This window comes from Flavobacterium sp. (assembly GCF_041392085.1).
GTDB lineage: Bacteria > Bacteroidota > Bacteroidia > Flavobacteriales > Flavobacteriaceae > Flavobacterium.
In genome coordinates this window covers 403700-461370 of sequence record NZ_JAWKMW010000004.1, presented here as the reverse complement: position 1 = coordinate 461370, position 57671 = coordinate 403700, and the positions used below count along the sequence as shown (strand labels likewise).

Here is a 57671-nt window from a genome sequence, read left to right as displayed (position 1 = left end):
CGAAAATTGAACGATTTCATCAAAATGTACTCTCTAAATACCAAATTTACAATAGTGTTTTTATCACGCTTCCTTTTGATGCAATTGATAACACCGGCGTACTTTTGCCACTTTTTACAGAAATTTGTGAAAATGGTTTTAAAAACAAACAAAACCCGGAAGAAATTGTTAATTCCTTTGCTTCCAAATATTTAGAGAATCCAACCGAGGAGCAAAAAATTGATTTGATGTTTCGTTTTATTCAATATGTGGAACGTCAAATTGTACTGTTTGATGCTATCGAAGATGCTGCTTTTCCGGTGGTAAACAATATGGAAGGTCGTGGTTCACTCAGGGGAATGAAAGAAAAAGCAGATCAGCGTTCTAAACGAAAAGAATTAAAATATTTTCTTGAAAACTTTCAAGTTCGAACCGTTTTAACAGCTCATCCAACGCAATTTTATCCCGGTGCTGTATTGGGTATTATTACCGATTTAACAGAAGCTGTGCGAGTGAATAATTTGGTACAGATAAAAGAATTATTGGCTCAATTAGGAAAAACACCTTTTATAAAAAAAGAAAAACCAACTCCCTTTGATGAAGCAGTGAGTTTGATTTGGTATCTGGAAAATGTTTTTTATCAAACGGTAGGAGAAATGATTCAATACCTTCAAAAGAATATTTTTGATGGTGAAGAAATTCAAAACTCTATTTTTAATTTGGGATTTTGGCCAGGTGGTGATAGAGATGGAAATCCGTTTGTAACTACCGAAATTACGTTGAAAGTAGCCGAAAGACTCAGAACATCAATCTTAAAATCATACTACACTGACATTCGTAAACTTAAGCGAAAGCTTACATTTAAAGGAGTAGATACATTAATTGCTGATGTTGAGAGCAAATTATATCGTTCTGTTTTTTACTCAAGAGGCGAAATTTATATCACTCTTAACGAATTTAAAGCGGTGTTGGAAGATATTAAAGGTATTATTAAAAAGGAGCATCAATCACTTTATTTAGATGAAATTGATTTATTGTTGAACAAAGTCAATTTATTTGGTTTCCATTTTGCGACATTAGATATTCGTCAAAATAGCCGTATTCATAAAGCAGTTTTTCAAGAAATTGTTGATAAATTAAGTGACTTATTTCCGCCAAATTATTCCAATTTAAGCGAAAAAGAAAAAATTGATTTACTATCTAAGGTTAATAGCACATTAACGGAAGATGATTTTGAAAGCGAAATCACCAAATCAACCGTAAGCTCCATTCATGCCATGAAAACCATTCAGGAAAAAAATGGTGAATTGGGCTGTAATCGTTACATTATCAGTAATAATGAAAGTGCACTGAATGTGATGGAAACCTTTGCCATGTTTAGCCTTTGCGGTTGGAAAAATCCTTCTGTAGATATTATTCCGCTTTTTGAATCGGTGGATGATTTACAAGCAGCTGATAAAATAATGGAGCAGTTGTATACCAATCCGGCTTACAAAGAGCATCTTGAAAACAGAAACAATGTTCAAACAGTGATGCTTGGGTTTTCTGACGGTACAAAAGACGGCGGTTATTTAATGGCGAATTGGAGCATTTATAGAGCAAAGCAAACATTAACATCGATTTCACGAAAATATGGCGTGAAAGTACTCTTTTTTGATGGTAGAGGAGGTCCGCCGGCACGAGGAGGTGGTAAAACGCATCAATTTTACGCTTCGATGGGACCCACAATTGAAAATCAGCAGATTCAAGTGACGGTGCAAGGGCAAACAATCAGTTCAAATTTTGGAACCTTAGATTCTTGTCGTTATAATTTAGAGAATTTGTTGAGTGCAGGAGCAACTAATCAGCTTTTTAATAAAGATGAAAATGTGCTTTCCGAAGAAGATAATCAAATTTTTGATGAACTGTCGAAATTGAGCTATGAAGAATACCTTAAGTTCAAACAGCATCCTAAGTTTATTCCTTATTTGGAGAAAATGAGTACCTTAAAATATTACGCCAAAACGAATATTGGCAGTCGTCCGTCCAAAAGAAATAAAAGTGATCAATTGGATTTTAATGATTTGCGAGCCATTCCGTTTGTGGGGTCTTGGAGTCAATTAAAGCAAAATGTACCCGGTTTTTTCGGTGTGGGAACCGCTTTGAAACAATTTGAAGAATCTAACCAATGGGAAAAAGTGACGCAGTTGTATCAAAATTCGTTGTTCTTTAAAACGTTGATAGAAAACAGCATGATGTCGTTATCCAAATCATTTTTTCCGCTTACGGCTTACATGCAAAAGGATGAAGAGTTTGGTGAGTTTTGGCAGATTATTTATGATGAATATTTGGAAACCAAACGATTATTGCTCAAATTATCCGGTTTTACAGAATTGATGGAAAATTATCCTGACGGAAAAGCCTCCATTGAAATTCGTGAACAAATTGTATTGCCCTTGTTGACGATTCAGCAATATGCTTTGTTGAAAATAAGTGAATTAAAGAAACAGAAAAATCCGGACGAAAAGCAAATTGCGGTGTATGAAAAAATTGTAACCCGTTCGTTGTTTGGAAATATTAATGCAAGTAGAAATTCGGCTTAAAAAGTAAACAAAATGAACTCATCCACTTTACAACTAACCGAATACGCACCGTATTATTCGCCTTACATCAAGGCATTAGGCGATGTAAACCTGATAGAAGAATTAGAAAATTCAATGCAAAATTTTGAAGAATTTCTAACTCAATTTCCATCAGAAAAACATGAATTTCGTTATGCGGAAGGAAAATGGACCATCAAAGACATCGTGCAACATTTAATTGATGCCGAACGTGTTTTTGCCTATCGTTCGTTGCGGTTCGCCAGAAAAGATGAAACACCTCTTCCCGGTTTTGATGAAAATGAGTATGTTGATGCAACAGTTGCTAATAAAAGAACACTAACTGATTTACTTCAAGAATATAAAGCTGTGCGATTGTCAACATTATATTTGTTTAAATCGTTTAGTGATGAAGAATTAATGTATTCAGGAATCGCTTCAAACTATTCATTTACTGTACGTGCCATTGGTTTTATTGCGATTGGGCATCAAAAGCATCACCAACGGATAATTGTAGAAAGGTATTTGTAGTCATAACAATTACCCAAAGGATTCAAATAAATCTACTTTATAAAATCCAAAATTTAATTGATAATTAATTTAGAAATGAATTCAATTTCATTGCTTTCAGCTTTGATGATGTACATTCCTTTGTTTAGATTTGATACATCAAGTTCATTGCTGTTTATTTCTTTTTTTACAATAATTCTTCCCGAGTAATCAATAATTTCAATTGATTCTACGGTAGTAGTGAACTGAATAAAATCTTTTGCCGGATTAGGATAAAAACTAAAGTTGTTCAATTCATTCTCCGGAATTGAAAGTACATCAGGAGCTAGTTTTACAATCCAAACATCAGTTCCACCATTATTTCCTGAAACATTTCCGTTGTTGGATTGTGTATAACCCGCAAAAATATATCCGTTGTCATTGGTTATTTTAACTTCATAAAAACCATCTGTTTGAGTTCCACCATGGCATCTGTTCCATTGAATAGCACCGGTTGCACTGATTTTTAAAACCCATGCATCCTGACCGCCATTATTATATCCGATATTTCCACTATAATTCGAATTGGTCACACCTGTAACGATGTAACCGCCATCCGGTGTCTGCTTGATATCTCTGGCAGTATCAAAAAATCCTTCTCCACCATAATCTTGTCGCCATTCCATTTCGCCAAGATAATTCACTTTTATCACACAAAAATTATTTCCAGTTGTACCAAACATTTGGGTCAATGCATCGCCTACTAAAACATATCCTCCGTCTGAGGTGAGTTCAACGTTAAATGCTGTACCGGTTTCTTCATAAGTTGTTTGCCACTCAATATTGCCAGTACTGTTGAATTTAACAAGCCAAAATCCGTCATAAAATAAATCACCAGAGGCAATGTAACCACCGTCTAAGGTTTGCTTTACGGAGAAAAAATTGTCTAATTCAGTTGTTCCAAGACATCTTTCCCATTCAATATCACCAATTGCACTTAACTTTACAATCCAACCGTCTGTTCCTCCATTAAAATTTGTAATGTCGCCATTCACCGGCATGATCGTATTGTCATACGAATAAGTTCTACCGGCTACAATATAGCCTCCTTCGTTTGTTTGTGTGATAGAGTAGGCCGTTTCTTTATCGTCGCCTCCATATTTTCTTTGCCATTCAATCGTTCCTTCCGTATCAAGTTTAACAATCCAATAGTCTGAATCGCCTCTAAAATTAGTAATGTCACCGTTGACAGAACCTGAAACTCCCGCCACAATATACCCACCATCAATAGTTTGGATGATTGATTTGGCCTGATCATCAGAAGTACCGCCATAATTTTTTTCCCATTCAATTTCTCCGGTGTTATCTATTTTTACAATCCAATAATCATTATTTCCATAATTAGCTGAAACATCGCCATTGGTCGATCTGCTGTGACCGGCAAAAATATAACCTCCGTCATTTGTTTGCACAATACTATTGGCCGATTCATAATTAGAACCGCCATAACATTTTGCCCATTGTATCGTAGGAGCTTGTGAAAAAATTGTAAATGAAACTAAACTTGTTAGCGATAAAAATAGTTTTTTCATGTTCATTAATTAAAACTTAAAAAAGAAAGCGTTAGCCTTTTCTGGGTTTACCGTTGTTAAATTTTACCTTTTCAACAATTTCAATCTTTTTTTCTGCTTTTTTTGATTTTGAATTGAAAGCAGGTTTTTGCTTGTTTTTTACAAAAGGCTTTTTGTCTTCTGATTGTTGTTTTTTATCTTTAGAAGTTTTTTCAGTACTTGGTTTGTGACTTTTAATCACCTCCATCGGATTTTTAGGATTTTCCTTTGTTCCTCTTAAATGAATCACTAGTCCGTTCAAAAAATTTCTCAAAACCTGATCGCCACATTCCATATAATTAGGATGTTCTGGATTTCTAAAAAAAGCTCCTAATTCCGCTTTTGAAATACGAAAATCAACCAATTGTAAAATTTCTACAATTTGGTCATCACGAAGTTGCAAGGCGACACGAAGTTTTTTGAAGATGTCGTTGTTATTCATTTCTTTTGAGTTACTGAGTTTTTTTATTTTAAGATGCAAAGATAAGAGTTAAATTAATGAAATGTATTTTTATTTTTCGTTAACAGAGAACAGAGAACAGTCAACCGACAACTATTCTAGCATCCACAGAACGGCTTCCCCAAAATTCTCTCGCCATAATTTCTCATTGTGTTTTCCACCTTTGATAATGATTTGTTTTAGGTTTGATTTTTTACAGATTCGTTTTTCAATTAAAGTGGTCATTTTAGTAAAATCACTTACCATGTCTTCGCTTTCGCTGTTTCCGCATAAGAAATAAAGTTTTGCATTTATTTTTTCTGTCTTTTCAGTTAAGGTATAAATGTCATTCGTGTACCAAAAAGAAGGGGAGAAGACACCTGCTTTTCCGAATGTTTCCGGATATTTTAAAACCGCATAATACGAAACCAATCCGCCCAACGAACTCCCAAAAATTGTCGTGTGCTTGGCTTTTGTTTTGGTTCGATACGTTTTGTCTACATGGGGTTTTAAGGTTTTTACGATAAAATCCAAATATGCATTGGCATTTCCTCCGCCGTGTTTTTCGTGTTTAAAAGGTGTTAATTCCTCCAAACGTTTTTCGTTTCCGTGTTCGATGCCGATGACAATCACGTTCATTTTTAAATTATCTAAGGTTTCATCCACATTCCATTCGCCCGCATAGGAAGTTTTGGCATCAAATAGATTTTGAGCATCATGCATATAAATCACAGGATAATTCTGGGTTTGTTTGGTATAGTCTTTAGGCAAATACACCCAAATTTTCTTGCTGGTTTTCAGTTGCGGAGCTTCTATTTCAAACGTAGAATAACGTTTTTGACTCCAAATGTTCTGACTTAGGAAAACGAGTAAGCCGAGTAGGGTTAGTAACGAGAAAATTAATTTCATTATTTGATAAATTAAACGGAAAAACTAAATTAGCCAAAAATATGGCTTTATGATTACGTATAAGGAAAAATTAAGTTTATTGGGAGATATGATTGAACTGTCTAAAGTTGACGGCAAAGTGCATGAACGCGAATACGAATTTATCAAAATGGTGGCGGAAGAACTCAACGTTCGTGACACCGATTTTGAAGAATTATTTTCACTACCCAATGAACTCTTGGTTTTTAAATCAGAATTCAAACGCATAGAACATTTCTATCGATTAGCCCTGCTTTCACATTGTGACAATCACCACCACGAGCGAGAGCATGAATTTATGCATCAGTTGGGCTTGAAATTAGGGCTAAATCCTTTTAGTATTAAACGAGTACTACTAGAAATGGAAAAATCACCTACACGCATGATTGAACCTGATGTTTTGTTGAGAATTTTCAGTGAGCAGCACAATTAAATAACAGTATTTATTAACTAAATACTATTTTTTTAGTTTACTTTCATATAAATCAATCCATTCCTGAGCACTCATTTTTTTCATCAGGTCACCGATGAGTTGGTAAGGAATTTCTTCTAACTTTTTAAAACGAATGCAACTTTTGCCCATATCCAATTTTTGTTTACAATGCTTAGGATATTCATTTACAAACCAATCCAATAATTCGGGATTACTGTAGATTCCCATGTGGTAAAAGTTAATGGAATTTTTTTGAGATGCTATGCCGGCAAAAGGTAAAGGTTCAGAAGGTTTACAGTGGTAACCCGCCGGGTAGATACGATGTGGTACTACATAGCCTAAACCACCATAACTGATAGCTGCTTCAAATCCTTTTGGCAGATTTTTTTCAATGGTTGTATGTAGTTTTCGAAAAACTTCTGCTCGTTCTTGTGGTACGTTTGAAAGAATTTCTTCTACCGTGTTTCCTTCTGTTCTCATAAATAATGGTGTTATCGATGTTGATCAATTAAGATAGCATTTCCGTCCGGGTCTGTTAAGGTAATATGGGCAGGACCTTCGGCATTTGGGTCGGTTTCAGCAAGCAACGAAATTCCACTATTTTTTAAATGTTGTTGAATAACCCGAACATCGTCGAATGATTCCAAATTTTGTGCATTTTCGTCCCAACCCGGATTAAAAGTGATAATATTATTTTCAAACATTCCCTCAAATAAACCGATAATTGCGTTTCCGTTTTTTAAAATTAGCCATTTTTGATTTATTTCACCCCCTAATTGGGTAAACCCTAAATTTTCGTAAAAAGTTTTTGATTTTTTAATGTCTTTAACTGCCAGACTAATCGAAAAGGCTCCTAATTTCATTCGAGTATTGTTTTGATTTGTTTTTCAAATATAACAAATTAATCAAATGAGTTTGTATTTTCCAAGTGTACAAAAAATGATTATTTTAATAATAAACGAATCTTAGTTTTTTTCAAGTATTGATTTAACAACATTAAAAAATACCCTTTATTACTTCATTTTTAATGTTGATGACGTTAGAATCAAAGTTAAACTTATGTTTTAGTAAGGTGGCATATACACTCCTAAAATCAGTTTCGTAGCGTAAATCACCTTGGTCTAACAGACTCAAATTAGGATTGTTTCCAATGATTTTTCCTTTGTTCCCGCCCCCAATAATTATCATAGGCCCAGCTGTGCCGTGGTCAGTCCCGGTTCCGTTTTCTTTTACCCTTCTACCAAATTCTGAAAAAACAACCAATGTAACATATTGTAATAAATTACTTTGCTTCATATCTCTGTAAAAAGAATAGATGGCATCATTGAGTATACGTAATTGGTTTTGATGCAATTGTTTTTGGTTATGATGGGTATCAAAACCATTCAGGGAAGTGTAATAGATTTTTGAATTTAAACCACCTTTGATGAGTTTTGCCATCCATTCTAAATTTTTAGACAATGGATTGTTTGCATAACTTTCAGAATAGTTTTGCGATTTTTCTAAAGCATTCTTAATTTCATCCATACCTTCGAGAGACGAAAATTGAAGTTTTCGTACAAAATCTAATTGTGGATTATCCGACAATTGTAATTCATTATCCGAAATAGCGTAGCGTTTGATTTTGTTAAAATCTTTGATTGTTAATCCTTTTGATTCACTTGCTTTAAGAGCCAAGTTATCTATATTATCAACATTTACTGAAGGTAACCCTTCATCTTTACATTGAATATCTAAAAACCTTCCTAACCAGCCGTTATCTAAATACCGGTGACTATCGGAGGCTGTTTGCCAAATTTCTTGGCTTCTAAAATGAGAACGATTAGGGTTGGGATACCCTACGTTTTGCACAATGGTTAAATTGCCATCTTGTGCTATGTTGGCCAAATCTTTTAACGCAGGATGAAATCCAAGTCCGTTTATAGCATTGATAACTTCATTTTTTGAAATTCCAATGGAAGGTCTGTTTTTAAAATACAAAGGGTCTGTAAACGGGATAAATGTGTTTAGGCCATCATTACCACCATTGAGTTGTATAAAGAGCAAGACATTATTTGAATGATCATCAGTTCCAACGAAAAGATTTTTAGCCGTTAAAAATTGGGGAACTACTAATAATCCTCCTGTTCCGGTTGCCGTGAGTTGCAAAAATTTTCTTCTTTCCATCGCTTAAATAATTTGAAATTCAGGAGACTTGGCCAAGTATTGATACACTCGTAATATGCTTTGTTTGGCATTTTGTGCATGAGGATCAAAATCGTATTTTAGTAACTGATTGAGCTCGGTTTGCATGGTTTCATTTGTTTCAAATACCATTCGCTCAGCGAGTTCTTCCAAAATAGTTTTGGCATTCTTTGATGTTTTGAGATGAAGATTGGGTTGCCATGAAATTGTTCCAACTTCAAATTTTTCTAAACGTTTGTTTAACATCTTTCGGAAACGTTCATTATCATCAATAATAAAATCTACGAATTGATTTCTATCCGCATAAATTTGTGCAGTAAGCCAATCTTTTCCACCTTTCCATCCTTTAACATTCGGTTGGTCATATAGGTCCATCGCTTGATTTTTTAAAAGAAAAGCCAAAAGTTTATAGTTGGGTTGGAGTTGTAAATCGTGATGGATTTGCATAAAAAAAATCAACGGATTTTTAATTTGATTGCCGCCCTTTGGATTCTGACATTCCTCTTTAAAAAGAGTGTAGAAAAAGGGACTTAGTTCAAAATGATTTTTCTTTAAAATATCTCCGTATTTGGTAATCAATGAGTCAGGCGGATCATCATAAAAAAACCATTTCAACACTTTTTCTGCCAAAAAATACGGTGTATGAGGTTGTTCAAAAATAATGTCGATTACTTCATCAATATCAAAATTACCCGATTTTCCAAAAACTGTTTTTACGGAATTGTCTTTTAAAAATGGACGATACATGCCTTTTTTTTCTCCAAATGTTAGTCCTGTCAATGACAAAGCAATGTTTTTAATGTCGTTTTCAGAATAATTCCCTTCGCCTAACGTAAACAATTCCAATAATTCTCGGGCTAAATTTTCATTTGTTTTTCCTTTTCTGTTTTGATGGTTGTCTAAATATTTAATCATAGCGTTGGTATACACCATTTCTTTTACCAATGTTTTATAATTGGATAAGGAATATTTGACTATGGTTTCATAATGTTGATAAATCCAAAAAGGCACTTTAACCGATTGTGAAGTCACCACAAAATGATTTTGAAAAAACAAATTGATTTTTTCACGCAATGGCACCTCAGTCGTATCGAATCGTTGAACGAGGTATGCTTTCCATTCAAAATGGGTTTTGATTAACGTTTTGGTTATTTTTTCAACTTCTTCTCCACTTTTTTCAGTCGATTGTTTTAAATCACGTAAAGCGGCTAAGCTTTTAGGGCTTTTGGCAATAAAGTCGGGTTCGTTGATTGGTACTTTTGCTTGGAGCTGTTGGGTAATATAGTTCTCCAAACCCAATGATTGGATTGTATCAGCCGCTTTGGTAGAGAAACCAAGACGTAGAGCGTTTAGTGTGGATAAATGCATAGTAACAGTATTACAAATTGCACATGACTAACCGGAAAGTTGAGCAATCTATTTTTGCATTAAGACGTAAAATCACAAAAAAGGTTTAATGACGACCTTATTAAATAAAGGAAACAGCTACTTTATTACACACAAAGTAAATGAAAACGTGTTAGCTTATTTAAACGAAACCGATTGCTACACTATACAAATAACTACTCTAAGAAGAACACTATTGTACTAACAACCCTGGCTTTTTGAATATAAGGTTCTTTTGGGGCTTCACTGCCTTCGCTACTTTCTTCATCGTAGTAATACCTGCCGGCAATGGTAATTTGTCCTTGCGAAGCAGTTTTGATTTTTCCTAATTTTGCTTGCGAGTCATTAGCAAATTGCTCTCCTGCTACGCGTGCATTTTTGGTACTTTCTGCTATCAGTTGAGGTTTAATTGAATTTAATTCAGGAAATTCATAGGTAGTTTTTGCATCAGCAGTTAAATCTTTGCTTATGAGATCTAATTTTATTTGCGATGCGATGTCTTCTGTTTTTTCAACTTGTTTAGCAGGAATACTGATGCTTTGTTTGGTGGTATACCGATCTATTTTTACTTGTACTTGTTCGCCACCTCTCCATTCAGTTTGATAGTAAGTTTGCCGATCAACAACAGTGATATTATGTAATTTAATATCGTTTTGGGCATAACCTAAACCGGTTAAGTAAGTAGTAATTTCATTTTTTTTATTAGCCGATAATTGCAATAATTCTTTGACATCATCACCGGAAAAGGAGTAATGTAAAGTGATGGTTGCCGATGTTGCTTTCATATTCATTTCGGCAAGTCCTTTTACGGTTACAACTCTATCTTTATCACTAAAGGTTTTGAGTCCTTTAAAAATAAAAAATCCTAAAGTAAAAAGTCCTAACAATACTGATAAACTAAGTAGTATGGAAGATGATGTTTGTTTGTTTTCCATGATTAAGGATGTTTTTATTGATAATTATTGTTTTTTGTGTAGGGAAATTGAATTGATACTAAAGTACAAAAAAACTTCTTAATTTATATTTTAATTTCATTTTATTATGACAAATTTTTGAATTTGGTTCCTGTAAAATGTTTTCTGTTTTCAATGGAAAAAATAGTCGATTAATTTAAACGGATGTTTCTGAAAAAATGTCTGTTAAAGTATTGTTAATCAGTAATTATAACTGAAATTTTGACTGTTTTCTGCGTCAGAAATGTCAATTTGACTTGTATTTTCAAATGGTATAAACTTTGTCTTTAGACTGTCAAAAGAAAATGTTTAACCTATAAAAAAACAAAGTTATGACACTCGTAAAAACAAACAACCGATTCCCATTTCCTGCTGTATTTGATGAATTTTTCAAACCGGATTGGATGGGAGGAATGGAACGCATGAACAACACCGTTCCACCTGTAAACATTAAAGAAACCGAAACCACTTTTGTGGTAGAATTGGCTGCTCCCGGTAAACGCAAAGAAGATTTTAACATTGAATTAGATGACAACGTGTTGACTATTTCATCTGAAGCAAGTTCTGAAAACGAAGAAAAAGACAAAGAAGGGAAATATACCCGTAAAGAGTTCAGCTACTCTTCCTTCAAACGTTCTTTTACATTACCTGAAATTGTGAATGATTACGATATCAATGCTTCTTATGAAAACGGGGTATTACACATCACATTGCCTAAAAAAGAAGAGGCATTGCCTAAACCAAAACGAATGATTGAGATTGGATAAGTAGTAAATAAAATGAGACAAAGCACCTTTCGGGGTGCTTTTTTTGTGGTTATTTTTGAAAAGAGATTAATTTTTTAATCAACGCAATTTGTCCCAAATGATAATAACTGTGCTCAATCATGCCATCGATATTGCGATAATAACTGCCATAATTCGGATTGGTAAAATCGGCATTTAATTGTTCTTCGCTAAGTTGTTCAACGTGTTGAGCGAATGTTTCTGCATCATTCCAAAACCGTTGTAAAAAAGTTTCCCATTGTTCCTGAGCAGTAATGGGAGGAAAGTCAAAACTGTATTTATCTTTGATATCCAATGTGCCACCGGCAAACACTTGATTGATTCCGTTGATATAGTAATGAATATGTTGGGCTAAAAGGGCAATCGTGTTGAGGTTACTAATTTTTTGAGTAACCATTTCCCAATTCGTATTTTCCAATTGAGCTTTGAAATTGGTGTTGGCTATCCATGTGCCGTTTAGGATGACTTCGCGAAAGCGGGTGGCGAGTTGGTGGGAGGTTTTCATGTTTTTTTATTTTAAACCATATAAGTCATATAAGTTTTTTGTAAAGTTAAGAAATTCGTTCAGTTGCGGATGTTTTTTTGCTGCGAAGTCAGAGACGTTCGCAGAGCATCGTGCTATTATGGAAGACTTAGATGAGCTGGTTTTTGTGCAAAAGCTTGCAGCGGAGAGTTGGTGAGGGGTTTTCATATTTTTTTATTTCTCGCTACTAATTTAATTTTTTTCTCGCAATCCCGAAAATTCGGGAGCAGAGACGCAAAGGAAAAGTTTTAAAATTTGCGGCTTTGCGGCTTTGCGAGATTTTTTTAATTTTATTAAATGAATTTGTGAGGTAAGTATTGTGATTTATTTAAAATGCCACACGAAGGGATTCGTGCGGGAGCAAGGGATGTTGTGGTTAGTTTTTATTGTTTAATAAACTCATAATAACCATCTGGAATATCTATTCTTGCATTTGGAATATTTCCCATAGTGGTATCGTCGTAAATACAAGCCTCCAGTTTTTCTATCCCATTATCATTAACATAACGTAATATTACTATTCCTTCGGTATATTCTTCAGTTTGATGGCTTATGCTCACCTCAATTTTTATCTCAGAAACAGCACTATTGTCTATACAATGACTTGGTAATCTATGTTTGAAAATTCGACCACTTATTTTATGGCTATATCCTGATATATTAGGGTTGTCAAAGCGAGGTAAAGTATTAGCTACCTCAAATCCGTTTGCAATGTATAGGTATTCACCTACCAATAAATCAATATAGTTATAGTTTTCAGCAGCTTGATAATGCTCTTCCTTTTTAAGTTTAAATGTAATTTCCGTAGTTCCATTTTGATATTTCCAAGTCCCTTCAAATTTATCAAATTCGTTATTGACATCTTTTATGTAATAGGTTGGATTTTTTTCAAAATCTTGCCCACTTCCTATAGGTACAATAATTGATTGTGCTTTACAAGAAAATATTGATAGGATTAAAAATATGTTTAATATATGTTTCATTTTTTTTTTAGTTTTTAATTTTAATTACACGGTTCTTTTTCCAAGGTTTCTTTATTTATTTTTTGCCAATCGTTTATAAATCCATTACTATTGTAATTGGCTTCATATAATGATAAATTTAAATTAAATTTTGAAAATAAATTATATAAATGTTCTTGTTGTTTGCCAATATTTGTTGTAGATTGATATAACGGAAATCCAGAGTTGTCACTCTCATATGCGTCATTTAAGTCATCTATAAAATCTTTTCTCTTATTTTTATCTTCATAAATGCCCAAAAGCGTCTGTACACTTGCAGCATCATCAAAACGTATAGCATTTTTACTCGCTGGCAATGTCATCATTAGCTTCAACGGTTTTTATTTAAATGTTTATCCCTAAATTTTTTAAGTATTCTATAGTTATGTGTAAAATTTCTCGTTGCATCATTTGAAGAATATCTGGCTTCATTCTTCCTTCAAATACTTCCAATAAAATTTCTACTTTTAGTTTAAAATGCATGTTCATTTTTGTGACTATTTCTGTAGTTCTAAATTCGAATACTTTAGAATTTGGAAGGACAGGTAAAAATTTACAAAAGTCTTCTTTTTCATTAAAAAAATGTTCCCAATTTGCGTTATCAAATTCTAAATTACCTTCCATGTCAATTTCTTCAAGAATTGCAATTAAAACTTTTGGCGTTTGATGTTTGTCAGTGTTATTTAACCAATGAAGAATGGAAAGAACATATAATTCATTTTTAAAATTGGGATTATTCTTTTTCTGAGTAAAAGGTTGGACATTTATTATAAGTTCTTTTACAGAAACAGGAATTTGGCTAAATACATCTTTGGTTTTTACGTAAAAATCTTTTTCATCTTCAAAAATTGGAAAATATAATTTTTTGGGTTTCAGCGGAGGATCACAAATTGTTCTAGCGGTTGCAAATACTAGGTTGTCCAACGCAGATCTTAAATTATGGGCGACTTCCCCAATTTTAATTCCTAAATCTTCTAAAAAGTTATCGTATGAAAAATCGTTAGTATAGACTTCATAACCTAATTTATCTTCAGAAATGTTAGTAGAAAATTTTATTTTATTTTCGTCCCATGAATTTCTCAAAATTGAATAAATATCATTAACCTGAGTTTGTGCTCGATTCAGTTTTAAAAAGACGGGTTTGAATAAATCAGGATTCATTTTATATATTTCTCTTGAAAAACTTGTGAGGTCAACGGCTTGAAAGTAACTTGTAATATCTCTTACAAAATCAGACTTATCTACCCGAAATTGGGTGAATATGTCTGACAATTGTTAAATTAATTTTCTCAAATTTAATAAATAAATCTTACAAATCATCAAAACTGCTTTATTCACTAAATTTTGTTTTGAAGCACAATTCCCTAGCCCCGATTGTAGCGAAAAGCGGGAATAGCTTCAAAAAAAATTACATCTTCTCCTGCCAACTTTTTATTTCATCACGCAATTTGGCTGCGTCGATAAAGTTGAGTTCTTTGGCGGCTTTTTCCATCATTTTTCGCAGGTCGCGGATTTTCTTTTCAATTTCGGGTTTGGTGAGGTACAAGCTTTCGGGTTCGGCGGCTTTTAAGACTTTGTCTTCATAGTATTGGGTTGAGACAGAATTGTTGCTCAACGCATTGTTTAAACTCTTATTCAAAGCTTTGGGTTGTAATCCGTGTTGGGTGTTGTAGGCAATTTGTTTTTCGCGACGGTAATTGGTTTCGTCGATGGTTTTTTGCATGGAAGCCGTGATTTTATCGGCATACATAATCGCTTTTCCGTTCACGTTTCGGGCAGCTCGACCTACTGTTTGGGTCAGCGAACGATGACTGCGAAGGAAACCTTCTTTGTCGGCATCGAGAATGGCTACGAGCGAAACTTCGGGTAAATCCAATCCTTCTCGGAGTAAGTTTACCCCAATCAATACATCAAATAAACCTTTGCGTAAATCTTGCATGATTTCTACGCGTTCCAACGTATCCACATCGGAGTGAATATAACGGCAACGAATGGAAACTTTGGTTAAATATTTGGTCAATTCCTCCGCCATGCGTTTGGTTAACGTGGTGACTAAAACGCGTTCGTCGGCTTCGCAACGCACTTGAATTTCTTCAATTAAATCATCAATTTGATTTACACTCGGACGGATTTCGATGATTGGGTCTAGTAATCCTGTTGGACGAATGACTTGTTCCACATAAATTCCTTCGCTTTTTTGTAATTCGTAATCGGCCGGAGTGGCGGAAACGTAAACCACTTGGTTTTGCAATGCTTCGAATTCTTCAAACTTTAACGGACGGTTGTCCATCGCCGCCGGAAGTCGGAATCCGAATTCAACGAGATTTTCTTTTCGGCTTCGGTCGCCGCCGTACATCGCATGCACTTGCGAAATTGTCACGTGACTTTCATCGACCACCATTAAAAAATCATCCGGAAAATAATCCAACAAACAGAACGGTCGTGTGCCGGGTTCACGACCATCCAAATAACGAGAATAGTTTTCGATGCCGGAACAGTAGCCTAATTCGCGAATCATTTCTAAATCAAAATTGGTGCGTTCTTCCAACCGTTTGGCTTCTAGATGTTTACCGATTTCTTTAAAATAATCCACTTGTTTAACTAAATCTTGTTGGATTTCCCAAATGGCATTTTGCAACACATCGGGTGAAGTCACAAACATATTCGCCGGATAAATATTGAGTTTGGAATAGCGTTCAATTACTTTTGTGGTTTTGACATCAAAGGCTTCAATTTCTTCGATTTCATCGCCAAAGAAATGAATGCGAAACGGTTCATCGGCATAGCTTGGGAAAATTTCCACGGTATCGCCTTTGATACGGAAAGTGCCGGGAGTAAATTCTGCTTCCGTTCGCGAATACAAACTTTGCACCAATCGATGCAATAATTTCGTTCGGGAAATGATTTGTCCGCGATCGATGGAAATGACATTCTTTTGAAATTCCACAGGATTTCCGATACCATACAAACAAGAAACAGAAGCCACGACTAATACATCTCTGCGACCGGAAAGTAGGGCAGAAGTGGTGCTAAGACGCAACTTTTCTAATTCATCATTAATGGACAAATCTTTTTCGATATAGGTTCCCGTTACCGGAATGTACGCTTCGGGTTGATAATAATCATAATACGAAACAAAATATTGCACCGAATTATTCGGAAAAAATTGCTTGAACTCGGAATATAATTGAGCGGCAAGTGTTTTGTTATGGGCTAAAACTAGAGTCGGTTTTTCTACTTTTTCAATCACATTGGCAACGGTAAATGTCTTTCCGGAACCGGTGACACCTAATAGTGTTTGGTATTTTTCGCCATTCAGGATTCCGTTGGCTAATTTGTCAATGGCTTGCGGTTGATCGCCGGTGGGTTGGTATTCGGATATGACTTGGAATTTCATTTGAGAGTGGCTGAGCGGCTGAGGTTCTGAGTTGCTAAGTTATGAAAAGTATAATTAATAAAGAATTGATGAGGATTAAAACTACCAATCTATTTGTTAATTAACTATTAAAAAAAATCAAGAATCATTTCAACTATTGACAAATTGTATATTTGTATAAAAAAAACACTATGAAAAATATTATTTACCTTTTTTTGCTTATACCATTTTTATCTTTTGCACAAAAAATCAAGACCAAGAAAGACAAGATTTTAATTGACGAAAAAGAGGTTGCCATTTTTAATGATAAAGTACGTGACCAATGCGTGTTTTTTGATTTGAATAACACCAAACAATTTACAGCAGAATACAAATCGTTAATGGAAGGGCAGACCATTATCAATCAATGGTTGGTGATAACCAATGCTGACGGAACAAAGAAAACAGAAATTCCGTATGAAGTTTTGATTACGTCGTTTAATTCTTCGCGAATCATCATGCATTTATTGTCGGTTAAATATGAATTGTTTGATGCTAATGGTTTCAATCAAGCAAAGATTGATGCTTTTTTTGCGACCGAGCGTGAAAGTATTGGTGATAAATCATTACAAGCAAAAATTGATGTGATTGCTTCAAAAAAAGAAAAAGAAGCTAAGATTGCCAAATACCGTCCATTTGTAAAAACTGATGGAACTGTAATGTTTGGCGGAACTGCCGGAACTAATATTGTTGGAAAAGTAATTGGAAGTCCTTACACCGCTTTTGGAAATAATAATTTTGCTGATGTGTATGATTTGGATAATATAAAAGTAGCTTCTGCAAAAATTACAGGTAATATGAATAATGATGTTGAAGTAACGTTGTTTAACGACAGTAAGTTTACTTATCCTGCTCAAAAAAGATACAGTGGTCCGGATAACACTAGTTTTTTTGTTGAATTAATGGGTGAATTGGTTTATCGCGACATCACTTTAGGCCGTCAGGCGAAACAATACAAGCAAGATTTGTTAAATGAAAAAATAAAATTAGCCAAAGAAAGAAGCGTAAATGTTTATAATGTACGAGGTTATGCGATTGATGAAAAAGGTGTAAAATACGATGGAACCTTGACGGCCCAATTTGAAAAGTTAGACGTTCATCAAACCGGAAATACAGAAGTAGTCGATGCAATTGATAATTATGGTAAAAATGTGACAGTAAAATATTTAAACGATAAAGGTAAAGAACGTACGATTACACTTTCTGCCAAAGATAATGTTAGTTTTTTTGTAAAAAACAGTGATGGTACAGAAACCCGTTACAAAGGTATGAAAGTGAAAGGTGATGCTATGAAAAAATTATCTAATGCTATGTCTTTGGGCTTTAACAATGCTTATTTTTATAAAGAGGTATTTACAGAAAACGAAAATTCTGTATACATTGACCCTGTAGAAGATGGTGTTTTTGTTATAAAATTAAAAAATCAAGCAGTAGGTCAAATGATTGACAAGCGAAATAATAAAAACCTTTCAAAAGAATTAGCGGAGTATTTGAGTGCTTGTAAACATTTATCAGAAGAAATTATAAGCGGAGCTTTTGATTTAAAAATTCAAGAAAATTTAATCAATATTGTAAAAGAATTTAATGCATGTAAATAATTTAAAAAAACACAATTAATTATGATAAAAGTGCTCGTTTTAGAACGGGCATTTTTTTTAGTCCCAACATTCCATTAAAATTAAATCACCTTCTTTGTGTTCAATGGTCACGATGCCATCTTCCGTAACATGATTACTGCTACCGGTTCTGTAACCGATTGTAAGTGAATCATTTTCTAACGGATAAAATAAATTTTGCGAATGAATGCCTTGCACGGCTCCAATCGGAATCAAAGAGATGACAGTATTTTTAGGGTACCATTTTTCATATTTGTTGGGAAGAAGAAATATTTTGGAATGATCATCAAACAAAACAATTTTTAGTTTGTTTCTAAATTTCACAATAGAAGTAATGTTGGTAATAGTATGATCAGCTCTTTTACCGGTTGCCCAAACTACATTAACAGCAAGAACGTTACGGTCAACTAAATATTCAAATGCTTTTTCTAAATCGGTTTTGTTTTGGTCCGGAGTGTCAATAATTTCAAGTGGGTACTGTGTTTTTTTATAGTAATCTGTGTCAAAATTATCATCAAAATCACCTAGCAGAACATCTACTTTAATACCTAATTCCATCACTCTTTCTATGGCAGAATCTAAAACGATAACAATGGGAGACCATTCTAATAATTGACCCAACAATTCTTCGCTACAAGCAGCACCATTGGCAATGATTAAAGCCGGTTCTTGGTCGTCTTTTACGATGTGGTGTGATGACATAATTAGTTACTTAGTTATGCAAATCATTCAATAATATATTCATTCACTTCTGTTTGACTCAATCTAAAAAAACCTAAGGCATAATTATCAAAATTAGTTTGATTTATAATATTTCCACGAACAGTTGAGGTCGGTGTGCTAAATGGACCGGCATTATTCCCGGCTTGCGACAAAAGGATATTTAGGTAATTAAAATAATTTTGCGAAATACCGTTCATGGTAAAAGTGAGTGTGTCTCCGGTTTTTAATTCTTCACTAAAGTATAATCCAAACATTTCATTATTTTCAAAAAAGCGATCCTCTAAAACGCCATACTCAGGAATAACTTTATAGGGATCAATAATGCCTAAAAAGTAAAAGTTGGTCTCATTCGGAATATCGTTGTAAAAGAATTTTACCTCAATTTCATCACCCAATATTCCGCCATCATTGCGTTGTTCAACTCGTGTAACTTCTGGAGTGGCCAAAAGTGGTTCGGTAGAAGTGTAGATTTCTCCATTATATATTACTGTCAACGTATAGTTTTCATTCACAACCGGAACAAAGTCTGCACAAATATACAAACCGGGTTGATCAATTTGTGTAAATGTAAAAGTTGTCCCTTCGCTATTGGTTATGAAAACTTCTGCATTTGTAACCGGCGGAATTTCTTCGGAAAAATAGTTGGTAGTAGTGGATAATTTCACGGCTTGAATGTTTCCGGGTGTATCTCTTAACCAATTAATAGAAGCCTCAATAACCAATCGGGGTGGAGCGGTATTCAAGTCAACGTCTACCACTTTTTCGCACCCGAATAATAAAGAAACCAAAATAGCGAATAAGAAATATTTAAACTGTTTCATTGCTTAAAATTTAAAATTATACGTTACACTCGGAACAATTCCAAAAATAGATAAGCGTACGGCCTCATTTTTGGCCGTTTCATCGTTTTGTCGAAAAGTAATGGATGCTGCATTTTGACGATTATACAGATTATAAATCCCAAAAACCCATTCAGCTTTCCATTTTCGGTTTTTATTTTTATTTGGCGTAAGTGTTGCTGAAACATCTAAACGGTGATAAGTAGGCAAACGATCTTCGTTTCTATTATTAAAACTTGGAACTGTAATGCCTAGATATTCATATTGACCGTTCGGATACGTTACCGGCTGTCCTGTTTGCAAGGAAAAATTAGCTCCAAAACGCCATTTTTCATTTAATTTATAATTTCCCACAATTGAAATATCATTGAGTTTATCGAAACCTGTTTTGTACCAATTTCCGTTGTTTATTCCGGTTTCTTCAGGTGTTCTTCCTACCACTTGCTGTTCTGTTCTTGCTAAGGTATAGGACAACCAACCATTGAATTTTCCTGTATTTTTTCTAAATAAAACTTCCATACCATAAGCACGTCCTCGACCGTTTAAAACCACTCGTTCAATGGCTTCGTTGGCAATTAAATTTGCACCATCAATGTAATCTACACGGTCTTTAATGTCTTTGTAATAGGTTTCAACTTCCAATGAATAAGCATCATCTTTAAAATTTTGAAAGTAACCAATGGCGTATTGGTCAAGTAGTTGAGGTTTTAAAAAATTATCACTGGGAGCCCAAACATCCAACGGAGTAGGTGATTGCGTATTGGAAATCAAATGCAAATACTGACTCATGCGATTGTAGCTGGCTTTGATGGATTGGTTGTCGTTTAACGCATAAGAAACCGAAAAACGCGGTTCTAAATTATTGAAACGGGCAATGGTTTCATTTTTTCCATACGAAACCGTTCCAATTGGAGTGGCACTTTCATAGACTTGAAAGTCTGCATTAAAATTTACCGCTTGATTATTTTCATATACATTTAGCGTTTGATTACCTAAACGTAAAAAATTACTGTATCGAAAACCATAGGAAACCGTAATTTTTTCAGATAATTGATGCTCAGCATCCACATAAATGGCTGATTCCAAAGCATATTTTTTATCTAATTGATCTTCGTTTATGCCCGAGTCCGGGCGGCTTGGCTCAATTTTACCCGGATTAAAATCATAGTAAATCGTATTTAAACCATAGGTTAGTTTTAGTTTATCACTCAAATAATGTTTAAAATCGTAACGAAAGTTATAATTTTTGATGCCGCTATTCCACTCAAAACCAACAAAATCCAATTCTAATCCGTAATAATAGTCAGAATAAATGAACGACATATTGCTGAATAACTTATCTGAAAACAAATGATTCCAACGTAAATTCAAGACAGCGTTGCCATAGGTGTTTACAAAAGAATTGTTTAAAGTAAACACATCACGACCAAAATAACCCGAAAAATAAACGTTGTTATTATCATTGATTTTATAGCTCAATTTGGTATTCAAATCATAAAAATAGGCAGAGTTATCATTGTCTGTTAGTTTTAAAAACAAGTGAGCATAGGAACCTCTTCCGGCAACCAAAAACGAACCACGGTCTTTTACTATTGGCCCTTCTGCTAATAATCGACTGGAAATAATTCCGATTCCGCCATTCACATGATATTCTTTGCTGTTTCCTTCTTTTTGATAAATATCCAATACAGATGATAATCTTCCTCCGTAACGAGCGGGAATTCCACCTTTGTACAATTTTAAGTCTTTAATAGCATCAGGATTAAAAACCGAAAATAATCCAAATAAATGCGAAGAATTATAAATAGTAGCTTCGTCTAATAATATCAAATTTTGGTCAGCTCCACCACCACGAACGTTGAAACCGGACTGACCTTCACCTGCATTGGTAACACCCGGTAAAGTAAGTAACGATTTAACAATATCCACTTCACCCAATAAAACAGGCATTTCTTTGATTTCCTGGATGGAGAGTTTGTTGACACTCATTTCGGGTTTGCGAATTTCTGCTTTGGCTTTACGTTCGGTAAGAACAACTTCGCTTAATTGCTGACTCGATTCGAATAATGAAAAGTTTTTTCGAATATTTTTATCTAAAACAATCGTTTCCTCAATAGTTTGATAACCAATGTAGCTAATTTGAATTAAATAAGTTCCTTTTGGTAATGAAATAGAGTAGAAACCATACTCATTAGTTGTCGTTCCGGATCTTGTGTCAGTTACTATGATATTCACTCCATAAAGTGTTTCGTTACTGTTTTGGTCGGAAATGGTTCCACTGATTGTGAATTTCTCTTGTGCAGTTGATGAAAATAACAGTCCAAAAGTCATCAAAGTTGCCAATAAAATTTTGTTTAACGACATGAGTAATTTTTTTAACAAAATTGATGATTTTTTTTCAGAAATTTTATACATCAGTTGTTAAAGTACGGTTAATAAAAAAGAGACAATCGTAGTGAATGTCTCTTTTTTTAAAGGTTAAAATATTTTCTAATTCAACTTCGCCAAAACAGCATTCAATGTCTCACTCGGACGCATAGCCTTATTCAATAAATCAGTGTTCGGTTTGTAATAACCACCGATTTCCTGTTTTTTACCTTGGGAACTAATCAATTCTTCATTGATTTTAGCTTCATTATCAGTTAATTCTTTGGCAATAGGAGTGAAGAGTGCTTTTAATTCGGCATCTTTATTTTGTTCAGCCAACGCTTGAGCCCAATAGAATGCCAAATAAAAATGCGAACCTCTGTTGTCAATCTGACCCACTTTTCGGGCAGGTGATTTATCATTTTCTAAGAATTTTTCAGTAGCGGTGTCTAATGCTTCGGATAATACAATTGCTCTTGGGTTATTTTGTGTTTGCCCAAGATGTTCCAAAGAAACACCTAAAGCCAAAAATTCTCCCAACGAATCCCAACGTAGATAGCCTTCTTCAACAAACTGTTCTACATGTTTTGGAGCAGATCCACCGGCACCGGTTTCAAATAATCCACCGCCATTCATTAATGGAACGATAGATAACATTTTGGCCGATGTTCCCAATTCTAAAATGGGGAATAAATCGGTTAAGTAATCACGCAACACGTTTCCGGTTACCGAAATCGTATCTAAACCTTTGATGATTCTTTCTAAAGTGAAGGTAGTAGCATCAATCGGATTCAGAATACGAATGTCTAAACCGTTTGTATCGTGATTTTTTAAATATAGATTTACTTTTTCAATAATTTGTCTGTCGTGAGCTCGATTTTCATCCAACCAAAAAACTGCAGGCGTGTTGGATAATCTCGCACGGTTGACGGCCAATTTTACCCAATCTTGAATAGGAGCGTCTTTTACCTGACACATTCTGAAAATATCACCTTTTTCAACGGCTTGTTGCATCAAAACAGCACCGTCTCCATTGATGACTTTAACTGTTCCAAAGTCATCCATTTGGAAGGTTTTGTCGTGTGAACCATATTCTTCTGCTGCTTGAGCCATCAAACCAACATTAGGCACACTTCCCATTGTTTTTGGGTCAAAAGCTCCATTCTTTTTGCAAAAATCAATTGTAGCGGTGTAAACACCGGCATAGTTTCGGTCGGGAATGATTGCTTTTGTATCTTGTTGTTTTCCATCCTTGTTCCACATTTGTCCGGAAGATCGAATCATAGCCGGCATAGAAGCGTCTACAATGACATCAGAAGGAACATGAAGATTAGTAATTCCTTTGTCTGAATTCACCATCGCAATAGCAGGCCCTTTTGCCATAGCGTCTGCTAATGCAGCTTCTACTTCTGCTTGTTTTGGATGCCCAACAATTTTGGCATATACATCACCTAAGCCGTTTTTGGTATTTACGCCTAACTCTTTAAATAAATCGGCATATTTTTCAAATACATCGGCAAAGAAAACATCCACTATGGCTCCAAAAATAATTGGATCGGAAACCTTCATCATGGTAGCTTTTAAATGGACGGAAAACAAAACATTTTTCGCTTTAGCGTCTTCCATTTCGTTGGCGATGAATTGTTTTAATGATTTCAAGTTCATTACCGAACTGTCAATGATTTCTCCTGCTTTTAAAGCGGTGGTATCTTTTAAAATTTTTGTAGAACCGTCTTTGGCTTCAAAAACAATTTTAAAAGTGGTAGCTTCCGGTATTGAAACCGATTGCTCACTTCCGTAAAAATCACCTCCGGTCATGTGGGCTACGTGTGTTTTAGAATCAGCACTCCAAGCCCCCATGCTGTGTGGGTGTTTACGAGCGTAATTTTTCACTGCTTTTGGTGCACGTCTATCAGAGTTTCCTTCACGTAAAACCGGATTTACAGCAGATCCTAGTACTTTGGCAAACTTCGCTTTAATGACTTTTTCTTCTTCGGTTTGTGGATTTTCAACAAATTCCGGAATGGCATAGCCTAATTTTTGTAATTCTGCAATCGCTTCTTTGAGTTGTGGAACCGAAGCTGAAATATTGGGTAGTTTGATAATGTTAGCTTCCGGAGTTGTGGCTAACTGACCTAATTCGGCTAAATCGTTATTGATTCGTTGGTCTTCTTTTAAATATTCCGAAAAATTAGCAATAATTCTTCCGGCTAGTGAAATATCTCTTGTTTCTACAGCTATGTCAGCAGGTGTAGTAAAGGCTTTGACAATAGGTAAAAACGAATGAGTAGCAAGCATAGGGGCTTCATCCGTAATTGTATAAATAATTTTGGATTTTGACATAATAGGATTATTTGTTTGTGTTTGTTTGTATTGATTCCTGAAAAATCAGGATGACAAAGATAAGAAAAAGGAAGCGGAATTTTGGCAGATTACCGATTCGAAAACGATTGTATTATGGATATGACAATCTCGACTTTAAAAATTAGCAATTTGCTAAAAAAAGAATAAAAAATTATATGAGTTGATAATTACAAGCAATAAAAAATCCCGATTTGAATTTCAAATCGGGATTTTTTATGAGTAGAAAGTTGATTATCTTCTTCTTTCTTTGATTTTTGCTTTTTTACCGGTAAGGTCTCTGAAGTAGAAAATACGAGCTCTTCTAACTTTACCTCTTTGATTTAATTCAATTTTTTGTAAAGCAGGCATGTTAATTGGGAAGATTCTTTCTACACCAACAGAACCTGACATTTTACGGATAGTGAACGTTTCAGTTGCACCCGTACCTCTTCTTTGGATTACGACACCTTTAAAGAACTGTGTTCTTGTTTTTTCACCTTCTTTAATTTCATAGTATACAGTGATAGTGTCACCGGCTCCGAATTCCGGAAAATCTTTTTTTGTGATAAATTCGTCCTGAACGAATTTTAATAAATCTGCCATAACAGTTTAGTTAAAATAGTGATTATCAGAGCAACATACACGATTTTCGTCAGAGGTTGGTCCAAATGTGGGGGCAAATTTACAATTTATTTTGAAACTACAATTAAATTGTGCGTATTTTATTTTGTGTTGAGTATTCTTATTTGTTCTAAAATCATTTCATTTGTCACAGAAAAAGATTTACTTTCTCTAACACAAGCAAATACTTCATCAAACAAACCATTAAAATTTCCTTTTGGAGAGGTGATTTGTTCAGTTATTATGTGGTTATTTTCATCCACATAAGTCAGTTTACCTTCTCTGTTTGCCAGTTCTAACCCAAAATCAGGATGATTCGGAGCCATTCCGTTTATTAATTGGTTTTCTTGTTCGTCACAAAAATCTTTGACAAAACTTCCTTTTGTACCATGAATAACAATGCCGGGTTGAATATCCAATACTTGTAAGCTAACTGTAATCAAAACATTTACATTGTTTTCAAACAAAAGGTACGCAAAAGCATAATCATCTACCAATGTGTTGTTGCGGTACATCCCTTTTTGAACAAAATGCTTTTTAGGTTTACCAAAAATTGACATCGCTTGGTCAATTAAATGTGCACCTAAGTCATATAAAATGCCGCTACCGGGAACTAGATTTTCTTTAAATCCTTTTGGGCCAATATCCGGACGATACCGATCAAAACGCAAATGAACTTCAACTATATCGCCTAATTTTCCTGATTGTATAACCTCTTTTGCGGCACAAATATCGCTGCTCCATCGGCGGTTTTGATAAACAAAAAGTTGTTTATTGACCGATTTTGCTAATGCCATTAATTCTAAAAATTCTTTTGGCGTAGCGGTAGCAGGTTTTTCTACTAAAACATGTTTGTGTGCCAGCAGCGATTTTTTTGTAAGTTCAAAATGAGTATTGTTAGGGGTGTTCACCACCACCAATTCAATTGATTCGTCTGCTAACAGTTCTTCTAACGAAGTATAACTTTTTATACCCGGAAAATCATCCTTTGCTTTTTGTTTAGATCGTTCTAAAACAGCATACAATTCAAAACCTTTGTTGGTAGCTAAAAAGGGAGCATGAAATATCTTTCCTGAAAAACCGTAGGCTAAAAGAGCAGTTTTGATTGGTTTCATGCTTATTCGTTTAATAAATCCGGACGTCTGTTTTTGGTGTGTTCGTATGCTTTTGTTTCTCGCCATTTGTCAATTTCGGCAAAATTTCCGCTCAACAAAACATCAGGCACTTTCCAACCTTTGTATTCTGCCGGACGCGTATAAATCGGTCCCGATAACAAATTATCCTGAAAACTATCCGTCAAAGCCGAGGTCTCATTACTCAAAACACCCGGAATTAACCGAATAATCGCATCACTCAAAACCGCTGCACCTAATTCGCCTCCCGAGAGTACATAGTCACCAATCGAGATTTCTCTTGTAATAAAATGATCGCGAACTCGTTGGTCAACACCTTTATAATGTCCGCAAAGAATAATGATATTTTGCAATAGCGACATCGAATTCGCCATTTTCTGATTCAGCGTTTCCCCATCGGGTGACATATAAATCACCTCGTCATAGTTGCGTTCGCTTTTTAATTTCGTAATGCAATCATCAATTGGTTGAATCGACATCACCATTCCGGCACCACCACCAAACTGATAATCATCCACACTTTTCTGCTTGTTGGTCGTGTAATCTCGTAAATTATGCACGTGAACTTCTACCAATCCTTTGTCAATGGCACGTTTCAAAATCGAGGCCTCAAACGGACTTCGTAAAAGTTCAGGCAAAACCGTGATAATATCAATTCGCATACAACTAATTTTTGGCAAAAATACTTATTTTTCAGAAGCTATTCCGGCTTTTCATTACAAGTTTTTTTTCAAAACAAAAGTTTTGTAAGCCACGGCAAGAGCTCCCAAGGTCGCTTTGCCAAGGCAAAAAACTAATTTGTTTTTTCAAAAAAAGCTTTCCGTTGCAATCCGGGCTAGGGGATTGTGTTTTCAAAGAAAATTCATTTTCAACAATCAGCCAACATAAAAGTAAGGTTAATCAACAATAATGTCATAAATTTGCACCTCAATTAAAATAAATCAAACTATGGAAAACGGAATATACGCTAAATTCAATACCACAAAAGGTACCATTTTAGTAAAATTGACACACGATAAAACACCTGGAACAGTGGGAAACTTTGTTGGCTTAGCTGAAGGACAATTAGAAAACGATGCTAAACCAATGGGCAAACCCTATTACAACGGATTAAAATTTCACCGTGTAATTTCTGATTTCATGATTCAAGGTGGTTGCCCACAAGGACAAGGAACCGGTGGACCGGGTTATCAATTTGATGACGAATTTCACCCAGATTTACGTCACGACGGACCAGGCGTTTTGTCCATGGCGAATGCCGGACCGGGCTCTAATGGTTCGCAATTTTTTATTACGCACGTAGCAACACCTTGGTTAGATAAAAAACATTCGGTTTTTGGAAATGTAGTAGAAGGACAAGATGTGGTGGATGCCATTGCTCAAGGAGATGTGATAGAAACACTTGAAATCGTGCGAGTAGGGGAAGAAGCTCAAAAATGGAATGCCATCGAAGCGTTCAGAACATTCGAGGGTTCTCGTGAAAAAAGAATTGCAGAAGAAAAACAAAAAGCTGAAGAAGCATTAGAAAAATTAGCGGCAGGTTTTGAAAAAACCGAAAGTGGTTTACGGTATAAAATCATTCAAAAAGGAAACGGAAAACAAGCCGAAAAAGGCAAAACCGTTTCGGTACATTACACGGGTTCTTTGGAAAACGGAATGGTTTTCGATTCTTCTTACAAAAGAAAACAACCCATCGATTTCCCTTTAGGGAAAGGTCACGTAATCGAAGGCTGGGACGAAGGAATTCAATTATTGCAAGTAGGCGACAAAGCCCGTTTTGTAATTCCTTCCTATTTAGGCTACGGGTCTCGTGGTGCCGGTGGTGTAATTCCACCCGATGCGACGTTGATTTTTGACGTTGAATTGATGGCTGTAAAATAATAATTAATAAATACACCAATTGATGAGGATTGTTTTTGAGAGAAAGCAATCCTTTTTTTATTGTTTTACAATTTTAGAAATATGTTTTTTTTCATCGCTTTTGAATTCTACAACAATTATATACATTCCTTTTGAAAGTTTAGAAGTATCAATATTTTTTTCAGATGTTTTCATAATTAATTTTCCATCAGTTCCAATAATTGATATATTATTTATTTCATCTTCTGTATTTATGTTTAGCGTATCTCTTACAGGATTTATTATTTTTAAAGATGACTTTTCAAAGTAGTTTGTTGATAAATTTTGATCAATATACCTCATTATAAATAATTTATATGTATCACCATTTTTATATTTTCCTGATACTAATATTTTACCATCGGTTTGAATGTTTATACTTTCGCAACCCTCTTGGAGTGAGTTAGTATTTTCTATTAAATATCCAATTCCATTAAAACCGGTGTCTAAAGTTCCATTTTCGTCATACTTTAATATAATTAAATTATCAAAAGTATTTGATACAATAGTTGTACCACCAAAATAATACTTATTATTAACCAAGACAGTTGGTAATATGAGAGTTTGAAAATTATTAAAATTTACAAAGCCATTATTACCAAAACTTGTGTCAATTAATCCATTATTATTTAATCTGAAAATTTCAAACTCAAAAGCTGGTGTTGTATTAAAAGTAAGTCTTTCAACTAAAAATCTTCCGAAATTATCTTGTTCAATGTATTTTGTTTCAAAATCAGTGTATGGTAAATTAACCAACATGCTACCATTAGTCCCAAAAGTAGTATCATTTGATCCGTCTAAATTAAATTTTTCTATTGTATAATCATTTGAAGTAAAATTGAAACCAATTATTTTGTTGTCATTTCCAAGAAAAATCGCTTTTGATGATAGCCCAACTAAAAGACTATTTATACCAAAATTCAAGTCAGGTGTTCCATTCTGGTTCAATTTTAGAAGAGTTGCAGTCCCATTTAATCCTTGTAAATAACGTAATAAAATTTTTCCATCATTTAGAATTAATAAATTATTTCCATTAAAAAATGCGGAGTCTTCGGAATGATAACTATTAGCAGGTAATTCAAAAACACCATTAACACCAAAAGAAGAATCGTACATCCCATCTTCCTCAAGTCTTATTAATTTTACTGGATTTGAACTACCATATATTAAAATTTTATTATCAGTTTGTATTTTAATGTAACTATTATGATAATGTTGTAAGTTAGGATAAATAAACCCATTATTTCCAAAATCACTATCAATTGTACCATTCGAATTTAATCTGGAAATGAAAACTTCATTATTATTTGAGCCGTTTATTCTTGTGCCCAAAAATATGATTTTACCATTTGACAGTAAAATACTTTTTGTAGTAGGATTCCCTGAGCAATCAAACGGCAATTCTATCATACCGTTTGTCCCAAAACTATTATCAATTACAACACTTTGAGAAAATGAAATTGTAGAAATTAAAAGAGCAATATTAATGAAGAACTTTTTCATGTTATAGTTTTATTATTGTATTCATGATTTTTCATCTTTATTTTTAAATGCATAATCTTTAATTCGTAGTATTACAAATTGGACAGGCATATTGTTTTTTGTCAAAATCACGATAATAAATTATACCGCAACTATCTGTTTGGCATTTGCGTACTTTCTGTTTAATAAATTCAGAAATTCATATTCTCGGGCAAGCTGCAAAAACCAAACTAATATTTTGAAAAGCATATTCATTTACAGCTTTTGCATTTCTTCTTGGGACTAGTCCAATTTTCTTTAAAAATTCTGCAGTTTGCCATGGGCTTATAATATTCCTAATTGCTGGAGTACCTGATGCTACTTTATTTGTTACAAGTTCTTCAATAGTAAATGAAACCTGATTTACTTTAGTTAAATATCTATAATTATTATCGTCCGTGTTAATTTTATTTGCCAAAAATATATGATTCTGTTTCCGATTACAAAATGAATTTTTGATTACCCGAATATTTTCTTAAAAGTATAGAAACCAGTACTGACCATTAAAAGATTATTAGCAAATGCCATTAGAATATTTTACCTGTTAATCCAAATCTTATAAATCTAGACCTTACATCACTGTTTATATTGTCATTTTCAGCTACATGACTGACAATACCATGCGAATACCCTAAATAGAACCCAATCTTATTAACATCCAACGAAATTTGAATTCGTGGTCTAAAATCAAAATTTATAGTTTTTATGTTTCTACTGGTTTCATATTTGTAGGGAGAATTTCCGTTTACATGTGCTTCTCCTTTTTCCCTAGACTTTAGTATATAACAGACATCAAATCCTCCTACAACATCAACTGAAATATTTTTTGATTTGAATCGCTTACCTATGAAAGGATTTAAATTAATTACAGAATTTGTAACAATTGTTTCACCTACAGCTAAAGCATCCATGCTTGGGCTTGGAAATCCGCCTGGAGTTATGCTGACCCTAACATTAAGAAGTTTATTTATAGAAACACTACTTCTCAATATTTCATAGCCAGTATCAAAACCCAAAACCAAATTTTTCTTTGTTATTGATTTAAAATTAAGTGATAAACCATAACATAAAGCTCCATTGCTTCCATATGGATCGAGTGTGAAGCCAGAGGTTTCATTATCATAAATAAAAATTTCTGAAGTACCATTGGCCGCTTTTCCACTGTATGAGAATAGTCCGGAATTTAATGAAATTCTAAATTCATTCTGCCCCTTTAAATTAAGAAATGAAATTAATGCTGCAAAGACAAATAGTTTTATTTTCATAGTTTTTTTAGAATGGTTGATGCTAACTCATAAATACACACTAAAAACTTTCGTATTTACATTAAAAACAAATTGTGTTAGCGATGGTTACTCTTGTCATTTATTAAAATCAAATGTATTCATTTTTTCGTGAAAAAATAAAAAGAAAAACATTTTCAAAATAGTCAACCTTAATTCTATAAAAAATGAAAAGCCCCTCACGTCGAGGGGCTTTTCGGTGTCAAAAATCAATTATCAAAACCCTATTTAATAATGATTTTTTTGCTCATTGTTCCGGCAGTTGTTTGCACACGAACAATGTAGGTGCCAGTACTTACGTTGCTCACCGGTAAAGTAATGTTGGTTTGGGTTTGGTGCTCAACATTCCAAGTGGCAAGGGTCTGGCCCAGGATCGTAAAGATGCTTACCGTTTCCACAGTAACATCGGTTAAGTTATTTTGTATAGCAAGTAAATTTTGGGCGTTGGTATAAGCTACCGCAATTGCACTCGCCAAGTTGTACTCACTTGTCGATAAGGTACCGTTGCTGAGTGTTAATTCAAAACGATTGTGAATTTCTCCTTGCGGTAAATCAATGGTAAAATGGTTGTCTGTAATCGAATGGTACTCGCCGGTGGCTTTATCATGAATGAATATGGCGGTATCATCCGGTACGTTTTCAGTTCCGTCTAATGTAAATTGTACGTTACCGGCAGCGTAGGTTTTAATACCTAACGGATATACTTTGTTCACATCAAAATACGAAGCACCTTGAATAATAAGTTTGGTTCCGTTGTGCAAAAAGTACATGTCATTTTGCTGATTATCAATATGAATGGCATCGTAACCTAAATCGATTTCCTCGGTTGCTAATTCATTCATAAAACCAATCAATAATTGCCTATGGTAATTATTATAGGAATTAAAACCAAGTCTGATTTTCATGAATGAATCCTCACTGTATTCATCCTCTTGGTTATTTTCTGTTCCGTATTGAATTTCCTCTTCACTGGCAACTTGGTTTTGATACGCAGAGCGAAAAAGGATGTTTGAATTTCGGTTTTCTTCTTTGATGAATAGACGTTGGTTGTTGTTAAAGACAAAACTACCACCGGTTGCATTGCCTCGCACAAAGAATCCTTGACCAACTGGAATAAATCGGCCGGGTCTTCGGGTACTGGAGCCTAAGCCACTTACACCGGTTGGTGAAACCGGAGCCGTACCGCCCACTAAGTTTCGGGTTGCATAACCACCTTGGTAGCCGGATAGGTTGTGTGTATCGTTGGTTGGAAAATGTTCCCAAAAGTACAATGTTCCGTTAATCGCGTTGAGGTTTTGACTGATAAATGCATTGGCATCTAGGGCAGAAGGGTAGGGGTTTCCGGATAAATTCAAATTATTAGCGGAGACAAAACCCATGATTTCACCATTGTTAGGTTTGCCAATGAACGTGAAATTTTGTGTTGGAGTAGCTGCTCCACTACCTTTTAATGTATATCCTTGTCCCGCTAATAGCGTTCCGTTTTGTCCAACAGTTGCCCAATTGGCATAAGCAGGTGTTACGTTTTGGAATTTATAAATCCAATAACTGCTCAGTGTGATTGGGTTGTTGGTTAAAGGATTATTTGTACCGTTTACCCAGGCAATATTTACAGGGTTGTTTGGGTCGGTTCCGTCTTTCATCACTCCGGCAACGGTATAGCCATGATTGAGGGTTGAATTATTGATTGAACTTACCGGAGAAGACCAATAATTGTAGTTAAATTTATTGCTTTGTCCTTGTTGGTCGCGTTCAATTTTTCCAGAGCTGGTTGGGTCTAATTCACTTTCACTGGTTTGAATCAGTTGAGATTGACCTACTAAATCTATTTTACCGTTCAGTTTTAGATAACCTTGGTTTTCTATTTTAGTATTATTGAGCATGGTAATTGTCTTTTCAGAATCAACAATTAAACCATAATGCGTTAAGTTGCTGTATTGCGTAATGTCGTGCTTAACATGGATAATTGCCCATGGGTAGTTTTCAGCATCTTTACCGTGAATGTCGTGTTCTTCGTCGTGAATGGAGGATGTAAAGTTTCCATTACTTTTTGTACTAAAGGGTAACGGAACTTCTTGTACTCCTACGGAATAAAAATTATAAAGTTGGATGCCTTCGTCACTAGTATATTGATTAAAAATTTGATTCAGCACCACATTGTTTTGGATAATATCCATTTTATAGTAACGAAGTAATGTGTTGTAGTTTAAATTCTCAATGTTTTTTGGCACAGTTACACCTCGTACTATTCCGTTGTGATTAGTGATTTCCTGATAAACCATTTTTTGAATTTGGTTTTCGGATAAATCGGTTGTAAAAATTCTTATTTCATCAATTTTTCCTGAGAAAAAATGATTGTTTTCTGAAGGAGTTTTACCGATTGAGAAAGTCGAATTTTGGGATTGAGCAATTATTCCGTTTGCATTTTGCTCTTGTTCAAGCTTTCCGTTTACGTATAGTTTTACCATTGAACCGTTGTAAGTTGCAGTGATGTGATACCATCGTGACCTCTCCAACGAAATACTACTAGTTAAAGTGGTAGTATTGCATTTAACAATAATCTTTTTGTTGACATCACAACTAATATGAAAGTTGTTTTCCCCCATAATAAAAGAATCGTTTTGTAATTGAGGTGACAAACTTATCCAACCCATTAAGGTTATTTTTTCTCTTCCGCCCATGCATCCATTAGCCGAACCAAACTCATTATTTCCTGTAAAATGAAGAAACGATTTTTGGTTGATGTTCCACAAAGGAAAGTTTTCAATAGATTGGTATTTATTTTTTTTTCCTTCGTTTACAACTTCTTTTGCACTTGTTTCTGTTTGTATTACCAACGTGAGAAACAATGCAGTAATGATTTTTAATACAATTACCTTTTTCATTGTTAATGAGGTTAAATTGATTTTAGATTTTTGACGATTCAAAGATAGAAACGAACTTTAAATAATCGATAAAATGTATAAAAAAATCGATGAAATGCATGATAATTAAAAAAGTTAATATAAAATACCTACAAATATTAACTGTAAGTTTGTTTTTAAAATGACATCAGAAAATCAATTTAAAGAGCAGTTGAGTAAGAGAATTGTAGTTTTTTGAATAGTTTTATTTTAAAAAATAGCTTTAAAATAAGCGGAAGAAAAAAAAGTCCCCATATTGGGGACTTTTTAGTAGCGAAGACGGGAGTTGAACCCGTGACCTTTGGGTTATGAATCCAACGCTCTAACCAACTGAGCTACCTCGCCAAATTCATCCATTACCACTTCGGTAATGCGGGTGCAAATATATAAATAATAGTAAACCTTCCAAACATTAATTGGTAAAAAATTTTATTTTAAAAAACTCTTTTTTTTTGAAGTAATAATCAATATATTGCCCCCAAAATAGTAAGAATGGATACAAAAGTACGATACGAAATAGAGTTTCCCTTGAACTCTTCTCCACAATTGCTTTATCAATATATTTCTACTCCTTCCGGTTTATCGGAGTGGTTTGCGGATAATGTGAATTCCAGAGGTGAATTTTTTACATTTATTTGGGATGATACATTGGAAAAAGCTCGTTTAGCATCTAAAAAAACCAATGAGAGAATAAAGTTTAAGTGGTTAGACGAACAAGACAAAGACACAGACTATTTTTTTGAACTTAAAATTTTAGAGGATGAAATCACAAAAGATGTTTCTTTGGTGGTGGTTGATTTTGCTTATGAAGACGAGATAAACGAGTCTAAATTATTATGGGAAAATCAAATATCTGATTTGAAGCACGTTATTGGTTCTGTATAATTAAACGGATAGACGTATATTTGCCCTGTATAATCAGGGCTTTTTTTATGGTTAATTTTAACGGCGAAATAATAGAACAAGAAACGATAGTAAGTCAAAATAGAGCATTTCTTTACGGGGATGCTGTTTTTGAAACAGTAAAGGTAGTTGAGGGTAAAGTGTTGTTCATGGAAGATCATTATTTCAGATTAATGGCTTCTATGCGAATAGTTCGAATGCAAATTCCTATGGAATTTACTTTGGAAAATTTGGAGCAGTCTATTTTAGATTTGGCAATAAAAAATGGTTGTTCGGATTGTGGTCGTGTACGAATTACCGTTTTTCGAAACCCGGGCGGGTTTTATTTACCAACAGACCGAAATGTATCTTTTCTTATAGCGGCAACAAAATTGGAAAGTAAAACATATGGTTTTACAGATGAACCCTATGAAGTAGAATTATTTAAAGATTTTTATATTCCTAAACACTTGCTTTCAACAATTAAATCAACAAACAAGTTAATACATACGGTCGGGAGTATTTATGCAGATGAAAATGGTTATCAAAACTGTTTGTTATTGAATGAAGAAAAACGTGTAGTAGAGGCTTTAAATGGTAATGTTTTTTTGATTTCCGGAAACCGTTTGGTTACGCCACCCTTATCAGAAGGATGCTTAAACGGTATTATGCGAAAGCAGATTTTAGCGATTGCCAGAAAAGAAGACGGATTAACCGTAGTCGAAGAGTCAATTTCTCCCTTCGATTTACAAAAAGCAGATGAATTATTTATCACCAATGTTGTACTTGGAATAAAGCCGGTTACCAAATACCGAAAAAAAGAGTTTGTAACTAAGTGGTCTACAATTTTATTAGAAAAAATAAATCAGTCAATAGAAATCAATTAAGCATTGGGTTTTCGGGAGCATTAGACCAAATTAAATATTCTCCTCCCAGTTCCATAATTTTTTCTTTCCAAAAGTCGGAAGATGATTTTTGAAGAATTTTTTGTTTGTAACTGTTTTCAATTAAAATCCATGAATTAGAATTCATTTCTGTTTCTAATTGATTTGCTTCCCAACCGGTATATCCTAAAAAGAAACGGATAGAATCTTTTTTGATTTCACCTTTATTAATTAAATCACGTGTTTTTTCAAAATCGCCTCCCCAATAGATACCATTAGATATTTCTACACTACCGGGAATCAAATCGGGAATACTGTGAATAAAATAAAGATTGTCTTGTTCAACAGGACCACCGTTGTAAATGGTAAATGAAGATTCTACTTCGGGTACTAAATCCATTAACGTATATTCTAATGGTTTGTTGAGAATAAATCCTACAGAGCCTTCAGTATTGTGGTCAGCTAACAAAATAACAGAGCGATTGAATGATAAATCCCCTAAAATAGAGGGTTCTGCAATGAGTAAATGACCTTTGTTAAGTTTTTCTGAAATCATAATCATGCAATTTTCAGTTAAATTTAACAAATTTAATTTTAATAATCCAAATTTTTCGACCAAAACTATAAAAAAAAGTCTTCCTTTTTGGAAGACTTTTCTTTATATTTAATCAATTAGACTAGTTTACAGTACCTTCTAATTCAGCACCAGCTTTGAATTTAACAACATTCTTAGCCGCTATTTTGATAGTTTTTCCGGTTTGTGGATTTCTACCGTCTCTAGCCGCTCTTTTAGATACTGACCAAGATCCAAAACCTACTAAAGAAACTCTTCCACCTTTTTTCAAAGTTTTACCTACGTTTCCTAAAAATGATTCTAAAGCCAATTTAGCAGCTGCTTTAGTGATACCTGCATCTGCAGCAATAGCATCGATTAATTCTGATTTGTTCATAATAATAGTTATTAATTGTTGGTTAAACATAAAGTTAATTGAAACAAATTTAATAGGATTTCCTTATTGTACAAGTGTTTTCGTGAGTTTTCGTTTGTTTTGTTAATAACTTAAGTCGTATTGTTGATAAAGCAGTGTAATTCGTCGGATATTTACCCTTTCTAGCGTGTTTTCTGTACTTAAAGGGCTTTCGCAAGGGCTGAAAATTTCATTCCGTTAAGCAATTCTTGTACATTCATTTTCTTTTTTCCTGGAAATTGAATACTTTGAATGTAGATAAATCCATTGGATACAGCAATTTTCATCTCTTTTTTAGAGCATTGAATCGTACTTGTTAACAACGAATGATTCTCTTTTTCAAACGAAACTTCATAAATTTTGACATTCCATTCATTATTATCGTCAACGATTTGACACCAAGCGACGGGAAAAGGATTTAGCCCTCGAATAAGATTATAAATTTCTTCACCTGATTTATTCCAATCAATTTTGCAATTTTCTTTGTTGAGTTTGTAAGCTGTTTTAATGTCTGGAGAATCAGTTTGCAAAGTAGTTTGAATTGTACCGTTTTCGATTGCTTGCAAGGTTTTTATGACAGTCTGGCTTCCTATCTTCATTAGTCTGTCATGAAGTTGTCCGACATTTTCTGTCGGTTCAATGGGAGTTTCTTCAGAAAAGATGATGGCTCCGGTATCAATTTTATCATCAATAAAAAAGGTTGTCACTCCGGTTTTGGTTTCGCCATTAATAATTGCCCAATGAATAGGAGCCGCTCCTCTATAATTGGGCAAAAGTGAAGCGTGTAAGTTAAAAGTTCCAAATTTGGGCATTTTCCAAACCACTTCTGGCAACATTCGGAAAGCGACGACCACCTGACAGTTTGCGTTTAGACTTTTTAATGATGCTATAAATTGTTCATCTTTTAAATTAGTAGGTTGTAGAATTGTTAGCCCTTTTTCTAATGCATATTCTTTGACAGCTGAAGTATTCATTCTTTGACCCCTGCCGGCTTGTTTATCGGGAGCAGTAATCACTCCCACCACGTTGTATTGGTGTTGTAAGATGGTGTCTAAAACCCCAACAGCAAAATCGGGGGTTCCCATAAAAACAAGACGTAATTTTTCCATTCTAAGCTTTTGTGTATTTATTATTGGGAAGCAAAATGATTTTTTCTTCATCCAATAGTTCTTGAAGTGCAAAGATAAGTTCCTGCTCTTTACAATCAATAATTATTTCCAATTCTCGAGATGAAAGTGGTTTCTCAGAAACATATTGTAAAATCAATTGGCCAAGTTGAGGGAGGTTGCTACTTTTTTCTTTTTTAGCGATACAATAACTACATATACCGCAATTAGAGGTGTTTTTCTCACCAAAATAATTTAGTATAAAGCGACTTTTGCAACTATCATGGTTAGTTACGTAATCAAAAACGGAAGCAATTTGTTCTTTTTTTAAATCGTTTTGTTTTTCTAAATATTTCGAAACCCTATTTATCGTTCGATCATCTTCTCTAACTTCGTTAAAGGTAACAGTTGCATCATTTGTTTTGGCTGTAAAATCAACAATATTTTTTTCTTTTAGTCGCATCAAAACAGTTTCTACTTCCTCTACAGGGCGATTACTTTTTCGTGCAATTAACGATAGGTTTACTGCTGTCGGGTAGTCATAAATACCTGGATAAGTTCTTAAAAATGATACTATAATTTGCTCCTCTGTAGGGTTTAGACTTATATAACGAATGACTTCTTTGCTTTCAATACTAAATTGTAACGTTACCTTTTCTGAATATTCCTGCGTAAATCGAATGATTCCTTGGCGGTCTAAAAATTGTAATGCGACATATGTTTTAGTAATAGGAAAAGTATAGTGCGAACAAAAATCATTCAAATTAAACGGAAATTGCGCATTCATTCCTTCGCCATAAGCAATTTGAAAATAGTTACACAATTTAACAAAAACTAACTTCAAAAATTCTTTATCAGGTAAACTGTAAATAAATTGCGACTTTGCTGTAGCTACATCAGTGGGACCAACTAACAATACGGCATAGGCTTTTTCTCCATTTCTTCCGGCTCGACCGGTTTCCTGATAATAATTTTCAATGTTTTCAGGTAATTGAATATGGATAACTGATTTTACGTTAGCTTTATCAATACCCATTCCAAAGGCATTTGTGGCCACCATCACTTGTGCTTTTTCAGCCATCCATAGTGACATGTTTTTTGACTTCTCTTTCACTGATAAGCCGCCATGATAAAAAGTTGAGTTTATGCCTAACTGCTCTAATTGATTAAATAAGGCATAACATGTTTTTCGATTTCGAACATAAATAATAGACGATTCTTTATTTTTTTTTACTATCTGCTCTATTTTATGTAGTTTATCTTCTGTTTCTGTGACTATATAGGCAATATTATCTCGAGCAAATGATTTTTGAAAAATAGTTGGTTTTTCTAATTTTAATTGCTCTAGAATATCTTGTTTTACTTGTGCTGTGGCCGAAGCTGTTAAAGCCAAAAAAGGAACACAAGGAAAAAAACGTTTTAAATTTCCAATTTTTAAATAAGAAGGACGAAAATCATGACCCCATTGCGAAACACAATGTGCTTCATCAATTGCAATTAAATTTAAAGGAAGATTTTTAATTTTTTCAAATACCCAATCTTGTTCTAAACGTTCCGGTGAGAGGTATAAAAATTTGTAGTTTCCATAAAGACAATTGTCTAACAATGTGATTGTCTCGTCAACAGAAATACCACCCGTAAGAGCTATTGCTTTGATTTCTCTTTTTGCTAAATTTTCGATTTGGTCTTTCATTAATGCAATTAATGGAGAGATGACCAAACAAATACCCTCTTTCATCATGGCGGGGACTTGAAAACAAATTGATTTTCCACCACCGGTTGGCATTAACCCAAAAGTATCGGATGCTGCTAGAACGGAGTTGATGATTTCTTTTTGAGGAGTTCGAAACGAATCATATCCCCAATAGTGTTTTAAAATTTCTTCGGCTTTTACCATTCTATTTATCCTGATATGGCCTCTAAGATATGAAGAATTCTCTGATCTACGTTGCCTGAAGGAACGTCAATAAGTTCATAGCCATACTTTGAATAGGTTTCCTTTAAATGACGATAGATGAGTGTGGCCTGTTCAAAATTTTCGTAACGTTCTTCATCCGATTGGTAGATTTCCTTCCACGGTGGTAAAAGAAACACCTTGGTATACTTGTTTTTTTGACATTCTTCATCAAAAAAAGCCGGATAACTGTCGCCAATGTAATGCATATAAGCCAAAATATCCGGAATCCCACGGTCTAAAAAAATTAGTTTTTCTTGGTGTTCTTTGGCTTGATGAAATTGTTTTCTTCTACCTTCTAAAAGTAATTCGCTAAACAATAATGGTTTTTCCAAAAATAATTGTTCGAAACCTTGTTTACGGGCATCGTTGATAATTTCTCTGGAGATTTCAGGAAAACAAGTGTAGCCTTTTTCAATTAAGCGATTAATAATTGTTGTTTTTCCGGTGCCTGGGCCACCCGTAATTACGATTAGTTTTTTATTCACGTGTTTGCAATAAGGTGGTAAATTTAGAAAATAACTTAGCTTGAAAACAAACATATGATTAATTTTTAGTTTTTAGTAGTTAGTATTCGGTGAGAATGTTTGTCTTGCGTTTCATTAAAAAGTATAGGAAAGATTTAAACAACATCATAATTGACAAAATTCAATTTCAATTTTCTAAAATCTAAAATCAATACTGTATATTTGCCTATATTAATAAAGCTATGGATAAGAAGACCGAAGAATTTTATGAAAGACTGAAAGAAGAATTACGAACTACTTCAAATTGGCCTTCCATTTACCTTTATAAATTTATTGTACCAACAGAAACTTCTAAAATAATTGCTGTAGAAGAAGCCTTTAACAACATGGGAGCAGTAATTAACACTGTACAATCTAAGACAGGAAAGTTTACTAGTATTTCGGTAAATGTGAATATGGAAAGTCCTGAGCATGTAGTTGCTAAATACCAGGAAGTTTCTACAATTGAAGGAATAATTTCGCTTTAAAAAGAAAAAGAATGACGCAGAATGAAAAAGCACACAATGTAGTGCATGTTTTAGAATATAATGCCGAAAGGCCACAATTGATGATTCCGGAATATGGACGTCATTTGCAAAAATTGATTGACCAAGCTACTGCTATTGAAAACAGAGAAGAACGCAATAAAGCAGCTCGTTATATCATTAAAGTAATGGGTAGTTTAAATCCTCATTTGCGAGATGTATTAGATTTTCAACATAAACTTTGGGATCAACTCTTTATTATGTCCGACTTTAAATTGGATGTGGATAGTCCATATCCTATTCCTACTCGGGATGTCATTAACCTTAAACCGGAACGACTAGATTATCCTCAAAAAAACCCTAAATATCGTTTCTACGGAAATAATATTAAGTATATGATAGATGTAGCTAATAGTTGGGAAGAAAGTGAGTTAAAATCGGCTCTTATCAAAGTAATAGCCAACCATATGAAAAAATCCTATTTAAGTTGGAACAAAGATACCGTAGAAGATAAGGCCATTTTTGATCATTTATTTGAACTTTCTAATGGAAAGATTAATTTGCACCAAAGCACAGAGGAATTACTAAACACTTCTGATTTGATGCGAACCAATAAGAAAGTTTCCAATAAAAATTTACCATCAAATCAAAAAAATCAACAAGGGAAAAAAAATAATAAAAACCCTAAATCTAAACCGTACAAAAACAATAACCAAAAATAATCGCTATCTACGAATATGGGAACATTCAAAATAGAAGGAGGGCATCGTCTTAAAGGGGAAATTCACCCACAAGGAGCCAAAAATGAAGCACTACAAATTTTATGTACGGTTTTATTAACACCGGAAAAAGTAACAATTAACAACATTCCTGATATTTTGGATGTTAACAAATTGATTACACTTTTAGGAAATTTGGGTGTTAAAATGCAAAAAAACGGTCCTGGTTCTATTACGTTTCAAGCGGATGAAGTTAATGTGGGCTATTTGGAAACCGAAGCTTTTAAAAAAGAGGGAGGTTCTTTACGCGGTTCTATCATGATTGTTGGTCCGCTTTTGGCTCGTTTTGGTAGAGGATATATTCCAAAACCGGGTGGAGATAAAATTGGAAGAAGAAGATTAGATACCCATTTTGAAGGGTTTATCAATTTGGGAGCTAAATTCCGTTACAACAGAGAGGACCATTTTTATGGTGTTGAAAACGAAGGTAGATTAAAAGGAGCCTATATGCTTTTGGATGAGGCCTCTGTTACCGGTACGGCAAATATTGTGATGGCTTCTGTATTGGCAGAAGGTACAACAACTATTTACAATGCAGCATGTGAACCTTATTTGCAACAGTTGTGTGGAATGCTCAATTCGATGGGGGCAAAAATAACCGGTGTAGGTTCCAACTTATTAACGATAGAAGGAGTGGAGAGTTTGTGCGGATGTACACACCGCATTTTACCGGATATGATTGAAATTGGAAGCTGGATTGGTTTAGCGGCCATGACACGAAGTGAGATTACGATTAAAAATGTTAGTTGGGAAAATTTAGGAGTTATTCCATCGGTTTTTAGAAAATTAGGTATTACATTGGAGCGTCGCGGTGATGATATTTATATACCGGAACACAAAGATGGCTATGAAATTAAAAAAGATATCGATGGTTCTATTCTAACCGTTGCAGATGCTCCATGGCCGGGATTTACTCCTGATTTGTTAAGTATTGTTCTAGTGGTAGCCACACAAGCAAAAGGAGAAGTATTAATTCATCAAAAAATGTTCGAAAGTCGTTTGTTTTTTGTCGATAAATTAATTGATATGGGAGCAAAAATCATCCTTTGTGATCCACACCGAGCTATTGTTATCGGGCATAATTTTCAGTCGCAATTGAAAGCTACAACGATGTCTTCACCTGATATTCGTGCTGGAATTTCGTTATTGATTGCAGCATTGTCTGCCAAGGGAACAAGTACTATTCAAAATATTGAACAAATTGATCGTGGTTACGAAAGAATTGACGAGCGTTTACGAGCAATTGGAGCACATATTGTTCGGGTTTAATAGCTTCATTAAAATATATTGAAAGAGCAAAGTTTTTACTTTGCTCTTTTTTTTAATCAAAAAAGCTTAATAGTTGTAGACCGAACATAAATCCGTCGCCAATATACTGACTTCCGTTGTAGGAACGGACATAATCTAACCGGAGTAACTTAAATTTTCCAAAACCTAATTTGTCTAATCCAACACTAAACTCTTGATAGGGTTTTACCTCAGGAATAGCCAATTGATGATACCCTATAATCAAAGTAGATTTCAGTCTGTTCAACAATGGAATTTTATTCATGATAAAACCATCAAAATTGTGCTCAATATGGGTTTCCATATAGCTGTCGTTAGTACTATGGGAATAATAGGGAAGTAGATTAAAATTATTTAAATAGCGATTTTCGGCACTTACATTGATTAAATTACCATTGAAATGTTTATAATCAACAAAAGAAATATTCCCAGCGTTAAAAAACTTGCCACCCTTTAAATTAATGGCTAAAGTTCCTTTATTTCCAATAGATTTTTCATAAAAAATTCTTCCGGCAACAAAATCATAATTGTACTTAGAATCATTCCCGGCAAAACCTTTTTCATATCCTACAAAAAGTGTCGGATAGTCATTATTAGAAATCGTTATTTTTCCATCCGGACGAGAGATGTATTCTTGGCCAAAATTAATGCGAGCATTCAAATTGAATTTCATTAAGTTGTGTTTTTCAATTCCTGCATTGACAAAATCAGTTGGGTCGAGAGGATTATTGGATAAGTATTCCTTTTTATTTTTTATCAAGACATAATCCGTGTTATTAAAAAGTGGCTTACGCTCGGCATATTCTAGCGAAGCACTGGCGTATAGGCCATTAATAACTTCCTGACTGTAGCCGGCACGGACGTAGTTTTTCTCAAAAAGTTTCATATAGTTTTCTTTGAAAAACAGTGTAGCCATTGAATTCAAAAATGGACTAATGGGTTGGTTTTGATTAAATTGAACGGCCTGACTTCCGCCTGAAATATTTAAAAAGCTATTGGTTTTAGCATTAAGTTTTGCAGAAAAATAGCCGGTTGCTCTCAGTTTTTCTTCTGCAAAACCGTAATTAAAACGTGTGCCAAACGAAGTATATCTTCTTTCTTCTTCATATTGTTTAACAAAAGATAAGTCGGTTCCTATATTCCAACCTTGTACGGTATTGAAGCTAGGCATTTTAATCAATCCACTATAATTCAACCGCCAATTTTTTTCGGAATTTTGGTAACTATATCCTGTTAGGATTTTTTGTATTTTGAATTGATTATTTTTTTTGTCGATGGAATCCAAATACGGTTTTGATTTTCTCACCAATTGAATACTGTCTTTTCGAATATAATCTGAATTTTCTTCTTCGGTTAATGGAACAGGTCGCATTACGTTCCAATAGGTTGAGTCTTTTTTGTTGGCATTTTCTTCAAAACTCAAGACTTCTTTAGAGAATGTCTTTTTATCAAAATCTTGTTTAAAATCATAATTACTGTAAACATGAGTAAATTTTCCTGTAAATTGTATACCGAAGGCTCCGGCTTCAAATTCTAAACTTTGTGAATTTTTTGCCCAAAGTTGATTGTTTTCATTGTAGCTGAAATTTTGTTTGAGTTTCATCACATCCAGAAACTCTTCTTTCATACGGTATCCTTTGATGTCTAAATCGATACCGTAAATTGCCCAACTGTCTTCAATAATGTAAATGTAGCCTTCAAAAACGGGTTCGGTATCTCTTCTGGGGATTACCTTGATTTTGTTGATAAGGTTATTTTTTTCATCATAAAAAGTTCCGTCTAAGCTATATTTATAATAACCAAAAGCATTTTCAGCAATGGGTGAAATCATACTAATACTAAAAGGAATGGTATTATCATAAAAATCATAAATCGTTGCTCGGGCTGTATTGTAACTAAATCCATTATCTCTGCCACTTATTTTAGAGGCAATGATTTTTTCGTTCAGATTATCCGGTTTTTCAAAGATAATTTTTGAAACTGTTTCAGATAAATACAAAATTCCGGTGCCGGTAGAATCTAATGCTCCATCAAAATCGCCAATTTCTTGTCCAAGTATTTTTTTTGGAGCATTTTTTAATCTGAAAATTCCTCTTGAATAAAAATCAGCAGTAAAACGAGCCGTTTTCATACTGTTTTGTTTACGATTGGCAATTGCATTTCTAATGATTCCATTGGCAGGGTTTTCACTAGAACTTAGCACAACTTCATTCAGATTATAATTTTCTTCCTTTAATTGTATATCAAAATTATAAGGAAACTGATTAATCTGTAAGATATGTTTTTGGGTTTTATAACCCAAGTATTGATAAATAACAGAAACATGCTCTCTATTTTGTATATTTAATTCATAATGTCCTTTTTCGTTAGAAGTTGTTCCGATATATGTGTTTTCGATGTAAATATTGACAAAAGGAAGCGGTTTTCCTGCTTCATCCGTAACTGTGCCTCTAATCTGTGAAAACAATGAAAATGAGCACATTAAGCTCAGCAAAAGGAATGTTTTTTTCATATGGTTTTATTGGTATAGACGTTTTTTTGTAATGATTGGTTGTACAAGGTTTACGGAATTAAAAAGGACTGCAATGCCAATTCATAACTTTTTAATCCAAATCCACTAATTATTCCGGCTGCATTAGGCGAAATGTAGGAAAGATGTCTAAATTCCTCTCGGGCAAAAGTGTTGGAAATATGTACTTCAATCACCGGGGTTTGAATGGCTTTTATTGCGTCGCCTATACCAACAGAGGTGTGCGTGTAAGCAGCGGCATTTAATATTATCCCATCATAGGTAAAACCTGTTTCTTGAATTTTAGAAATTAATTCTCCTTCAATGTTACTCTGAAAATAGGAAAGTTCAATAGAGTTGTATTTCTTTTGTAATGAGCTGAAAAAATCGTCAAAAGATTGACTGCCATACACATCTGGTTCTCTTTTTCCTAATAAATTCAGATTAGGCCCGTTGATGATAATTATTTTCATCTTGTATGATTTTTAGTAAAAATATCAAAAAAATGAATGTTTTATTCTTCGCAAAACAAAGATTAGATTAAAATTAACATTTTTCAATTGGTTTTTTGTAATTAATAGATGGTTAAAGAACTTTTTCTTGAATTTTGGTTGATTTTTTATATTTTATAAAGCTAGTAAAAACACAAATAAGTAATAGAGCAGAGGTACTGTATTGAGATGAACAACAATCTTAGTGTTGAAGTAAATAATAAATCGATAAAAGCCTTGTGTTTTATTCATGAATAAAACACAAGGCTTTTATCGTTAAAATTGTAGAACAGATAAATTAAAATCGGTAGCCTAGAGCAACTTGAATTACTCTATTTTTTACTTCGGCTTCTTTAGATGCTTCAGTTAAACTTAGCACATAACGGGCTTGGGCAAAAAAATGGTCTGTAATATTTAATCCTAAACCACCAACTGCTGCAAAATCGAATGATTCTGATTCAAATTGATCCGGAACACTTTCATTGATTAAAAACGAGAATTGTGGACCCGCTTCTATACTAAGTTTGTCTGAAATCAGATAGAATTTAGCCAGCGTAGGAACTGTAATGTAATTGAAATTAATATCTTTCACATTTTCTTCGCTCACTTTTGCACCTTGCGAAGAATACAATAATTCCGGTTGCAGTGAAAAGTTTTCGAATACTTTTAATTCTACTAACGCTCCAAAATGAAAACTGGTATACGTATCCAAGCCTTGTACTCCATCTCCATCTAAACTGGCAAAATTAGCACCGGCTTTAATACCAAACTTGAGCATCTGTGCATTTGATTGCACCAATCCAACTATCAAAAATGTGAAAATTAAAATTAGCTTTTTCATGGTTTTATTATTTAGGATATCATTTTAAAACAAAAATTCAGCTGTTTTATTGTTTAATAAATTATTCAAAACAATAAACTTATGTTGATAAAATTGTTGATAACTGAAAATTGACCAATAAATACCTACAAAAAAGAGTTTATAATTTTGTAGCATAACTTTAAAACAAGTAAAACATGAAAAAAATTATTTTATCAATTTTAGCAGTTGCTGCCTTTGGAACTGCTAATGCACAGGACACTAAGTTTGGTGTGAAAGCCGGAGCAAATTTTTCTAATTTCACTGGAGACGCTGACCTTGACGGAAGAACTGGTTTCTATGTAGGAGGTTTAGTTGATATTAGTATCACCGAAAAATTTCATGTACAGCCAGAGTTATTATACTCTATGGAAGGTGCAGATGATGCAGAATTAGATTTAATTAGAATTCCAATCATGGCAAAGTATTACGTTATGGATGGTCTTAATTTACAAGCTGGTCCTGTATTAGGATTTAAAATTGGTGCTGAAGATTTTGTAGATGAGGCTACTAAGTCATTAGATTATGGTCTTGGATTTGGTGCCGGGTATGAACTACCAATGGGGTTGTTCTTTGATGCTCGTTATAATTTAGGATTAGCAAACATAAGTGATTCAGATGGTTTTGATTTAGGGACTTCTGCTTTTCAGATAGGTTTAGGATATAAATTCTAATAAAATTCGTGTCGAATTTTCAAACCACGCCTTGTGCGTGGTTTTTTTATTCCCACAAATTGTCGAAATTTGAAACATGAATTGGCAAACGTATATCAAAAGTTTTCAGTCGTATTTAAAAATTGAGCGGGGTTTATCGCAAAACACCATCGATAATTATTCTTTTGATTTATTTCGGTTAACGCAATTTTTAGAAGAAAATAATATATCTAAAAATCCGATTAACATCTCTGAGGATGAAATTCAACAGTTTATTTATTCGGTTTCCAAAGAAGTTAATCCGCGTTCTCAAGCTCGAATTATTTCCGGGTTAAAAAGTTTTTTTTCGTATTTAATTTTCGAAGATTATCGAACAGACAACCCTATGGAATTAATTGAAACACCTAAAATTGGCAGAAAACTACCCGATACACTTTCTGTTGAAGAAATTGATAACTTAATTGCTGCAATCGATTTATCGAAAGACGAAGGAGAACGCAATAGAGCCATGTTAGAGACTCTATATGGATGCGGATTGCGTGTTTCTGAATTAATTACACTCAAAATTTCGGACTTATTTTTTGAAGAAGGCTTTATCAAAATCACAGGAAAAGGTAATAAACAGCGTTTTGTTCCGATTGGCATTACAACGCAAAAGTTTATTGAGTTATACAAGAATCATATTCGTTCACTTCTCACTATTCAAAAAGGACATGAAGATACGCTTTTTCTTAACCGAAGAGGAAAGCAACTTACCCGAGCAATGATTTTTACAATTATAAAAGATTTAGCCGTAAAAATTAATCTTAAAAAAGCCATAAGTCCGCACACCTTTCGTCATTCCTTTGCCACACATCTTTTAGAGAACGGTGCCGATTTGCGTTCCATTCAATTGATGTTAGGGCATGAATCGATTACTACCACCGAAGTGTACGTGCATTTAGACAGAAAGCATCTGACGCAAATAGTAAATCAGTTTCATCCAAGAAAGTGATTACCGTTTTTAGTTGTCTGTTGTCAAACTTTGTCTATAAAAAAATGACCTACATTACTGCAAGTCATTTTATAATATTTGTTTATTTTTTTATAAACATAAAACAGACAACCGACAACAGTTAACAGTAATTACTTCGCGATATTCACCGCTCTGGTTTCACGAATTACTGTTATTTTTACTTGACCCGGATAAGTCATTTCTGTTTGAATTTTTTGCGAAACCTCAAAAGAAAGTTTAGAAGCTTGTTCGTCGGATACTTTTTCACTTTCTACAATCACACGCAATTCACGTCCGGCTTGAATAGCATACGCACTTTTCACACCATTAAATCCAAAAGCAATTGCTTCCAAATCTTTTAAACGTTGAATGTAGGAATCCAAAACCTGACGTCTTGCTCCCGGTCTAGCACCTGAAATAGCATCACACACTTGGATGATTGGAGAAATTAAATATTTCATTTCAATTTCGTCGTGGTGAGCACCAATTGCGTTGCATACTTCTTCTTTTTCACCATATTTTTCGGCCCATTGCATCCCCAGTATAGCGTGAGGTAATTCACTTTCAGTATCAGGCACTTTACCAATATCGTGTAAAAGTCCGGCTCGTTTAGCTAATTTTACATTCAAACCTAGTTCTGCTGCCATGATTCCGCAAAGTTTGGCCACTTCTCTGGAGTGTTGTAGTAAATTTTGACCATAGGAAGAGCGGTATTTCATTCTACCCACCACTTTTATCAATTCCGGATGTAAACCGTGAATACCTAAATCAATCACTGTTCGTTTACCCACTTCAATGATTTCATCTTCAATTTGTTTGGTGGTTTTAGCCACTACTTCTTCGATTCTGGCCGGGTGAATACGTCCGTCGGTTACTAATTTATGTAAAGCCAATCGGGCAATTTCTCTTCTAACCGGATCAAAACAAGAGAGAATAATTGCTTCAGGAGTATCATCAACAATAATTTCGACACCTGTTGCAGCTTCTAAGGCACGGATATTTCTTCCTTCACGACCAATAATACGTCCTTTCACGTCATCTGATTCAATATTGAAAACAGATACACAATTTTCTACTGCTTCTTCAGTTCCAACACGTTGAATGGTGTTGATAATAACTTTTTTAGCCTCTTGTTGAGCGGTTAGCTTGGCTTCTTCAAGCGTATCTTGAATGTGAGCCATCGCTTTGGTTTTTGCCTCAGCTTTTAAGCTTTCAACCAATTGTTCTTTTGCTTCTTCGGCAGATAAACCGGAAATAACTTCGAGTTGCTCAACTTGACTTTTGTGTAACTTTTCAACTTCTACTTGTTTTTTGTCAAGAATTTCAATTCGGTTATTGTAGTCAGCAATTTTTGCATCAAAATCATCGGCAGATTTCTTGGCTTTGGCTAATTCACTTGATACTTGCGATTCTTTGTCTCGAACTCTTTTTTCAACTTCAGCTATTTTTTTGTCTTTCGCTAAAATCTCTTTTTCGTGTTCTGATTTTAACTCTAAGAATTTTTCTTTGGCTTGTAGAAGTTTATCTTTTTTAATATTTTCAGCTTCTACTTTGGCATCTTTTAAGATAGAAGCAGCTTCCTTTTTTGCATTTTTAATCAGGTTGGAAACATTGCTTTTTTCGATGACTTTTGCAACTGCAAAACCCACAACAACTCCAACAATACTGGCGATAATAAGTAGTAATGTACTGTCCATTTTTTTTAAGGTTTGTATATAAAAAAAGCCTACATTAGGTGATTGCATAAACTCGTTATGACAAGTTTTGAGCTAACTCACTGTTCAAGGATCCCACTACAAGATGGGCATGCTTTAGTAATGACGATTTGCTCATTCTAAATTGTTAGTGTTGAGTTTATCAAATAGAAACTAATGTAGGCAGTATCTTAATTAATTTATAAGAACGTATTTATTTTGCGAGGTAATTGGCTAATAAATCATTCATTTTTTTCAATCTTTCTATTGATTCCTGATTGTCTTCCGTTTTTTCGATTTGTTTTTGCTCTAACTGAGAGGCAAACTGCAAAGCACACATTGCTAATACATCTTGTTTGTCTCGCACAGCATAATTCTCTTCAAATTGCTTAATCATAACATCAATTTTTTTGGAAGCACTTCTGAGTCCTTCTTCCTGCATAGGGTCTACCGTTAAAGGATAAACTCTGTCAGCAATTGATAATTTAATTTTAAGCTTTTCGTTCATGCTGTATTAATCAGATAACTGTGCAATACAGTAATCAATTTCTCGGATTAATGAATTTATTTTAAGCTTCGTATCTCTTTTGTTTTCGTCACTGCCTAATAATGAATTGGCTATTTTAAGTGTCTCATACTGTTTTTTTAAACCTTCAATTTCTGAAGCTTGTTCTTGTATAGTATGAGTAGAATTTTTTAATTCTTGTCTTAGATCCTGTATTGTTAACTCAAAACCATCTATCTTGCTGATTAGTTTTGACAACTTACTTTCTAGAGAATCAACAATTTCTATCATTTCACTCATGGTAGCATGTATTCATTACACGAGTTACAAAGTTAGTATTCCTAAATGATTAACGCAAATAAAAAAAATAAATTTTGTTTTCATTAGTGTTATTTAGACAGAATGAACTAAAATTAAGAATAAGTTGATTTTTTTTAATTTGGTTTGAATTTTGTACTACTTTTTTTAAATTAGCAAAAATTATAAGCCATGAAATATTTATTTTACACACTGCTTTTCGCCTCAAATTTTATCTTTTCTCAGGATAAGTATCCCAAAAATGATTTTATACCTCCTTTGGAAATTCCACTTTCATTATCGGGTACGTTTGGTGAGTTGCGTTCTAACCACTTTCATTCCGGAATCGATTTTAGAACGCAACAAAAAGAAGGGTTGAACGTAATTGCTGTTGCGGATGGGTATGTTTCACGAATCAAAATTTCTACTTTTGGTTATGGAAAAGCGGTATATGTTACGCATCCAAATGGTTATACATCGGTTTATGGCCATTTGTTGAAGACATCACCTAAAATAGATGCTTATGTAAAGAAACAGCATTATTTTTTGGAAAATTTTGAAATTGATGTTTTTCCCCAACCGGATGAGTTAGTAGTATCACAAGGAGAAATCATTGCTTTATCCGGAAATACAGGAGGTTCCGGAGGACCTCATTTACATTTTGAATACCGGGATACAAAAACAGAAAAAATTATTAATCCCTTCTTTTTTGGATTAAACGCAAAAGTGAAAGATACCCGAATTCCGGTAATTAATGAAATTGTTGTTTATCCGCTTGGTGAAGAAGGAATGGTAAATCAGTCGCAAATACCAATTCAAATTCCAATTACGCAGCAAAAAGACGGTAGTTATTTAGCTTCTAAAGTGTTGGCAAGAGGAGAAATAGGCTTTGGAGTTAATACTTATGATCAATCAGATAATAGTTACGGGAAGAATGGGATTTTTAAGATTGAAGCTACGTTAGACGGCAGTCCGTCTTTTGCAATTACATTTGATACATTCAGTTATGATGAAACTCGCTACATCAATGCCTATATTGATTACCAACGTTATAAAAAAATGAATCAAAGAGTTCAAAAATTATTTTTTACAAAAAAATATCCGTTGAGTCTAGTATCTTCCAATCAAAACAATGGAATTATTAAAGTAGGAAATAATCTTTCGCATAATTACAAATTGGAAGTTTCCGATTATCATGGCAATAAAACAACGATAACGATTCCGATTCAATATTCAAATTTGCCAGTAAAAATTTCTAAAAAAGAACAAAAGACAAACTATTTCGTAAAATCTTCTAATGATTACAATTTTACAAAAGACAATATTTCTGTTTTCATTCCCGAAAATACATTTTATGAAGATTTTTATTTGCATTTTGATGTGAAAGATAATGTATTGAACTTACACGATGATAATACCCCTGTTCATTCTAATCTGAATATCATTTTTGAAAATAATTCAATTCCGTTAGAAGAAAGAGAAAAGTACTTTATTGGTACAATAAAAGGAGACAAAACAACCTATAACTCTACTAAAATTAAAGAGCATGTTTTTAGCACTTGGACTAGAAATTTAGGGCAGTTTCAATTAGTGAAAGATTCGGTAGCACCACAAATAAAATCAGTTAACTTTCAGGAAGGGAAGTGGTTGAGTAAACAAAATTCACTTCAATTTACAATAACCGATGATTTATCCGGAATCAAATCGTACAATGGTTATTTAAACGGAAAATGGATTTTGTTTGACTATGATTACAAAAGTAATATCCTTGAACACGATTTTTCAGATAACATCGTTTTAGAAGGAAGAAACGAATTAAAAATTGTAGTTATAGATAATGTCGGAAATTCTACTATATTTGAATCACATTTTTTTAGAAGTCAAAAACCTTAAATTCATCTTTTTGAAAACAAAATATATCAGTACCGTTTTGGTGTTTTTCTGCATCGCTTTTTCATCTATCGCTCAAACAGCCAGAATCAAAGGTATCATTTTAGATAAAAATAATAATCCGGTCGAAGGTGTAAATATCAATTATCAAGATAAAGGAACAACTACCAATGTGAATGGTTTTTATGTCTTATCGATTCCTGCCAATCAAAAAATTACATTGGTTTTTACACACGTATCTTTGAAAAAAGCTACACTTCGATTAGAATTAAAACCAAATGAAGATTTTGAGTATAATTTTCAAATGAGTGATGCCGAAGATTTGTTAGGCGAAGTTATTGTCACAGCCGGAAACAGAAAAAGGGTAGAAGGGATTACAGCTATTGAACCAGCTGTTATCAGAACTATACCGGGAGCGAATGCAGGGGTTGAAAACATATTAAAATCGTTGCCGGGTGTCAATTCAAACAATGAATTAAGTACACAATATTCCGTTCGTGGAGGAAATTATGATGAAAATCTTGTTTATGTCAATGAAATTGAAATTTATCGTCCGTTTTTAATTCGTTCCGGTCAGCAAGAAGGATTAAGTTTTACGAATACAGAGATGGTACAAAATGTCGACTTTTCTGCCGGAGGTTTTCAAGCCAAATACGGCGATAAATTATCGTCTGTTTTAGATATTACGTACCGCACGCCAACCCGCTACGCTGCTGCTTTAGAAGCGAGTTTCTTGGGAGGAAGTTTAACCGTAGAAGGCGTGAGTAAAAACCAGAAATGGGCTAATATCACAGGTGTTCGTTACCGAGATAATAGTTTGTTGGTGAATAGTCAGGAAACAGAATCTAACTTTCGACCAACTTTTACGGACGTTCAAACCTATTTAACATTTACACCCAATACGAAATGGCAATTTGGGTTTTTAGGTAACGTTTCTCAAAATAAATACAGTTTTGAGCCTTTGACGCGTCAAACTAATTTTGGAACCATTGATGAACCTATTGCTTTACAAATTTTTTATGAAGGACAGGAAAAAGACCAATATCAAACCTTGTTTGGAGCATTTAAAACTTCCTATAACATTAATGATAACAATACTTTAAAGTTCATCGGATCAGCTTATCACACGCAAGAGCAAGAGTATTTTGATATTTTTGCTGCTTATTTTTTGGGAGAAGTGGATAGCAATATTGGCTCGGAAACCTTTGGCGATGTGCGTTTTAACAGGGGTATCGGAACACAATTGAATCATGGGCGAAACGATTTAGACGCATTAATTATCAATACAGAAGTGAAGGGTTTTCACAAACTCAATGAAAATGCTTTTGAATGGGGAATAAAATATACCAAAGAAGATATTCGCGATCGGTTAGTGGAGTGGGAAGTAATTGATTCTGCCGGATTTTCCATTAATCCGCCACGCGATTTTCCGGTAAATGACCAACCTTATAATCCTTATGTTGGTCCTTTAGTTCCTTTTCAAAGTGTCCGTGCCACTAATTTCACAACGATTGATCGTTTTTCAGGTTATGCTCAATGGAGTAGAAAATCAAATTTAGGTTCCAGTGAAGTTTGGTATAATGCCGGTGTAAGGATGCATCAATGGCAGGTATCCGGTGATGATTTAGACGGAAAGAGTCAAATGGTTTTTAGTCCGAGAGCACAGTTTGCTATTAAACCAAAATGGAAAAAAGATATGGTTTTCAGAGTTTCGGGAGGTTTATATCATCAACCGCCATTTTACAGAGAACTTCGTGGATTTGACGGTCAAGTAAGACCTGATGTGAAAGCCCAGCAATCTATACATTTTGTGTTGGGTAATGATTATAGTTTTACAATGTGGGAGAGACCATTCAAATTGGTTAGTGAATTGTATTATAAGAACTTGACTGATGTTAACACGTATACCTTAGATAATGTTCGTATTCGCTACATTGCAGATAATGAAGCAGAAGCTTATGTGTATGGTTTAGATATGCGTTTAAACGGTGAGTTTGTTCCTGGCACAGAATCATGGTTTAGTTTTGGCTATTTAAAAACCGAAGAAAACTATCAAGACAAAGGTTTTATCGCCAGACCAACCGATCAACGTTTGAAATTTGGAGTTTTGTTTCAGGATTATGTACCGAACATTCCAAGTTTAAAAATGTATTTGAATTTGGTTTACAATACAGGGTTGCCCGGTGGTTCGCCTTCCTATGCTGACCCATACGATTATCAACTTCGATTGCGTGATTACCGTAGAGCAGATGTAGGATTTCAGTATGTTTTAACAGAAAAAAACAAAGTCAGACCTGATGGCCATTGGTTAAAACGTTTTAAAGATTTATCATTAGGTTTAGAAATATTCAATTTGTTCAATAACCAGAATGCAATAACAAACACTTGGGTGCGTGATGTTTACACCAAAACTCAATACGGTGTGCCTAATTATATGACTACAAGGGTATTTAATTTGAAGATAACCGCTAGATTATAATCAGATTTATTTTATATCTTTGAAAGATAACTTTTTGACTATGCGATTTCTTTCTAATTATTGTTTAGCAGTGGTTTTGGTTTTATTCAGTTGTAAAGAACGTGAAGAAGAAAAACCCAAAGTGATATATGAAGAGCCTACACTAAAGGTTGTAAATAAAATTGATACAACCCAAATAAAAGTAGCCGATCTCCCGGTTCACATGGAAGGAACGTCTTATTTACTTCATCCTTTTGGAGAGGTAAGAGTATATGATTCTAAAGCAAATTCTAGTTATGGTTCTTCAAGTACGGGTAGAGTGAGTTATGCGGTTTCCAATTATAATCGCTATGAAATTACCGGTTTTCTAAAAAATATTTATATCCAACATATTGATTCAGTCCATTCCAGACCATTAACAGATAAATCATTACTCATTCAAACAGCTACTTATTTAAATACATTTACTCAAAAATCAAAAAAGGAGATTTTGGTTTATTCGATTTCAGATATGGATACCAACCGTGACGGAAAATTAGATGCTAATGATATTAAGTCACTCTACATCAGTAATATTTCCGGAGAAAATTTTAAAAAAATATCTCCCGATTTTCAAGAGTTAATCGATTGGAATTTAATAGAAGTAAGTAACCGGTTGTATTTTAGAACGATTCAAGATTCAAACAAAAACGGTGATTTTGATAAGGACGATGCCGTTTTCTATTACTTTGTAGATTTAATGGATGCCGAATGGAAATTAAATGAATACAAACCATTTAATTAAATCAGAATATCACTTTCTAAATCTGATTTTTCTATTGTAAAATTAAATCCGAGTTGTTCCATCAACTGAATAACCAAGTTTTTATACCAGTTTTCCGATTTGGGATGAATATAAATGCGTTCAATCAGTTGGTTAATATCAACGTCAATTTTTAAACCATCATTGATGGTTATTTTGTTTTGTGTCACATCAGAAATGATACGAACTTCTCTTTCATACTGAAAACTTTTTCGTTTAAACAAAAACGGGAAAAAGGTATCTTCAAACGGAATATATTCTTTCTTGTAATCAATGTAATTTACTTCTCCAATAAATTGTTCAGTTTTTCGTTCCGGCTTTAAAGCTTCCTGCAAACGCTTCACGGTTGATTGAATAGCTAGACCTTCGTTGTTTTTGGTAAAAATTTGCCACATGGCAAACGATTCGTATTCATTAATATGCCAACTGCTAATAACTATTTTTTCACGATGTGATTTATAATAACTTAAAAATTTAGGGTTGTTTTCGGCTATTTTTCGAATTTCTTCATAAGTAGGTTCACTAAACGTTCCTTCATATTGGTCTTCAAATTTATCTGACCGAGACATGAATAATTTTTTAGAAAGTAACAAATCCAAAAATTTAGATAAATCCAAGTATTTCCAAACGATGGTGTTTGTGTCTTCGGGAAGATTGATTGTTGGATTGTGGACGAACATTTTGGATTTTTAGATTTTTAGATTTTAGATTGTTGGATTATTCGATTATTTTTTTCTTTTGGAAATTTTGTTGAATATTGTCCGACAGTATAACCAACTAAAATGAGTATAAAGCTAAATTTTCCAATCAAGTCCAATTTTTCAAAATGTGCCATCATATAAAGAAAAATTCCAACAATCAACATGAAAATTATTGTAAAAGTTATTCGTGTCATTACATTGATTATTAAATTTATTCAAGTGATTGCATCATTACCAATTTAGAATACATTCCGTTTTTAGTTAATAATTCTTCATGTGTTCCTTGTTCAACTATTTCACCTCTTTGCATAACTACAATCACATCTGCTTTTTGGACAGTAGACAGGCGGTGAGCAATAACGATAGAAGTTCTGTTCTGCATCATGTTTTCTAAAGCAATTTGTACCATTTTTTCGCTTTCCGTATCCAAAGCTGAAGTAGCTTCATCCAAAATCATAATAGGAGGATTTTTTAAAACAGCTCGAGCAATCGAAAGACGTTGTTTTTGACCACCAGATAATTTACCTCCTGAATCACCAATATTGGTATGAATTCCGTTTGGTAAATCTTTTACAAATTCATACGCATTGGCAATTTTTAAGGCTTCAATAATTTCTTCATCAGTTGCATCCTGTTTTCCTAAAAGAATATTATTCTTGATAGTATCGTTAAACAAAATTGAATCCTGCGTGACCAATCCCATTAAATTGCGTAACGAGTGCATGGATAAATCCTTGATATCTGTTGTGTCAATTTTTATGAAGCCATCATTCACATCATAAAAGCGTGTGAGTAAGTTGGCAATCGTACTTTTTCCGCTACCGGATTGTCCTACCAATGCAACCGTTTTCCCTTTAGGAATTTGTAAAGAGAAATTTTTTAGGACAATTTCATCTTCGTATTTAAAATTGATTTTTTCGATGGTTATACTTTCTTCAAAAGAATTTTTTTGCACTGCATCAGGTTTGTCAGTAATTGTATTTTCTACCTCTAAAACATCAAATACACGTTCGGCG

General features: G+C 33.9%; 53 protein-coding genes, 1 tRNA gene and 1 other RNA gene (2 of these 55 running past the window's edge). 16 read left to right on the top strand and 39 right to left on the bottom strand.

The genetic code is table 11. The annotated features are described in order from the left end of the window. Positions 1-2561 carry the 3' portion of a phosphoenolpyruvate carboxylase gene (locus R2782_RS02150; protein WP_371266417.1) on the top strand. It extends 13 nt beyond the left edge of the window, so the window shows 2561 of its 2574 coding nt (coding positions 14-2574); the start codon falls outside the window, past its left edge; it ends in the stop codon at positions 2559-2561. Positions 2562-2573: 12 nt separating this feature from the next. Beyond that, a complete protein-coding gene (locus R2782_RS02145; RefSeq protein ID WP_371266416.1) occupies positions 2574-3089 on the top strand; it encodes a DinB family protein in 516 nt (171 codons plus the stop codon). Between the two features lie 53 nt (positions 3090-3142). On the opposite strand, the gene R2782_RS02140 is transcribed toward R2782_RS02145, so the two are convergent. The 3 genes from R2782_RS02140 to R2782_RS02130 form a co-directional block, all read right to left on the bottom strand. After that, complete coding sequence (locus R2782_RS02140; protein ID WP_371266415.1) at positions 3143-4639, bottom strand: T9SS type A sorting domain-containing protein; 1497 nt, start codon at positions 4637-4639, stop codon at positions 3143-3145. Between the two features lie 31 nt (positions 4640-4670). Continuing rightward, positions 4671-5099, bottom strand: coding sequence for a DUF1456 family protein (locus tag R2782_RS02135; protein ID WP_371266414.1), 429 nt, complete (start codon positions 5097-5099; stop codon positions 4671-4673). Positions 5100-5210: 111 nt separating this feature from the next. Continuing rightward, complete coding sequence (locus R2782_RS02130; protein ID WP_371266413.1) at positions 5211-6005, bottom strand: alpha/beta hydrolase; 795 nt, start codon at positions 6003-6005, stop codon at positions 5211-5213. 49 nt (positions 6006-6054) lie between these two features. On the opposite strand from R2782_RS02130, the gene R2782_RS02125 reads away from it, so the two are divergent. Continuing rightward, positions 6055-6456 carry a TerB family tellurite resistance protein gene (locus R2782_RS02125; RefSeq protein WP_371266412.1) on the top strand — a complete coding sequence of 134 codons (402 nt, stop codon included), beginning with the start codon at positions 6055-6057 and terminating at the stop codon, positions 6454-6456. A gap of 24 nt (positions 6457-6480) precedes the next feature. Here R2782_RS02125 and R2782_RS02120 read toward each other — a convergent pair whose 3' ends face one another. The 5 genes from R2782_RS02120 to R2782_RS02100 all read right to left on the bottom strand — a co-directional run bounded on the left by R2782_RS02120 (position 6481) and on the right by R2782_RS02100 (position 10961). Further along, the gene (locus R2782_RS02120; RefSeq protein WP_371266411.1) at positions 6481-6936 is read right to left on the bottom strand and encodes a DUF1801 domain-containing protein; all 456 of its coding nucleotides are present in this window, start codon (positions 6934-6936) and stop codon (positions 6481-6483) included. An 11-nt stretch (positions 6937-6947) separates the two neighbouring features. Further along, the gene (locus tag R2782_RS02115; RefSeq protein ID WP_371266410.1) at positions 6948-7319 is read right to left on the bottom strand and encodes a VOC family protein; all 372 of its coding nucleotides are present in this window, start codon (positions 7317-7319) and stop codon (positions 6948-6950) included. A gap of 133 nt (positions 7320-7452) precedes the next feature. Further along, positions 7453-8622: a DUF1501 domain-containing protein gene (locus R2782_RS02110; protein WP_371266409.1), complete on the bottom strand. Its 1170-nt coding sequence runs from the start codon at positions 8620-8622 to the stop codon at positions 7453-7455. 3 nt (positions 8623-8625) lie between these two features. Further along, entirely contained in the window at positions 8626-10008 is a 1383-nt protein-coding gene (locus tag R2782_RS02105) for a DUF1800 family protein (RefSeq protein WP_371266408.1), read from the bottom strand. 194 nt (positions 10009-10202) lie between these two features. Further along, positions 10203-10961, bottom strand: coding sequence for an SIMPL domain-containing protein (locus R2782_RS02100; RefSeq protein WP_371266407.1), 759 nt, complete (start codon positions 10959-10961; stop codon positions 10203-10205). Positions 10962-11311: 350 nt separating this feature from the next. On the opposite strand from R2782_RS02100, the gene R2782_RS02095 reads away from it, so the two are divergent. Then, positions 11312-11746 carry an Hsp20/alpha crystallin family protein gene (locus R2782_RS02095; protein WP_371266406.1) on the top strand — a complete coding sequence of 145 codons (435 nt, stop codon included), beginning with the start codon at positions 11312-11314 and terminating at the stop codon, positions 11744-11746. 49 nt (positions 11747-11795) lie between these two features. Here R2782_RS02095 and R2782_RS02090 read toward each other — a convergent pair whose 3' ends face one another. From R2782_RS02090 to uvrB, 5 genes are all read right to left on the bottom strand, one after another. Further along, a complete protein-coding gene (locus R2782_RS02090) occupies positions 11796-12269 on the bottom strand; it encodes a DUF1572 domain-containing protein (protein ID WP_371266405.1) in 474 nt (157 codons plus the stop codon). A 401-nt stretch (positions 12270-12670) separates the two neighbouring features. Beyond that, positions 12671-13270, bottom strand: a complete 600-nt coding sequence (locus R2782_RS02085; RefSeq protein ID WP_371266404.1) for a DUF6705 family protein — start codon at positions 13268-13270, stop codon at positions 12671-12673. 20 nt (positions 13271-13290) lie between these two features. Continuing rightward, positions 13291-13614 carry a hypothetical protein gene (locus R2782_RS02080; protein ID WP_371266403.1) on the bottom strand — a complete coding sequence of 108 codons (324 nt, stop codon included), beginning with the start codon at positions 13612-13614 and terminating at the stop codon, positions 13291-13293. 19 nt (positions 13615-13633) lie between these two features. Then, positions 13634-14449, bottom strand: a complete 816-nt coding sequence (locus R2782_RS02075) for a hypothetical protein (protein WP_371266402.1) — start codon at positions 14447-14449, stop codon at positions 13634-13636. A 247-nt stretch (positions 14450-14696) separates the two neighbouring features. Beyond that, positions 14697-16685 carry an excinuclease ABC subunit UvrB gene (gene uvrB / locus R2782_RS02070; RefSeq protein WP_371266401.1) on the bottom strand — a complete coding sequence of 663 codons (1989 nt, stop codon included), beginning with the start codon at positions 16683-16685 and terminating at the stop codon, positions 14697-14699. Positions 16686-16855: 170 nt separating this feature from the next. Here uvrB and R2782_RS02065 point away from each other — a divergent pair, with 170 nt between their 5' ends. After that, positions 16856-18301 carry a hypothetical protein gene (locus tag R2782_RS02065; protein WP_371266400.1) on the top strand — a complete coding sequence of 482 codons (1446 nt, stop codon included), beginning with the start codon at positions 16856-16858 and terminating at the stop codon, positions 18299-18301. A 57-nt stretch (positions 18302-18358) separates the two neighbouring features. Here the strand turns inward: R2782_RS02065 and R2782_RS02060 are convergent, their stop codons facing one another. From R2782_RS02060 to trmD, 7 genes are all read right to left on the bottom strand, one after another. Beyond that, the gene (locus R2782_RS02060) at positions 18359-19021 is read right to left on the bottom strand and encodes a thiamine diphosphokinase (protein ID WP_371266399.1); all 663 of its coding nucleotides are present in this window, start codon (positions 19019-19021) and stop codon (positions 18359-18361) included. Positions 19022-19044: 23 nt separating this feature from the next. Further along, positions 19045-19863, bottom strand: a complete 819-nt coding sequence (locus R2782_RS02055) for a DUF4249 domain-containing protein (protein WP_371266398.1) — start codon at positions 19861-19863, stop codon at positions 19045-19047. 3 nt (positions 19864-19866) lie between these two features. Beyond that, positions 19867-22245: a carboxypeptidase-like regulatory domain-containing protein gene (locus tag R2782_RS02050; protein WP_371266397.1), complete on the bottom strand. Its 2379-nt coding sequence runs from the start codon at positions 22243-22245 to the stop codon at positions 19867-19869. 126 nt (positions 22246-22371) lie between these two features. Next, the gene (locus R2782_RS02045) at positions 22372-24594 is read right to left on the bottom strand and encodes an NADP-dependent isocitrate dehydrogenase (protein WP_371266589.1); all 2223 of its coding nucleotides are present in this window, start codon (positions 24592-24594) and stop codon (positions 22372-22374) included. Positions 24595-24843: 249 nt separating this feature from the next. Then, complete coding sequence (rplS, locus tag R2782_RS02040) at positions 24844-25194, bottom strand: 50S ribosomal protein L19 (protein ID WP_371266396.1); 351 nt, start codon at positions 25192-25194, stop codon at positions 24844-24846. 119 nt (positions 25195-25313) lie between these two features. Beyond that, positions 25314-26327 (bottom strand): Gfo/Idh/MocA family oxidoreductase, encoded by a 1014-nt coding sequence (locus R2782_RS02035; RefSeq protein WP_371266395.1) that lies wholly within the window; start codon positions 26325-26327, stop codon positions 25314-25316. A 2-nt stretch (positions 26328-26329) separates the two neighbouring features. Beyond that, positions 26330-27007, bottom strand: coding sequence for a tRNA (guanosine(37)-N1)-methyltransferase TrmD (gene trmD / locus R2782_RS02030; protein WP_371266394.1), 678 nt, complete (start codon positions 27005-27007; stop codon positions 26330-26332). Between the two features lie 286 nt (positions 27008-27293). On the opposite strand from trmD, the gene R2782_RS02025 reads away from it, so the two are divergent. After that, positions 27294-28226 (top strand): peptidylprolyl isomerase, encoded by a 933-nt coding sequence (locus tag R2782_RS02025; RefSeq protein ID WP_371266393.1) that lies wholly within the window; start codon positions 27294-27296, stop codon positions 28224-28226. A 57-nt stretch (positions 28227-28283) separates the two neighbouring features. On the opposite strand, the gene R2782_RS02020 is transcribed toward R2782_RS02025, so the two are convergent. The 5 genes from R2782_RS02020 to R2782_RS02000 form a co-directional block, all read right to left on the bottom strand. Further along, the gene (locus R2782_RS02020; protein ID WP_371266392.1) at positions 28284-29747 is read right to left on the bottom strand and encodes a T9SS type A sorting domain-containing protein; all 1464 of its coding nucleotides are present in this window, start codon (positions 29745-29747) and stop codon (positions 28284-28286) included. Between the two features lie 178 nt (positions 29748-29925). Beyond that, positions 29926-30183, bottom strand: coding sequence for a hypothetical protein (locus R2782_RS02015; protein ID WP_371266391.1), 258 nt, complete (start codon positions 30181-30183; stop codon positions 29926-29928). Positions 30184-30292: 109 nt separating this feature from the next. Beyond that, a complete protein-coding gene (locus R2782_RS02010) occupies positions 30293-31030 on the bottom strand; it encodes a hypothetical protein (RefSeq protein WP_371266390.1) in 738 nt (245 codons plus the stop codon). A 242-nt stretch (positions 31031-31272) separates the two neighbouring features. Next, entirely contained in the window at positions 31273-33933 is a 2661-nt protein-coding gene (locus R2782_RS02005) for a LamG-like jellyroll fold domain-containing protein (RefSeq protein WP_371266389.1), read from the bottom strand. Between the two features lie 289 nt (positions 33934-34222). Continuing rightward, positions 34223-34296 (bottom strand) — tRNA-Met (locus R2782_RS02000). 147 nt (positions 34297-34443) lie between these two features. On the opposite strand from R2782_RS02000, the gene R2782_RS01995 reads away from it, so the two are divergent. Together R2782_RS01995 and R2782_RS01990 are read left to right on the top strand one after the other, a co-directional pair. Beyond that, positions 34444-34836, top strand: coding sequence for an START-like domain-containing protein (locus R2782_RS01995; protein ID WP_371266388.1), 393 nt, complete (start codon positions 34444-34446; stop codon positions 34834-34836). 47 nt (positions 34837-34883) lie between these two features. Then, positions 34884-35720 carry an aminotransferase class IV gene (locus R2782_RS01990; protein ID WP_371266387.1) on the top strand — a complete coding sequence of 279 codons (837 nt, stop codon included), beginning with the start codon at positions 34884-34886 and terminating at the stop codon, positions 35718-35720. Here R2782_RS01990 and R2782_RS01985 read toward each other — a convergent pair. The 5 genes from R2782_RS01985 to R2782_RS01965 form a co-directional block, all read right to left on the bottom strand. Continuing rightward, positions 35713-36273, bottom strand: a complete 561-nt coding sequence (locus tag R2782_RS01985) for a YqgE/AlgH family protein (protein WP_371266386.1) — start codon at positions 36271-36273, stop codon at positions 35713-35715. The genes R2782_RS01990 and R2782_RS01985 overlap by 8 nt on opposite strands. Positions 36274-36394: 121 nt before the next feature. Continuing rightward, entirely contained in the window at positions 36395-36667 is a 273-nt protein-coding gene (locus R2782_RS01980; RefSeq protein ID WP_129464469.1) for an HU family DNA-binding protein, read from the bottom strand. A 179-nt stretch (positions 36668-36846) separates the two neighbouring features. Then, positions 36847-37794 (bottom strand): methionyl-tRNA formyltransferase, encoded by a 948-nt coding sequence (fmt, locus tag R2782_RS01975; RefSeq protein ID WP_371266385.1) that lies wholly within the window; start codon positions 37792-37794, stop codon positions 36847-36849. Between the two features lies 1 nt (position 37795). Beyond that, positions 37796-39688, bottom strand: a complete 1893-nt coding sequence (locus R2782_RS01970; protein ID WP_371266384.1) for an ATP-dependent DNA helicase RecQ — start codon at positions 39686-39688, stop codon at positions 37796-37798. 5 nt (positions 39689-39693) lie between these two features. Continuing rightward, positions 39694-40233 (bottom strand): AAA family ATPase, encoded by a 540-nt coding sequence (locus tag R2782_RS01965; RefSeq protein WP_371266383.1) that lies wholly within the window; start codon positions 40231-40233, stop codon positions 39694-39696. 221 nt (positions 40234-40454) lie between these two features. On the opposite strand from R2782_RS01965, the gene R2782_RS01960 reads away from it, so the two are divergent. From R2782_RS01960 to murA, 3 genes are read left to right on the top strand one after another with little or no spacing between them, the layout of a single operon-like run. Further along, positions 40455-40739 carry a DUF493 family protein gene (locus tag R2782_RS01960; protein WP_371266382.1) on the top strand — a complete coding sequence of 95 codons (285 nt, stop codon included), beginning with the start codon at positions 40455-40457 and terminating at the stop codon, positions 40737-40739. 11 nt (positions 40740-40750) lie between these two features. Beyond that, positions 40751-41458 carry a DUF4290 domain-containing protein gene (locus R2782_RS01955; protein ID WP_371266381.1) on the top strand — a complete coding sequence of 236 codons (708 nt, stop codon included), beginning with the start codon at positions 40751-40753 and terminating at the stop codon, positions 41456-41458. 15 nt (positions 41459-41473) lie between these two features. Continuing rightward, entirely contained in the window at positions 41474-42784 is a 1311-nt protein-coding gene (gene murA / locus R2782_RS01950; RefSeq protein WP_371266380.1) for a UDP-N-acetylglucosamine 1-carboxyvinyltransferase, read from the top strand. 52 nt (positions 42785-42836) lie between these two features. Here murA and R2782_RS01945 read toward each other — a convergent pair whose 3' ends face one another. The 3 genes from R2782_RS01945 to R2782_RS01935 form a co-directional block, all read right to left on the bottom strand. Continuing rightward, on the bottom strand, positions 42837-45314 hold the full coding sequence (locus R2782_RS01945; RefSeq protein ID WP_371266379.1) for a DUF5686 and carboxypeptidase regulatory-like domain-containing protein: 2478 nt from the start codon (positions 45312-45314) through the stop codon (positions 42837-42839). A gap of 50 nt (positions 45315-45364) precedes the next feature. Continuing rightward, a complete protein-coding gene (aroQ, locus tag R2782_RS01940; protein WP_371266378.1) occupies positions 45365-45784 on the bottom strand; it encodes a type II 3-dehydroquinate dehydratase in 420 nt (139 codons plus the stop codon). Positions 45785-46100: 316 nt separating this feature from the next. Then, complete coding sequence (locus R2782_RS01935; RefSeq protein ID WP_371266377.1) at positions 46101-46643, bottom strand: porin family protein; 543 nt, start codon at positions 46641-46643, stop codon at positions 46101-46103. Between the two features lie 176 nt (positions 46644-46819). On the opposite strand from R2782_RS01935, the gene R2782_RS01930 reads away from it, so the two are divergent. After that, positions 46820-47335: a porin family protein gene (locus tag R2782_RS01930; RefSeq protein ID WP_371266376.1), complete on the top strand. Its 516-nt coding sequence runs from the start codon at positions 46820-46822 to the stop codon at positions 47333-47335. Positions 47336-47411: 76 nt separating this feature from the next. Further along, on the top strand, positions 47412-48308 hold the full coding sequence (xerD, locus tag R2782_RS01925; RefSeq protein ID WP_371266375.1) for a site-specific tyrosine recombinase XerD: 897 nt from the start codon (positions 47412-47414) through the stop codon (positions 48306-48308). Between the two features lie 131 nt (positions 48309-48439). Here the strand turns inward: xerD and rny are convergent, their stop codons facing one another. From rny to R2782_RS01905, 4 genes are all read right to left on the bottom strand, one after another. Continuing rightward, positions 48440-50005, bottom strand: a complete 1566-nt coding sequence (gene rny / locus R2782_RS01920) for a ribonuclease Y (protein ID WP_371266374.1) — start codon at positions 50003-50005, stop codon at positions 48440-48442. Positions 50006-50053: 48 nt separating this feature from the next. Next, positions 50054-50162, bottom strand: a non-coding RNA gene (ssrS, locus tag R2782_RS01915) — 6S RNA. Positions 50163-50216: 54 nt separating this feature from the next. Beyond that, positions 50217-50510: a cell division protein ZapA gene (locus R2782_RS01910; RefSeq protein WP_371266373.1), complete on the bottom strand. Its 294-nt coding sequence runs from the start codon at positions 50508-50510 to the stop codon at positions 50217-50219. A gap of 6 nt (positions 50511-50516) precedes the next feature. Continuing rightward, positions 50517-50807 (bottom strand): hypothetical protein, encoded by a 291-nt coding sequence (locus R2782_RS01905; RefSeq protein WP_371266372.1) that lies wholly within the window; start codon positions 50805-50807, stop codon positions 50517-50519. Between the two features lie 189 nt (positions 50808-50996). Here R2782_RS01905 and R2782_RS01900 point away from each other — a divergent pair, with 189 nt between their 5' ends. Genes R2782_RS01900 through R2782_RS01890 form a run of 3 tightly spaced genes read left to right on the top strand, consistent with a single transcriptional unit; the run spans position 50997 to position 55936 of the window. Further along, a complete protein-coding gene (locus R2782_RS01900) occupies positions 50997-52697 on the top strand; it encodes a M23 family metallopeptidase (protein ID WP_371266371.1) in 1701 nt (566 codons plus the stop codon). Between the two features lie 10 nt (positions 52698-52707). After that, positions 52708-55173 carry a carboxypeptidase-like regulatory domain-containing protein gene (locus R2782_RS01895; RefSeq protein WP_371266370.1) on the top strand — a complete coding sequence of 822 codons (2466 nt, stop codon included), beginning with the start codon at positions 52708-52710 and terminating at the stop codon, positions 55171-55173. A 40-nt stretch (positions 55174-55213) separates the two neighbouring features. After that, positions 55214-55936 carry a hypothetical protein gene (locus R2782_RS01890; RefSeq protein WP_371266369.1) on the top strand — a complete coding sequence of 241 codons (723 nt, stop codon included), beginning with the start codon at positions 55214-55216 and terminating at the stop codon, positions 55934-55936. On the opposite strand, the gene R2782_RS01885 is transcribed toward R2782_RS01890, so the two are convergent. Together R2782_RS01885 and R2782_RS01880 are read right to left on the bottom strand one after the other, a co-directional pair. After that, the gene (locus R2782_RS01885; RefSeq protein WP_371266368.1) at positions 55933-56634 is read right to left on the bottom strand and encodes a hypothetical protein; all 702 of its coding nucleotides are present in this window, start codon (positions 56632-56634) and stop codon (positions 55933-55935) included. The genes R2782_RS01890 and R2782_RS01885 overlap by 4 nt on opposite strands. Positions 56635-56866: 232 nt before the next feature. Beyond that, positions 56867-57671, bottom strand: partial view of an ABC transporter ATP-binding protein gene (locus R2782_RS01880; protein ID WP_371266367.1) — the 3' portion only. Its footprint extends 1043 nt past the window's final position; only the last 805 of its 1848 coding nucleotides appear in the window; the start codon falls outside the window, past its right edge — the gene reads right to left on this strand; the stop codon is at positions 56867-56869.

Coding starts and splice junctions, on each gene's coding strand:
- rny (WP_371266374.1), bottom strand. CDS start 50,005: ATGGACAGTACATTACTACTTATTATCGCCAGTATTGTTGGAGTTGTT.
- R2782_RS02085 (WP_371266404.1), bottom strand. CDS start 13,270: ATGAAACATATATTAAACATATTTTTAATCCTATCAATATTTTCTTGT.
- R2782_RS02100 (WP_371266407.1), bottom strand. CDS start 10,961: ATGGAAAACAAACAAACATCATCTTCCATACTACTTAGTTTATCAGTA.
- R2782_RS01985 (WP_371266386.1), bottom strand. CDS start 36,273: ATGATTTCAGAAAAACTTAACAAAGGTCATTTACTCATTGCAGAACCC.
- R2782_RS02065 (WP_371266400.1), top strand. CDS start 16,856: ATGAAAAATATTATTTACCTTTTTTTGCTTATACCATTTTTATCTTTT.
- R2782_RS02025 (WP_371266393.1), top strand. CDS start 27,294: ATGGAAAACGGAATATACGCTAAATTCAATACCACAAAAGGTACCATT.
- R2782_RS02110 (WP_371266409.1), bottom strand. CDS start 8,622: ATGGAAAGAAGAAAATTTTTGCAACTCACGGCAACCGGAACAGGAGGA.
- R2782_RS02060 (WP_371266399.1), bottom strand. CDS start 19,021: ATGTCATCACACCACATCGTAAAAGACGACCAAGAACCGGCTTTAATC.
- R2782_RS02115 (WP_371266410.1), bottom strand. CDS start 7,319: ATGAAATTAGGAGCCTTTTCGATTAGTCTGGCAGTTAAAGACATTAAA.
- R2782_RS02130 (WP_371266413.1), bottom strand. CDS start 6,005: ATGAAATTAATTTTCTCGTTACTAACCCTACTCGGCTTACTCGTTTTC.
- fmt (WP_371266385.1), bottom strand. CDS start 37,794: ATGGAAAAATTACGTCTTGTTTTTATGGGAACCCCCGATTTTGCTGTT.
- R2782_RS02035 (WP_371266395.1), bottom strand. CDS start 26,327: ATGAAACCAATCAAAACTGCTCTTTTAGCCTACGGTTTTTCAGGAAAG.
- R2782_RS02120 (WP_371266411.1), bottom strand. CDS start 6,936: ATGAGAACAGAAGGAAACACGGTAGAAGAAATTCTTTCAAACGTACCA.
- R2782_RS01955 (WP_371266381.1), top strand. CDS start 40,751: ATGACGCAGAATGAAAAAGCACACAATGTAGTGCATGTTTTAGAATAT.
- R2782_RS02135 (WP_371266414.1), bottom strand. CDS start 5,099: ATGAATAACAACGACATCTTCAAAAAACTTCGTGTCGCCTTGCAACTT.
- R2782_RS01890 (WP_371266369.1), top strand. CDS start 55,214: ATGCGATTTCTTTCTAATTATTGTTTAGCAGTGGTTTTGGTTTTATTC.
- R2782_RS01995 (WP_371266388.1), top strand. CDS start 34,444: ATGGATACAAAAGTACGATACGAAATAGAGTTTCCCTTGAACTCTTCT.
- R2782_RS02010 (WP_371266390.1), bottom strand. CDS start 31,030: ATGAAAATAAAACTATTTGTCTTTGCAGCATTAATTTCATTTCTTAAT.
- R2782_RS01885 (WP_371266368.1), bottom strand. CDS start 56,634: ATGTTCGTCCACAATCCAACAATCAATCTTCCCGAAGACACAAACACC.
- R2782_RS01960 (WP_371266382.1), top strand. CDS start 40,455: ATGGATAAGAAGACCGAAGAATTTTATGAAAGACTGAAAGAAGAATTA.
- R2782_RS02125 (WP_371266412.1), top strand. CDS start 6,055: ATGATTACGTATAAGGAAAAATTAAGTTTATTGGGAGATATGATTGAA.
- aroQ (WP_371266378.1), bottom strand. CDS start 45,784: ATGAAAATAATTATCATCAACGGGCCTAATCTGAATTTATTAGGAAAA.
- R2782_RS01930 (WP_371266376.1), top strand. CDS start 46,820: ATGAAAAAAATTATTTTATCAATTTTAGCAGTTGCTGCCTTTGGAACT.
- R2782_RS02075 (WP_371266402.1), bottom strand. CDS start 14,449: ATGAATCCTGATTTATTCAAACCCGTCTTTTTAAAACTGAATCGAGCA.
- R2782_RS01945 (WP_371266379.1), bottom strand. CDS start 45,314: ATGAAAAAAACATTCCTTTTGCTGAGCTTAATGTGCTCATTTTCATTG.
- R2782_RS02080 (WP_371266403.1), bottom strand. CDS start 13,614: ATGATGACATTGCCAGCGAGTAAAAATGCTATACGTTTTGATGATGCT.
- R2782_RS02090 (WP_371266405.1), bottom strand. CDS start 12,269: ATGAAAACCTCCCACCAACTCGCCACCCGCTTTCGCGAAGTCATCCTA.
- murA (WP_371266380.1), top strand. CDS start 41,474: ATGGGAACATTCAAAATAGAAGGAGGGCATCGTCTTAAAGGGGAAATT.
- xerD (WP_371266375.1), top strand. CDS start 47,412: ATGAATTGGCAAACGTATATCAAAAGTTTTCAGTCGTATTTAAAAATT.
- R2782_RS02140 (WP_371266415.1), bottom strand. CDS start 4,639: ATGAAAAAACTATTTTTATCGCTAACAAGTTTAGTTTCATTTACAATT.
- R2782_RS02050 (WP_371266397.1), bottom strand. CDS start 22,245: ATGTCGTTAAACAAAATTTTATTGGCAACTTTGATGACTTTTGGACTG.
- R2782_RS01910 (WP_371266373.1), bottom strand. CDS start 50,510: ATGAACGAAAAGCTTAAAATTAAATTATCAATTGCTGACAGAGTTTAT.
- R2782_RS01905 (WP_371266372.1), bottom strand. CDS start 50,807: ATGAGTGAAATGATAGAAATTGTTGATTCTCTAGAAAGTAAGTTGTCA.
- rplS (WP_371266396.1), bottom strand. CDS start 25,194: ATGGCAGATTTATTAAAATTCGTTCAGGACGAATTTATCACAAAAAAA.
- uvrB (WP_371266401.1), bottom strand. CDS start 16,685: ATGAAATTCCAAGTCATATCCGAATACCAACCCACCGGCGATCAACCG.
- R2782_RS02005 (WP_371266389.1), bottom strand. CDS start 33,933: ATGAAAAAGGTAATTGTATTAAAAATCATTACTGCATTGTTTCTCACG.
- R2782_RS01990 (WP_371266387.1), top strand. CDS start 34,884: ATGGTTAATTTTAACGGCGAAATAATAGAACAAGAAACGATAGTAAGT.
- R2782_RS01980 (WP_129464469.1), bottom strand. CDS start 36,667: ATGAACAAATCAGAATTAATCGATGCTATTGCTGCAGATGCAGGTATC.
- R2782_RS01900 (WP_371266371.1), top strand. CDS start 50,997: ATGAAATATTTATTTTACACACTGCTTTTCGCCTCAAATTTTATCTTT.
- R2782_RS01935 (WP_371266377.1), bottom strand. CDS start 46,643: ATGAAAAAGCTAATTTTAATTTTCACATTTTTGATAGTTGGATTGGTG.
- R2782_RS02095 (WP_371266406.1), top strand. CDS start 11,312: ATGACACTCGTAAAAACAAACAACCGATTCCCATTTCCTGCTGTATTT.
- R2782_RS01970 (WP_371266384.1), bottom strand. CDS start 39,688: ATGGTAAAAGCCGAAGAAATTTTAAAACACTATTGGGGATATGATTCG.
- R2782_RS02020 (WP_371266392.1), bottom strand. CDS start 29,747: ATGAAAAAGTTCTTCATTAATATTGCTCTTTTAATTTCTACAATTTCA.
- R2782_RS02055 (WP_371266398.1), bottom strand. CDS start 19,863: ATGAAACAGTTTAAATATTTCTTATTCGCTATTTTGGTTTCTTTATTA.
- R2782_RS02145 (WP_371266416.1), top strand. CDS start 2,574: ATGAACTCATCCACTTTACAACTAACCGAATACGCACCGTATTATTCG.
- R2782_RS02105 (WP_371266408.1), bottom strand. CDS start 10,008: ATGCATTTATCCACACTAAACGCTCTACGTCTTGGTTTCTCTACCAAA.
- trmD (WP_371266394.1), bottom strand. CDS start 27,007: ATGCGAATTGATATTATCACGGTTTTGCCTGAACTTTTACGAAGTCCG.